General features: G+C 73.9%; 43 protein-coding genes. 24 read left to right on the top strand and 19 right to left on the bottom strand.

What is annotated here, in order from left to right; genetic code table 11:
* Positions 1 to 351: 351 nt before the first annotated feature.
* Together ACL02U_RS26330 and ACL02U_RS26325 are read left to right on the top strand one after the other, a co-directional pair.
* Positions 352 to 1,023 (top strand): dienelactone hydrolase family protein, encoded by a 672-nt coding sequence (locus ACL02U_RS26330; RefSeq protein WP_412793430.1) that lies wholly within the window; start codon positions 352 to 354, stop codon positions 1,021 to 1,023.
* A gap of 157 nt (positions 1,024 to 1,180) precedes the next feature.
* Positions 1,181 to 1,837 (top strand): phosphoribosyltransferase, encoded by a 657-nt coding sequence (locus ACL02U_RS26325; RefSeq protein ID WP_412793429.1) that lies wholly within the window; start codon positions 1,181 to 1,183, stop codon positions 1,835 to 1,837.
* A 57-nt stretch (positions 1,838 to 1,894) separates the two neighbouring features.
* Here ACL02U_RS26325 and ACL02U_RS26320 read toward each other — a convergent pair whose 3' ends face one another.
* Complete coding sequence (locus ACL02U_RS26320) at positions 1,895 to 2,749, bottom strand: hypothetical protein (RefSeq protein WP_412793428.1); 855 nt, start codon at positions 2,747 to 2,749, stop codon at positions 1,895 to 1,897.
* Positions 2,750 to 2,953: 204 nt separating this feature from the next.
* Here ACL02U_RS26320 and ACL02U_RS26315 point away from each other — a divergent pair, with 204 nt between their 5' ends.
* From ACL02U_RS26315 to ACL02U_RS26295, 5 genes are all read left to right on the top strand, one after another.
* Complete coding sequence (locus ACL02U_RS26315) at positions 2,954 to 5,623, top strand: glycosyl hydrolase (protein ID WP_412793427.1); 2,670 nt, start codon at positions 2,954 to 2,956, stop codon at positions 5,621 to 5,623.
* 916 nt (positions 5,624 to 6,539) lie between these two features.
* Positions 6,540 to 6,899 carry a hypothetical protein gene (locus ACL02U_RS26310; protein WP_412793426.1) on the top strand — a complete coding sequence of 120 codons (360 nt, stop codon included), beginning with the start codon at positions 6,540 to 6,542 and terminating at the stop codon, positions 6,897 to 6,899.
* Between the two features lie 327 nt (positions 6,900 to 7,226).
* The gene (locus tag ACL02U_RS26305) at positions 7,227 to 7,679 is read left to right on the top strand and encodes a flavodoxin family protein (RefSeq protein ID WP_412793425.1); all 453 of its coding nucleotides are present in this window, start codon (positions 7,227 to 7,229) and stop codon (positions 7,677 to 7,679) included.
* A 391-nt stretch (positions 7,680 to 8,070) separates the two neighbouring features.
* Positions 8,071 to 8,730: a transcriptional regulator gene (locus tag ACL02U_RS26300; RefSeq protein WP_412793431.1), complete on the top strand. Its 660-nt coding sequence runs from the start codon at positions 8,071 to 8,073 to the stop codon at positions 8,728 to 8,730.
* Positions 8,727 to 9,704 carry a pyridoxal-phosphate dependent enzyme gene (locus ACL02U_RS26295; protein WP_412793424.1) on the top strand — a complete coding sequence of 326 codons (978 nt, stop codon included), beginning with the start codon at positions 8,727 to 8,729 and terminating at the stop codon, positions 9,702 to 9,704. Before ACL02U_RS26300 ends, ACL02U_RS26295 begins: the two co-directional genes overlap by 4 nt.
* 67 nt (positions 9,705 to 9,771) lie before the next feature.
* Here ACL02U_RS26295 and ACL02U_RS26290 read toward each other — a convergent pair whose 3' ends face one another.
* Genes ACL02U_RS26290 through ACL02U_RS26280 form a run of 3 tightly spaced genes read right to left on the bottom strand, consistent with a single transcriptional unit; the run spans position 9,772 to position 12,705 of the window.
* The gene (locus ACL02U_RS26290; RefSeq protein ID WP_412793423.1) at positions 9,772 to 10,446 is read right to left on the bottom strand and encodes a LutC/YkgG family protein; all 675 of its coding nucleotides are present in this window, start codon (positions 10,444 to 10,446) and stop codon (positions 9,772 to 9,774) included.
* A 22-nt stretch (positions 10,447 to 10,468) separates the two neighbouring features.
* Positions 10,469 to 11,956: a LutB/LldF family L-lactate oxidation iron-sulfur protein gene (locus ACL02U_RS26285; protein WP_412793422.1), complete on the bottom strand. Its 1,488-nt coding sequence runs from the start codon at positions 11,954 to 11,956 to the stop codon at positions 10,469 to 10,471.
* Entirely contained in the window at positions 11,953 to 12,705 is a 753-nt protein-coding gene (locus ACL02U_RS26280) for a (Fe-S)-binding protein (protein ID WP_412793421.1), read from the bottom strand. Before ACL02U_RS26280 ends, ACL02U_RS26285 begins: the two co-directional genes overlap by 4 nt.
* A gap of 299 nt (positions 12,706 to 13,004) precedes the next feature.
* Between ACL02U_RS26280 and ACL02U_RS26275 the strand changes: the two genes are divergently transcribed.
* The gene (locus ACL02U_RS26275) at positions 13,005 to 14,306 is read left to right on the top strand and encodes an alpha/beta fold hydrolase (RefSeq protein WP_412793420.1); all 1,302 of its coding nucleotides are present in this window, start codon (positions 13,005 to 13,007) and stop codon (positions 14,304 to 14,306) included.
* A 220-nt stretch (positions 14,307 to 14,526) separates the two neighbouring features.
* Entirely contained in the window at positions 14,527 to 15,270 is a 744-nt protein-coding gene (locus tag ACL02U_RS26270; protein WP_412793419.1) for a PIG-L deacetylase family protein, read from the top strand.
* A gap of 90 nt (positions 15,271 to 15,360) precedes the next feature.
* Here the strand turns inward: ACL02U_RS26270 and ACL02U_RS26265 are convergent, their stop codons facing one another.
* Positions 15,361 to 16,938, bottom strand: a complete 1,578-nt coding sequence (locus tag ACL02U_RS26265; protein ID WP_412793418.1) for a cytochrome P450 — start codon at positions 16,936 to 16,938, stop codon at positions 15,361 to 15,363.
* 107 nt (positions 16,939 to 17,045) lie between these two features.
* Here ACL02U_RS26265 and ACL02U_RS26260 point away from each other — a divergent pair, with 107 nt between their 5' ends.
* A complete protein-coding gene (locus ACL02U_RS26260) occupies positions 17,046 to 17,696 on the top strand; it encodes a TetR/AcrR family transcriptional regulator (protein WP_412793417.1) in 651 nt (216 codons plus the stop codon).
* A gap of 126 nt (positions 17,697 to 17,822) precedes the next feature.
* Here ACL02U_RS26260 and ACL02U_RS26255 read toward each other — a convergent pair whose 3' ends face one another.
* Positions 17,823 to 18,848, bottom strand: coding sequence for a hypothetical protein (locus tag ACL02U_RS26255; RefSeq protein ID WP_412793416.1), 1,026 nt, complete (start codon positions 18,846 to 18,848; stop codon positions 17,823 to 17,825).
* Between the two features lie 152 nt (positions 18,849 to 19,000).
* Entirely contained in the window at positions 19,001 to 20,248 is a 1,248-nt protein-coding gene (locus ACL02U_RS26250; protein ID WP_412793415.1) for an FUSC family protein, read from the bottom strand.
* A gap of 120 nt (positions 20,249 to 20,368) precedes the next feature.
* On the opposite strand from ACL02U_RS26250, the gene ACL02U_RS26245 reads away from it, so the two are divergent.
* Entirely contained in the window at positions 20,369 to 20,962 is a 594-nt protein-coding gene (locus tag ACL02U_RS26245) for a TIGR03086 family metal-binding protein (protein WP_412793414.1), read from the top strand.
* Positions 20,963 to 21,012: 50 nt separating this feature from the next.
* Here ACL02U_RS26245 and ACL02U_RS26240 read toward each other — a convergent pair whose 3' ends face one another.
* A complete protein-coding gene (locus ACL02U_RS26240) occupies positions 21,013 to 21,507 on the bottom strand; it encodes an FBP domain-containing protein (protein ID WP_412793413.1) in 495 nt (164 codons plus the stop codon).
* A gap of 96 nt (positions 21,508 to 21,603) precedes the next feature.
* Between ACL02U_RS26240 and ACL02U_RS26235 the strand changes: the two genes are divergently transcribed.
* The 4 genes from ACL02U_RS26235 to ACL02U_RS26220 all read left to right on the top strand — a co-directional run bounded on the left by ACL02U_RS26235 (position 21,604) and on the right by ACL02U_RS26220 (position 25,294).
* Positions 21,604 to 22,527, top strand: coding sequence for a DUF3626 domain-containing protein (locus ACL02U_RS26235; RefSeq protein ID WP_412793412.1), 924 nt, complete (start codon positions 21,604 to 21,606; stop codon positions 22,525 to 22,527).
* Between the two features lie 310 nt (positions 22,528 to 22,837).
* Entirely contained in the window at positions 22,838 to 24,121 is a 1,284-nt protein-coding gene (locus ACL02U_RS26230) for an ROK family transcriptional regulator (RefSeq protein ID WP_412793411.1), read from the top strand.
* A gap of 70 nt (positions 24,122 to 24,191) precedes the next feature.
* Positions 24,192 to 24,449: a hypothetical protein gene (locus ACL02U_RS26225; RefSeq protein ID WP_412793410.1), complete on the top strand. Its 258-nt coding sequence runs from the start codon at positions 24,192 to 24,194 to the stop codon at positions 24,447 to 24,449.
* Positions 24,450 to 24,997: 548 nt separating this feature from the next.
* Complete coding sequence (locus ACL02U_RS26220; protein WP_412793409.1) at positions 24,998 to 25,294, top strand: hypothetical protein; 297 nt, start codon at positions 24,998 to 25,000, stop codon at positions 25,292 to 25,294.
* 591 nt (positions 25,295 to 25,885) lie between these two features.
* Here the strand turns inward: ACL02U_RS26220 and ACL02U_RS26215 are convergent.
* The gene (locus ACL02U_RS26215; RefSeq protein ID WP_412793408.1) at positions 25,886 to 26,926 is read right to left on the bottom strand and encodes a PHP domain-containing protein; all 1,041 of its coding nucleotides are present in this window, start codon (positions 26,924 to 26,926) and stop codon (positions 25,886 to 25,888) included.
* 251 nt (positions 26,927 to 27,177) lie between these two features.
* Here ACL02U_RS26215 and ACL02U_RS26210 point away from each other — a divergent pair, with 251 nt between their 5' ends.
* On the top strand, positions 27,178 to 27,414 hold the full coding sequence (locus ACL02U_RS26210) for a hypothetical protein (RefSeq protein ID WP_412793407.1): 237 nt from the start codon (positions 27,178 to 27,180) through the stop codon (positions 27,412 to 27,414).
* 21 nt (positions 27,415 to 27,435) lie between these two features.
* Here ACL02U_RS26210 and ACL02U_RS26205 read toward each other — a convergent pair whose 3' ends face one another.
* The 7 genes from ACL02U_RS26205 to ACL02U_RS26175 all read right to left on the bottom strand — a co-directional run bounded on the left by ACL02U_RS26205 (position 27,436) and on the right by ACL02U_RS26175 (position 32,929).
* Complete coding sequence (locus tag ACL02U_RS26205; protein WP_412793406.1) at positions 27,436 to 28,686, bottom strand: ricin-type beta-trefoil lectin domain protein; 1,251 nt, start codon at positions 28,684 to 28,686, stop codon at positions 27,436 to 27,438.
* A gap of 158 nt (positions 28,687 to 28,844) precedes the next feature.
* Entirely contained in the window at positions 28,845 to 29,378 is a 534-nt protein-coding gene (locus ACL02U_RS26200) for a VanZ family protein (protein ID WP_412793405.1), read from the bottom strand.
* A gap of 128 nt (positions 29,379 to 29,506) precedes the next feature.
* Positions 29,507 to 30,157: a DUF4230 domain-containing protein gene (locus tag ACL02U_RS26195; RefSeq protein WP_412793404.1), complete on the bottom strand. Its 651-nt coding sequence runs from the start codon at positions 30,155 to 30,157 to the stop codon at positions 29,507 to 29,509.
* Between the two features lie 370 nt (positions 30,158 to 30,527).
* Entirely contained in the window at positions 30,528 to 31,070 is a 543-nt protein-coding gene (locus ACL02U_RS26190) for a GNAT family N-acetyltransferase (RefSeq protein ID WP_412793403.1), read from the bottom strand.
* A gap of 107 nt (positions 31,071 to 31,177) precedes the next feature.
* On the bottom strand, positions 31,178 to 31,558 hold the full coding sequence (locus ACL02U_RS26185) for an anti-sigma factor antagonist (protein WP_412793402.1): 381 nt from the start codon (positions 31,556 to 31,558) through the stop codon (positions 31,178 to 31,180).
* Positions 31,559 to 31,826: 268 nt separating this feature from the next.
* On the bottom strand, positions 31,827 to 32,129 hold the full coding sequence (locus tag ACL02U_RS26180; RefSeq protein WP_412793401.1) for a DUF4235 domain-containing protein: 303 nt from the start codon (positions 32,127 to 32,129) through the stop codon (positions 31,827 to 31,829).
* 329 nt (positions 32,130 to 32,458) lie between these two features.
* Entirely contained in the window at positions 32,459 to 32,929 is a 471-nt protein-coding gene (locus tag ACL02U_RS26175) for a nitroreductase family deazaflavin-dependent oxidoreductase (protein ID WP_412793400.1), read from the bottom strand.
* A gap of 449 nt (positions 32,930 to 33,378) precedes the next feature.
* On the opposite strand from ACL02U_RS26175, the gene ACL02U_RS26170 reads away from it, so the two are divergent.
* The 3 genes from ACL02U_RS26170 to ACL02U_RS26160 all read left to right on the top strand — a co-directional run bounded on the left by ACL02U_RS26170 (position 33,379) and on the right by ACL02U_RS26160 (position 37,435).
* Entirely contained in the window at positions 33,379 to 34,578 is a 1,200-nt protein-coding gene (locus tag ACL02U_RS26170; protein ID WP_412793399.1) for a cytochrome P450, read from the top strand.
* A gap of 12 nt (positions 34,579 to 34,590) precedes the next feature.
* A complete protein-coding gene (locus tag ACL02U_RS26165) occupies positions 34,591 to 34,830 on the top strand; it encodes a ferredoxin (protein ID WP_412793398.1) in 240 nt (79 codons plus the stop codon).
* Between the two features lie 766 nt (positions 34,831 to 35,596).
* Complete coding sequence (locus tag ACL02U_RS26160; RefSeq protein ID WP_412793397.1) at positions 35,597 to 37,435, top strand: ricin-type beta-trefoil lectin domain protein; 1,839 nt, start codon at positions 35,597 to 35,599, stop codon at positions 37,433 to 37,435.
* Positions 37,436 to 37,499: 64 nt separating this feature from the next.
* On the opposite strand, the gene ACL02U_RS26155 is transcribed toward ACL02U_RS26160, so the two are convergent.
* Positions 37,500 to 38,171: a DUF4232 domain-containing protein gene (locus ACL02U_RS26155; protein ID WP_412793396.1), complete on the bottom strand. Its 672-nt coding sequence runs from the start codon at positions 38,169 to 38,171 to the stop codon at positions 37,500 to 37,502.
* A gap of 59 nt (positions 38,172 to 38,230) precedes the next feature.
* Complete coding sequence (locus ACL02U_RS26150) at positions 38,231 to 40,606, bottom strand: SpoIIE family protein phosphatase (RefSeq protein ID WP_412793395.1); 2,376 nt, start codon at positions 40,604 to 40,606, stop codon at positions 38,231 to 38,233.
* A 363-nt stretch (positions 40,607 to 40,969) separates the two neighbouring features.
* Here ACL02U_RS26150 and ACL02U_RS26145 point away from each other — a divergent pair, with 363 nt between their 5' ends.
* The 4 genes from ACL02U_RS26145 to ACL02U_RS26130 all read left to right on the top strand — a co-directional run bounded on the left by ACL02U_RS26145 (position 40,970) and on the right by ACL02U_RS26130 (position 46,031).
* The gene (locus ACL02U_RS26145) at positions 40,970 to 43,213 is read left to right on the top strand and encodes a glycoside hydrolase family 9 protein (protein WP_412793394.1); all 2,244 of its coding nucleotides are present in this window, start codon (positions 40,970 to 40,972) and stop codon (positions 43,211 to 43,213) included.
* Positions 43,214 to 43,296: 83 nt separating this feature from the next.
* Positions 43,297 to 43,542 carry a hypothetical protein gene (locus ACL02U_RS26140; protein WP_412793393.1) on the top strand — a complete coding sequence of 82 codons (246 nt, stop codon included), beginning with the start codon at positions 43,297 to 43,299 and terminating at the stop codon, positions 43,540 to 43,542.
* Positions 43,543 to 43,544: 2 nt separating this feature from the next.
* Complete coding sequence (locus tag ACL02U_RS26135) at positions 43,545 to 43,922, top strand: toxin Doc (protein WP_412793392.1); 378 nt, start codon at positions 43,545 to 43,547, stop codon at positions 43,920 to 43,922.
* Between the two features lie 483 nt (positions 43,923 to 44,405).
* Positions 44,406 to 46,031: a ricin-type beta-trefoil lectin domain protein gene (locus tag ACL02U_RS26130; RefSeq protein ID WP_412793391.1), complete on the top strand. Its 1,626-nt coding sequence runs from the start codon at positions 44,406 to 44,408 to the stop codon at positions 46,029 to 46,031.
* 182 nt (positions 46,032 to 46,213) lie between these two features.
* Here ACL02U_RS26130 and ACL02U_RS26125 read toward each other — a convergent pair whose 3' ends face one another.
* On the bottom strand, positions 46,214 to 47,383 hold the full coding sequence (locus tag ACL02U_RS26125; RefSeq protein ID WP_412793390.1) for a lactate 2-monooxygenase: 1,170 nt from the start codon (positions 47,381 to 47,383) through the stop codon (positions 46,214 to 46,216).
* A gap of 405 nt (positions 47,384 to 47,788) precedes the next feature.
* Here ACL02U_RS26125 and ACL02U_RS26120 point away from each other — a divergent pair, with 405 nt between their 5' ends.
* Positions 47,789 to 48,211 carry a subtilase-type protease inhibitor gene (locus ACL02U_RS26120; RefSeq protein ID WP_412793389.1) on the top strand — a complete coding sequence of 141 codons (423 nt, stop codon included), beginning with the start codon at positions 47,789 to 47,791 and terminating at the stop codon, positions 48,209 to 48,211.
* The last annotated feature ends 61 nt before the right edge of the window (positions 48,212 to 48,272 follow it).

The raw sequence follows: 48,272 nt of genomic DNA, 5'->3' as shown, positions 1-48,272 counted from the left end.
CGGGACCGCCACGGCGCCGGGACCGCCACGGCGCCGGGACCGCCACGGCGCCGGGTGCGCCGCAGTGCGGCCTGCGGCGGAGGCCGGCGCCCGGGCGGGCGACCGCGGGGCGGACCGCGCTGCCCGGACCCGCCGGTTCGCCGGTGAGCCCGGAGCCCTTCGCCACCGCGCCGTCACCGGGGCACACGTGTACCGACGGGGACCCACGTGTACCGACGGGGACCAGGGGTACTGGGTCCGGGACGAGCGTCCCGGGACAGTCGCCGACCCGGCCCGGACCCGGACGCCAAGGGGTCCGCAGCGCCCGGAGCGCCCGGAGCGCCCGCGACGGCCGGGGGAGAGGAGCGCGCCATGGTCTCCCGAACGGTTCGGATACCCGTCGGTGACGCGACACTCACCGGCGACCTGGAGATCCCCGAGCAAGCCGCCGCAGTCGTCCTCTTCGCCCACGGCAGCGGCAGCTCACGGCACAGCCCGCGCAACCGGGCGGTCGCCGCGACGCTGCGCGGTGCGGGGCTCGGCACCCTGCTGATGGACCTGCTCACCCCGGCGGAGGACCTCCGCGACCGGGTGACCGCCGAGTACCGCTTCGACATCGGCCTCCTCGGGCGCCGGCTGGCGGCCGCCCTCGACTGGGTACGCGACGGCACCGACACCCGCGGACTTCCGGTCGTGCTGTTCGGAGCCAGCACCGGCGCGGCTGCGGCCCTGGTGGCGGCCGCCGAGCGACCGGACCGCGTCACGGCGGTGGTGTCCCGCGGCGGACGACCCGACCTCGCCGGAGACGCGCTGCGCGCGGTCCGGGCGCCGGTGCTGCTGATCGTCGGGGGGCACGACACCGAGGTGCTCCGGCTCAACCAGGCCGCCGCCCGGGAACTGCCGTCCCCGCACACCCTGCGCATCGTGCCGGGAGCGGGGCACCTGTTCGAGGAGCCCGGGGCGTTGGAGCAGGTCGCCGAGACGGCCCGCGACTGGTGCCGGGCCCGCCTGCCCGCACCCGAGGACGCCCCGCACGGCCACTGACCCCGGCCGGACGAGTCCCTGCGGCGCCACGCACGCGATGCGCCGGGACCGCACGGGTAGCCGGGACCGCACGGGTACCCGGGAGCGGCAGGAGCCAGGCGCCGTACCGGGCGTCGTCCGGACCGGGCCGCCGCCCGGCGGGAAAGGAGGGCCGACCATGCGGTTCCGGGATCGAAGACAGGCGGGCCGGGAACTCGCGGAACGCCTCTCGGCGCTGAGCCTGGAGGGCGGGCTGCACCGACCCGTAGTCCTCGCGCTGCCGCGCGGCGGTGCCGCCGTGGGGCTTGAGGTGGCCCGCGCTCTTCGGGCACCGCTGGACGTGCTCGTGGCGCGCAAGATCGGTGCTCCCTTCGAGGAGGAGTTCGGTGTCGGAGCCGTCGCGGGCGACGAGCCGCCGCTCTTCGACGAGACGTCCCTGGCGATGCTGGGCCTCGACGAGGCGGACCTCGCGCCGGCCGTCGACCGGGAGCGCGCGGAGCTCCACCGGCGCGAGGAGCTGTACCGGCAGGGCCGCCCGGCCCTCGACCTCTCCGGACGCACCGCGGTCGTCGTCGACGACGGCGTCGCCACCGGGTCCACGGCACGCGCCGCCGTGCGTTCACTGCGCCGCAGGACACCGCGGCGGACCGTGCTCGCGGTTCCGGTGGCCGCACCGCAGGCCGCGGACCTGCTGCGCCCCGAGGTGGACGAGCTGGTCTGCCTGTACCTGCCGGGTGACTTCCGGGCCGTCGGGGGGTACTACGCGGACTTCGAGCAGCTGACCGACGAGGACGTGCTGCGGGCACTGAGCGCCGCCCCACAGCGCCGGGAGTGACGCGGCCGGCTTTGCAGGGTCTTCAAAGTTGAGGGGTGCGGAGGCAATGCCGCGTAGTTAAGCGGTGTCCGTGCTGGTCAAGGGCATAGAGACATGGTCTGCGAGGGCGTAGAGAGCGCGCCCCGCCTTGCGGATGATGCCCTCGCTCGACCATGGGGACAGTTGAACGCAGAAGCTGTTCAAGTTGGTGATGCCCAGCATGCGTGCGAGTTCGCGGCCGTGCCAGGCCCGGCCGGGCTCGGCGGCGAGGATGGTGAGCACGCGGTGCTGGCGGCCCCGCGGTCGGCGGCGTCCGGGAAGGGGCGGGTGTCGGTGTGCGGGCGGCCGGGCTCCATGAACGACGATGGCGGACCTGGCGGCGGTGGGGTGTCGTGGGCCGCGTAGAGCGTGATGGCGATGCCGGTGATGTTCTGGCTGGTCAGCGGACTGTCGGCGGGCGGGGTGGCGGGAGATCGGGCACTTGACCTTGCGGATGCTGGTGCGCAGACGGCGGGGCGGGAGCCGTTCGGCTAGGACCGCTCGGCCGATGTCGCCGACCAGATCGGAGTCCCCCGCGGTCGGGACGACGCCGCGGCCGGCGGTCGGGAGGTCCCGGGCGGCCTCCAGGGCGGTGGTGAAGCTTGCCCGGTCCGGATCGGACCCGGCGCTGACTCGATGGCGGCCACCATGGCGATCCGCAGGACCTGGTAGGTGGTCAGCGGCGCCCACATTGCGGGAGAGGGCGGCCAGGAAGTCGTTGCCGTCGAAGGCCCGGTCGGCCAAGACCAGAATGTCGGCGGTGAGCCGGTCCAGCAGCCGGCAGGGGTAGGCGGTTTCGCCTCTGTCGTTGGGTCCGAAGACCGCGCCGAGCAGGCCGCGGGTGCCGGTCTCCACCAGGGCCGTGAGCATCATGGCGGGGTAACTACGCGGCATTGCCTCCGCACCGCTCAACTTTGAAGTCCCGCCAAATATAGGCGCTCGGGAGGGAGTTGCGGAGGGATTTCGGGTCCGGACGACCCGCGAACGTAAACTTCCCACCATTTTTCCCTGTGAGCCCTTTGTGTGACTGTTGTGCACACGCCAAGATCGCCCCTGCGTCGGGACACCCCCATACGCCCGTCGCAGGGAGGAGAGGGCATGTTGCCCCCAAGGCATCAACGACGGCTCATAACCTGTGTCGTTGTGGCCGCCACGTTCGGCCTGGTGACCACCCAGTCGTTCGCCGCGCAGAACGACACCAGACCCCGACCCTGGCAGGCGAGCCACCAGGCCGCGATAGGCCGGGAGCACATCAGGGCGGTGCACGCAGGACACGGAATATCCGCGTTCACCGTGACCGAGGAGGACGACGGCGAAGACGAGGCGGAGAACTCCGCCGAGGCCACAGCCCAGTACACCGAGGCGCGCACCGCGCCCGGCGTGGTCGCACCGGGCGCCTACGGCGCCGCCTGGCAGCAGATCCAGTCGATGCGGCGCACGCACGGCCACTGGAACCACGTCACGAAGAAGAAGTACAACTCCGACGACCCCCGCTACCGCGATGTGAACTCCAACTCCAGCGGCGGGTCGGGCTACGTGACCGGCCGGATCACCGGCATCGCGGCCGACAACCACGGCTATGTGTACGCGGGCGGCGCCAACGGCGGCGTGTTCCGGTCCAGGAGAGGCGGCGGCCGCTGGAAGCCGATCGCCGACAAGCTGCCGTCCCTGTCGACGGGCGTCCTCGCCCTCGACGGCAAGAAGCGCCTCTGGTACGCCACCGGCGAGTCCAACACCGGGGCGACCTCCTTCGCGGGCACCGGCGTCTACGTCCTGAAGCACCCGCACCACGGCACGTTCCAGCCCGGTGACCGGGTCGGCGGCGCCGAACTGGAGAGCACCGTCATCCACGCGCTCCGGTTCGCGGGCACCAAGGTCTGGGCGGCCACCAGCACCGGCGTCTGGTCGCACTCCACCACTTCCCTGTCCGGGCCGTGGAAGCACGAGTTCGCCCCCAACCCGGAGTATCTGCCGGGTGGTTCGAAGGCGGACGACCCGAGCGCCCCGTACAAGAACATCGCCAACGACATCGCCGCCGACCCCAAACACCCGGGCAAGGTCCTGCTCGCGGTGGGCTGGCGCAGCGGCGACTCGTACAACGGCCTGTACGCCAAGCACGGCGGCAAGTGGAAGCGGGTGAACGGGCTCGGCGCTCTGCCGACCAGCAGCGATGACGTCGGCAACATGACGTTCGCCGCCGCGGCCGACGGCTCGCGCCTGTACGCCGTCGACCAGTCACCGGCGCAGATGGCCGCGGACCCCAACAGTGGACTCAAGGGCGTGTACGTGTCGAAGAACGGTTCGCCGTTCGGGCCGTGGACCCGGATCGCGGACTACACGCAGCTGAAGAACGCCGGCTCGGCGCTCCAGGGCGACGGCTACCAGCCCGGCATCCAGGCCTGGTACAACCAGTTCCTCCAGGTCGACCCGGCCGACGCCGATCACATCTACCTCGGTCTCGAAGAGGTCTTCGAGTCCAAGGACGGCGGCAAGAGCTGGATCGTTCCCGGCCCGTACTGGAACTTCAACTTCCCCTGCTGGAGCATCGACCCGTCGAAGCAGACCGGCGACTGCTTCCCCACCACGCACTCCGACCAGCACGCGGTCGCGATCGGCAGCCGCAACGGCAAGTCGTGGGTCTACGTGGGCAACGACGGCGGCATCTACCGGCGCCCGCTGCACGGCGCCGTGGACTCCGGCGGCCACGCCAAGGACTGGCAGTCCCTCAACGACGGCACCATCGACACCCTGCAGTACTACTCCGTGGGCGTCGGTCGGGACCGCGACCACGGCGGCGTCTCGGTGACCGGCGGTCTGCAGGACAACGGGCAGTCGATCCTGCGCGGCCACGACAGAGTGATGGGCTCCAACTTCGGCGGCGACGGCGGCGACACCATCACCGACCCCGCCAACGGCTGCAACATCGCCGCGGAGTACGTCTACCTCGCCATATCGGTCACCCAGAACTGCGGCGCCAACGACGGCTCGTGGACCACGGACCCGTCCAAGGCCACCGAGTACAGCGTCGCCCCGCCGGACAACGAGAAGGGCGGCGCAGGCGCCCGCTTCATCGCCCCGATCGCCGCCGACGCCAAGGACACCGGCACCTGGATCGCGGGCGGCCGCCACGTCTGGGTGAACACCAAGGGCTTCGCGATCCGCTCCGGCAAGGAGTGGAGCAACGCCTACGACCTCGGTGAGGGCCACGTGGCCACCGCCGTCGCGTCCTCCGGCGGCACGGTCTACGTCGGCTGGTGCGGCCCCTGCAACAACCAGGGCTTCACCCGCGGCATCGCGGTCGGCAACGCCGACGGCACCGGCTGGCACCAGCTCAGCCTCCCCGTCGACGGCACCATCCCCAACCGTTACATCTCCGGATTCGACATCGACCCGCACAACGCCCGGCACGTGTACGTGGCCGTGAACGGCTTCTCCCGCCGGTTCACCGAGGGCCCGGGGGCCGGTTTCGGCCACGTCTTCGAGTCGAAGAACGGCGGTGCGACCTGGACCGACATCTCGGCCAACCTGCCCGACGTACCCGCCGACACGGTCGAGTACCTCCCGAACGGCGGTCTCGCCCTCGGCACCGACCTGGCCACCTTCTACCGCCCGGCGGGCGCCACCAAGTGGCAGGTCCTAGGTCACCTGCTGCCCACCACGGCCGTGATGCAACTGCGTCTCGGCCCCGACCACAAGCTGTACGCCGCCTCCCACGGGCGCGGCATCTGGTCCTTCGACGTCCGACGTCTCCGGCGCCACCACCGCTGACCAGGAGCGGTTCCCTTCACACGGCGGCGGCCGGTGCGGACCCCTTCGCGGGATGCGCACCGGCCGCCGGCCGTCCCACGTCCACGGCGTCCGACGCCGCTCGGTGTCGGTGCGGCGTCACTGAACCGGGTACGCCGCCACACTCAGCAGGAGCCTGAAGACGGGCTCGGCATCAGGGCCCCAGGTGACGGATACGGCTCCCGTGCGCGCGGTCCGCACGGTGACACGGGCGCCCCCGTCACGGTCGGTGGAGGTCGAGGTCACCGTCGCCAGCATCGGGTTACCGCTACGCGCCCGAGGCCAGGGCTCCCCGGAACGGGGCCGCAGCACCACGGTCACCGTCGCCCCGGCCCGGACGCACAGTTTCCGTACGGGGGCGTCCGAAGGGCCGTGGGTGACGGTGACGGGACCGGCGGCACATCCGGTTGCGGCAGAAGGTGAAGCGGCCAGCGAAGGCAAGACGGGAGGCGACGTCGTAGCCGGAGAGGACGCCGCAGTCAGGGAGGAAGCCGCAGCCGGAGAGGACGGCGTCCCCGGCGAGCCGGAGCCTCTGCCGTCCTCGCCACCGCCACCGCCATGACCGCCGCCACCGGCCCCGCAGGCCGTAAGGAGACAGGAAACGGCGACCAGGACCGCCCCGGACCAGAGTTTGTGCTCCATCACCCGACCTCTCCTTCGCCTCACCGCGTGCACCACAGTGACGTTCCACACCACGACTCGGTTCCCGTCGGCGAGGGCGCCCAGAATCGGGCCTGTGTGGCGGACGGTGGTTCATCGCAGGTTCGGCGGGGCGGCTCCGGGCGAGGTGACGGGTGACCTGCTGCGGCGACCACCGCTGCTTCAGCCTGTCGTTGATGAAGGCCCGCAGCTCGCATCGGCACGGAGGTTTTCCGGTCCGGGGCGATGGCGCCTCAGCATGCGGCTGATCGTCCGCCGCGTCAGACCGTCGGGCCGGCACACCGAGAACCTCACCGACCTCGAGAAGAAGACCGGCTGGAATTACTCCATCATCGCGACCGACATCACCGAACTGTGGGGCGTCGCGGGTTCCCATCAGGCCCAGTGGATCGACGCCCTGCACCACCACCACGCCGTCGTCGAGGACCGCGTCCGCACGAACAAGGCCATGGGCCTGCGCCACCTGCCAGTCAAGTCTTGGACGACTAACCGTAGTTGGATGCTCGCGGCGAACGTCGCGGCCGACCTCGACGCCTGGCTCCGCCTCCTTGCCCTCCACGACCAGGCCGGCCCCACCAGCAAAGAACCGTCCCGATGAGAACCAGGAAGGACAGGACCCGCAGTCTCCGGGCCCGTGGAACCCGGCGCAGCCGCAGCGGCACGTGCTCGTCATTCGCCGCCGCGGCCGCCACGGGCTCGCTGCCCGGTATCTGCTCGATGGTCGTGTCGCTCATCTGGCGTCTCCTCGATCATCGGATCTGCCGATCATTGAACACTCCCGATCACGGAAGACCGGTGCGAGTGACTCCCGAGCACACCTCGAAACGACGTCCCCGGAGAGTGACACAGCCACCCGGCCGCCGGTCGGCGGCGTGCGGTGGTCCGGCTTGCGGCGGGGCCGCCCGGCCCGGCAGGGTGGGATGCCGTGGCCACCTTGCTGATCGTGCATCACACACCCTCGCCGAACTGCCAGGCGATGTTCGAAGCCGTCCTCTCCGGGGCGAGCGCGCCGGAGATCGAGGGGGTGCGGGTCGTGCGCCGGGCGGCGCTCGCGGCCACGGCGTCCGACGTGCTCGCCGCCGACGGGTACCTGCTCGGCACCCCGGCGAACCTCGGCTACATGTCCGGGGCCCTCAAGCACTTCTTCGACCAGGTCTACTACCCCTGCCTCGACGCGACCCGCGGCCGGTCCTTCGGTTACTACGTGCACGGCGGCAACGACGTCACGGGCGCGGTGCGCGCGGTGGAGGCCGTCACCACCGGCCTGGGCTGGCGGCGAGTGGCCGACCCGGTGACCGTGACCGGTGAACCGGGCAAGGAGGACACCGAGGCGTGCTGGGAGTTGGGGGCGGCGCTCGCGGCCGGGCTCATGGGCTGAGGCGGCCCGGCTGCCCTCGCCGGCGGCCGCGGCGGCCGCCGCGGCCCGGCGGCCTCGCCCAGCGGCCGTACCGGAGGGGCCCGTCGGGACGGCGCCGAGTGCCGCACCCCGCAGCAGAGCACTGCACAACTCAACACAGCACAGCACAGCACAGCACAGGACAGGACAGGACAGCACGGCACCGCGCCGCGACCGTGGACCGTGTCCGCCGGGTCACACCCGCACTGGCGCGGCAGCCCCTTGCCGTCTCCCCTCGCCCCTGCTTGGATGAATCGTCCAGGAGTGGACTGAGAGTCCAAGGGAGCGTGGTGTGAAGGGACGGGAGACCGAACCGCCCGGTACGGCGGCGGCGGACGGGGGCCGCCCGGAGGCGGAGACCCAGCGCGACGCGATCCTCGCCGCGCTGAACCCCGTGGTGGAGGGCATCGCGGCGACCTTCGGCCCGCTGTGCGAGGTCGTGCTGCACGACTACCGGCGCCCCGACCGTTCGGTGGTCGCGGTCGCCGGATCCGTGACCGGGCGCGCGGTGGGTGGAGCGATGAGCGAGATCGGCCTGCGCGTCCTCGCCCGCGGGGACACCGCCGAGGACGACCTCAACTACCACACCCGCACCGCCGCGGGCACCCGCGTCAAATCGTCCACGATGCTGCTGCGCGACCCGGCGGGCGAGGTCTTCGGCGCGCTCTGCGTCAACGTCGACGTCACCGCCGTGGAACGGGCGCACGCCCTGCTGGGTGCCCTCGCCGGCACCGCCGCGACCCCCGCCGAAACGCCGGTGACCACCTTCGGCAACGACATCGACTCCGTCGTCGACGCCCTCGTCGACAGGAGCCTGCAGCACCCCGGCCGGACGTGGGCCGCACTGGACCGGACCGCGCGGCTGGCCCTGTTCCGCAGCCTGGACGAGCACGGAGTGTTCGCGGTGCGCCGCGCCGTCGAACTGGTCGCCGCCCGGCTCGGCATCTCCCGCGCCTCCGCCTACGGCTACCTCTCCCGGTCCCGGGCCGACACGCCCGGCACCAACCGCGACTCCCAGGAAGGCACCCCATGACGACCACGCCCCCGCCGATCGGCCTCGACGACGTCCGGGACGCCGCCACCCGGATCAGGGGCGTCGCCCACCGCACCCCCGTGCTGCGCTCCCGCACCCTCGACGCGCTGGCCGGCGCCGAGGTGTTCCTCAAGTGCGAGAACTTCCAGCGCGTGGGCGCCTTCAAGTTCCGCGGCGCCTACAACGCGGCCTCCCGCCTGGCACCGGAGCAGCTCGCCCGGGGTATCGCCGCCTACTCCTCCGGCAACCACGCCCAGGCCGTCGCCCTCGCCGCACGGGAACTCGGCAGCACGGCCGTCATCGTGATGCCGGAGGACGCCCCGCTCGCCAAGCGGGCCGCGACCGCGGGCTACGGCGCCGAGATCGTGACCTACGACCGCTACACCGGCGACCGCGTCGCCGTCGCCGAGGCCCTGGCCGCCGAGCGGGGCCTCGCCCTCATCCCGCCCTACGAGCATCCGCACGTGATGGCCGGACAGGGCACCGCCGCCCTCGAACTCCTCGAGGAGGCCGGTGCGCTGGACGCCCTGGTCGTCCCGGTCGGCGGCGGCGGCCTGATGGCCGGCTGCGCGACCGCGGCCAAGGCGCTGCACGGTCCCATCCGGATGATCGGCGTCGAACCGGAGGCGGGGGACGACACCAAGCGGTCCCTGGAGGCCGGCCGGCGTGTCACCGTCCCGGTACCCCGCACCATCGCCGACGGCCAGGCCCTCCCGACCCCCGGCGAGCTGACGTTCTCCGTGAACCGGCGGCTCGTCGACGCGATCGCCCTGGTCGGCGACGAGGAGATCCGCGAGGCGATGCGGTTCGCCTTCGAACGCCTGAAGATCGTCCTGGAGCCCAGCGGCGCCACCCCGCTGGCGGCCCTGCTCACCGGCCGTGCCGGGCCCCTCCCTCGCCGCGTCGGGCTGATCCTCTCGGGCGGCAACGTCGACGCCGCACGCTTCGCCCGGCTCTGCGGCGGCGCCGGCTGACCGCCCGCACCCCACCTCCCCGCAGCGACCTGGGGCGACCTGACGACGAACCCGCGTCGGCGGGTCCTCAGCCCACGAGCACGACCTCCAGCGTGCGCGGCCCGTGCACGCCCTCCACCCGGTCCAGCTCGATGTCACTGGTGGCCGACGGACCCGAGATCCACGTCAACGGCCGGACCGGATCCAGGCGTGCGAGGGCCTCCGGGACGGACGAGACGACCTGCTCCGGTACCCGTACCACGCAGATGTGGTGGTCCGGGACGAGCGTGATCCTGCGTCGGCCCTGGTCGGGAGAACCGTCCAGGACGATCGTGCCGGTCTCCGCGATCGCCAGCGCGCAGCCCGTGACCACGCTCTCCACCCGGTCCAGTTCCTCCGGCGTGCTCACCGCCCGGTCGGGCACGCGCGTCGGGCCGGCCGCCGACATCCACCGCGGCGGCAGGCCCGGGGGCACCAGTACATACCGGCAGCCGCGCCGGGCGAGCAACCGCATGAGCAGCAGCGGCAGTTCCTCCTCGCCGGTGCGGTGCACCACGGCCCGGTAGTCCGCCAGGTTCGCCGCCAGCAGGTCCACCGTCCCGCGCGCGTCCCCGTCACCGTGGCTGCGCAGGTACTCCCGCGGCACCGCCTGCTCGTACCCCGGATGCGTCCCGGGCGCCGCATGCGCCGCGGCAGCACCGTCGACCGGTACGTCGGCCAGGGCGCGCCGCACCCGGCCCAGGATGCGTTCCCTGCTGCTCATGCACCGTCCTCCCGTCCGCCGCTCACACGTCCCCGTCCCGTCCGCCACGGGTCCGCAGCCACCAGTCCCGGAACGGCTCGGCGGGCACCGCCGGCAGGTCCCTGCTGCCGCTCCACGCGCGACCCGGCCCCGGCAGGGTACGCGGGTGGAAGCGGCGGGTGCGGGACGCGAGCCGCTGCCCGGCGCGCAGCACGCCCGGGTACGTGAACGCCCAGCGAGCCGCGCGCATCGCCGCCCGCTCGGCGGCGTGCCCGCCGGCCGGCCGGAGGACGACCCTGTTGCCCGCGCGGGTCGCCGCGCCCCCCTCGGCGACCCGCTCCCGCAGGTGCACCAGGACCTCGGGGATGTCGATGGCGACCGGGCACACCTCGTAGCAGGCGCCGCACAGGGAGGAGGCGTACGGCAGGGAAGCGTCGATCTCGCTTCCCGTGCCGCGCAGTTGGGGGCTGAGGATCGCCCCGATCGGCCCCGGGTAGACCGAGCCGTACGCGTGGCCGCCGGCCCGCTCGTAGACCGGGCACACGTTGAGGCAGGCCGAGCAGCGGATGCAGCGCAGCGCCTGCCGGCCGACCTCGTCGGCGAGGGCGTCGGTACGCCCGTTGTCGAGGAGGACCAGATGGAAGGCGCGCGGGCCGTCGGCCGTCCCGGAGTCCGTCGTACCGGTCCACATCGAGGTGTACGGGTTCATGCGCTCCGCCGTGGACGAGCGGGGCAGCGTCTGGAGGAACACCTCCAGGTCGCGCCAGGTCGGTACGGTCTTCTCGATACCGACCACCGAGATCAGCGTCTCCGGAAGCGTCAGGCACATCCGCCCGTTGCCCTCGGACTCGACCACCACCAGGGTGCCGGTCTCGGCGACCATGAAGTTGGCGCCGGAGACACCGACTTTGGCGCGCAGGAACTTCTCCCGCAGATGCAGCCGCGCCGCCTCCGCCAGTTCGGCGGGGGAGTCGGACAGCCCCTCGGGCGCCGGGCGGCCCCAGCGGCCCATCTCGCTGCGGAGGATGTCGCGGATCTCGCCCCGGTTGCGGTGGATCGCCGGGACCAGCAGGTGCGAGGGCCGGTCCCGGCCCAACTGCACGATCAGCTCCGCGAGATCGGTCTCGTAGGCGCGGATGCCCGCCGCCTCCAGCGCCTCGTTCAGCCCGATCTCCTGCGTGGCCATCGACTTGACCTTCACGACCTCCGACTCCCCGGTCTCCTCGACCAGCCGGGTCACGATCCGGTTCGCCTCGGCGGCGTCGGCGGCCCAGTGGACGGTGCCGCCCGCCGCCGTCACCGACTCCTCCAACTGCACCAGGTAACGGTCCAGGTGGCGCAGCGTGTGGTCCTTGATCCGCGCCCCCGCCTCGCGCAGCGCCGCCCAGTCCGGAACCTCCGCCACCGCCTTCGCGCGCTTGGCGCGGATGGTGCGGGTGGCGTGGCGCAGATTGCCCCGCAGGGTGCTGTCGCCGACCGCCCGCCGCGCGGCCTCGGGGAAGGCAGGCATCCCCAGGAACGTCCCGCTCACCTCGTCGCCTCCCCGGTGCTCGCCAGGATCTCCGCGAGGTGCACGGGCCGCATGCCCACCCGCAGCCGGGCCATGGTGCCCCCGAGGTGCATCAGGCACGAGTTGTCGGCCGCGCACAGCACCTGCGCACCGGTCGACTCCGCGCTGCGCACCTTGTCCTCGCCCATCGCCGCCGACACGTCGGCGTTCTTCAGCGCGAACGTGCCGCCGAAACCGCAGCACTCCTCCGCGCCGGGCAACTCGACCAGTTCCAGCCCCCGCACCGCCCGCAGCAGCCGCAGCGGGCGGTCGCCGAGACCGAGCCCGCGCAGACCGTGGCAGGTCGGGTGGTAGGTCACCGTGTGCGGATAGCTCGCCCCGACGTCCGTCACGCCCAGCACGTCCACCAGGAACTCCGTCAGCTCGTACGTCCTGGGCGCCACCCGGGCCAGCGCGCCGGCGAGACTGTCGCCCCGCCCCTCGGCGCGGGCCCGCTCGCCCATGCGCGGGTACAGCTCCCGCACCATCGCGCCGCACGAACCGGACGGAGTCACGACCGCTTCGTAGCCGTCGAACACCTCGCAGAAGTGGCGGGCCAGCGGCTCGGCCTGGTGCCGGTAGCCGGTGTTGTAGTGGGCCTGGCCGCAGCAGGTCTGCGCCATCGGGAAGTCGACCTCGACGCCCAGCCTGGTCAGCAGTCGCACCACGGCACGGCCGGTGTCCGGATAGAGCGTGTCGTTCACGCAGGTGAGGAACAGTGCGACACGCATCGCGGGCTCCCTGTGGTCGGTCTGCGGAGGCTTGCAGCGTAGTCCCGGGCGCCGGTGGCCGGGGACCCTCGCCGTCCCGGCCGCGCCTCCCGCCCCGCTGCCGCGGAGGCGGGCGGGGCGGGAATACGGCGGAGGGCGCACGGGCACGCGGCGGTCCGGCCGGAGCCGGCGGTGTGCCGCTCCGGCCTCCCGGTCCGCTGAGCCGCCGTTCAGTAGGCCCGGCGCGGTGCACCGCGCCGGGTGTGTTGAACTGGGACGGCCGCAGACCGCGGCCGCCACCGTTCGTACCGGGAGTCGTGTTGACCCACAGCTACCGCCAGCCCGGCGTCGTCCTGACCGACCGACGCTTCACCGTCCCCCTCGACCACGCCGACCCCGGCGGAGAGACCATCGAGCTGTACGCACGGGAGGCCGTCGCCGGCGACAAGGCCGGGCGGGACCTGCCCTGGCTGGTCTACCTCCAGGGCGGCCCCGGGTTCGGCGCGCACCGCTTCGTCGGCCGGCAGGCCTGGCTCGGCCGCGCCCTGAAGGAGTACCGCGTGCTGCTGCTCGACCAGCGCGGCACCGGCCACTCCACGCCCGCCAACCGGCAGACGCTCCCGCTGCGCGGCGGCCCCGCGGAACAGGCCGACTACCTCACCCGCTTCCGCGCCGACTCCATCGTCCGCGACTGCGAGGCGATCCGCCCGCGGCTCACCGGCGGCGCGCCCTGGACCGTCCTCGGGCAGAGCTTCGGCGGCTTCTGCACCGTCAGCTACCTCTCCCTCGCACCCGAGGGCCTGTCCACCGCACTGATCACCGGCGGCATGCCGTCCCTGGAAGCGCACGCCGACGACGTCTACCGCGCCGCCTATCCGCGCATCGCCCGCAAGACCGCAGCGCACTACGCCCGCTACCCGCAGGACGTGGAGCGGGCCCGCCGCATCGCCGACCACCTGCTCGGCCGGAAGGTGACGCTGCCGAACGGCTACCGGTTCACCGCGGAGGCCTTCCAGTCCCTCGGCATCCTCCTCGGCGGCGGCGACGGCAGCCACCGCCTGCACTTCCTGCTGGAGCACGCCTTCGTCCGCACCCCGCGGGGCCACCAGCTCTCCGACGCCTTCCTGGAGGACGTGCAGAGCCTCCTCTCGTACGCCGGCCACCCGCTGTACGCGCTCCTCCACGAGGCGATCTACGCCCAGGACGAACGCCCCACCGCCTGGGCGGCGGAACGCGTCCGCGCCGAGTTCCCGCGTTTCGACGCGGCCAAGGCGCTCGCCGGCGACGGCCCGCTGCCGTTCACCGGGGAGACGATCCACCCGTGGATGTTCGACTGCGACCCGGCGCTGCGCCCGCTGCGCGAGACCGCCGAACTCCTCGCCGCCCGCACCGACTGGACGCCGCTGTACGATTCCGCCCGCCTCGCGGCGAACGAGGTGCCCGCCGCGGCGGCGGTCTACCACGACGACATGTACGTCGACACCGCGCACTCCCTGGCCACCGCGGACGCCGTCCGCGGACTGCGGACCTGGGTCACGGACGAGTTCGAGCACGACGGCATCCGCGCGGGCGGCCCCCGCGTACTGGACCGGCTGATCGCCGTCGCCCGCGACGAGGCCTGAGCGCGTCACCGGCGTCCCGCGGCACCGGTCGGCGACGGAGCCCGAGCGAGTCCCGGCGTCCCGGATGCCGTGCGGCGCCGTGGACGTCCGCGGCCCGCACGGCGGGCCTCGTGCCGTCTCCTCGCAGGGGGACGTGCCGAGGCCCGCTCGGCGGCGCCCACGGGGGAGTCGCGGCTCTCCTGCGCCCGGACCCGCCGGACGGGCGGCTAGGGTGCGCCACATGACCGAGCCGACGAACACCCAGCTCCAGCCCATGCCCGAGGACTGGAGCCGTGCCCTGGCGGTGGTGGCGCACCCGGACGACCTCGAGTACGGCTGCTCGGCGGCGATCGCCGGCTGGACCGACGCGGGCCGCGAGATCGCCTACGTACTGGCGAGCCGCGGAGAGGCCGGCATCGACACGCTGGAGCCGGCGCGTTGCGCCCCCCTGCGTGAGCGGGAGCAACGGGCGAGCGCGGCCGTCGTCGGCGTGTCGGAGGTGGAGTTCCTCGACCACCGCGACGGCGTCATCGAGTACAGTCCGGCGCTGCGCCGCGACATCGCTGCGGCGATCCGCCGCCACCGCCCGGAACTGGTCGTCACCCTCAACCACCGGGACACCTGGGGCGGCGTCGCCTGGAACACCCCGGACCACGTCGCCGTCGGGCGCGCCACGCTCGACGCGGCGGCGGACGCGGGCAACCGCTGGATCTTCCCCGATCTCGCCGAGCGGGGCCTGGAGCCGTGGGACGGGGTCCGCTGGGTCGCCGTCGCCGGTTCCGCCGCGCCCACCCATGCCGTGGACGCCTCTGCCGGCCTGGACCGTGCCGTGCGCTCGCTGCTCGAGCACCGCACCTACATCGAGGCGCTGACCGACCGGGAACCGGAGGCGTATGTCAGGGACTTCCTGGCGCAGGCCACCGCGCGGGCCGCGGACCGCTTCGGCGGCCGGCCGGCCGTGGCTTTCGAGGTCTTCGCCCGTTGACCGGCACGGCCCCGTACCCGGCCGGCGGCCCGGCCGCGGCGGTCGCGCCGGGAGGCCGCGCCGGTGGGACCGCCCGGCGGGAGCGAGTGGTCAGGGCGCCCGCCGTACGGCCGTGCCCTGCGGCCCGCGGGGTCGGTCCGCCCCGCCGCGGACCGGGCAGCCGCGCGGCGCGGGTGGCCCGGCCCGGTCGCCGGCGGGTGCCGCCGGCACCGCCCCGGCCGGTGCCGGCGCCCTGTGCTCCGGGCGCAGCCGCAGGCCGCGCGGCATCAACGTGAGCCGCTCGGTGACCGTGAGCCGGTAGGAAGGGTCGGGCAGCAGTTCGTAGCGGCGCAGCAGCAGCCCGAGCACCAGTGTCGCCTCGTGCAGGGCGAACTGGCGCCCGATGCAGGCGCGCGCGCCGGTGCCGAAGGGTTTGAAGACGTGCGGGGGCCGGGACCGCACGGCCCGCGCGTCGAACCGGTCGGGGTCGAACCGCTCGGCGTCGGCGCCCCACACCTCCGGGTCCCGGTGCAGCATCGCCGCCAGCACCAGCGCCCAGGCGCCCCGACGCATCGGATGCTCTCCGGCCAGCACGGTGTCCGCGCGGGCCTCCCGGGCGAACGCGGGTGCGGTCGGCCACAGCCGCAGCGACTCGTCCAGCACGCGCCGCACGTAGCGCAACTTGGCGACCTGCTCGTAGGCGGGTGCCGCGGTGCCGCCCCACACCCGGTCCACCTCGGCGCGTGCCCGGTCCGCGACGTCCGGGTGGCGGGAGAGGTAGTGCAGCGCGAAGGACAGCGCGCCCGAGGTGGTCTCGTGCCCCGCGACCAGGAAAGTGATCACCTGGCGGCGTACGTTCTCCGCCGACAGCCGTTCCCCGGTCACCGGATGCGCCGTCTCGAGCATCCGGTCCAGCAGGTCCCCGTTCCCGCCCGTACCGCGGCGGCGCTCCCGCACCAGTTCGTCCACCGTGCTGTTCAGGTACGCGATGTCCGCCAGGTTGCGCCGGCCCGCACGGCGCAGCAGCAGCGGCGCCGCGGGTGCGGGGACGGTGTTGAGCCGCTGCGCGTGGGTGAGGGTGCCGACCATCGCGGTGACGAAGGGGTGCGGACGGGACCGCTCGAAGGAGCCGAAGTCGTGCCCGAACCCGGTCCGGGCGATCGTCTCCAGGGTCAGCTTCGTCATGTCGCCGGGCACGTCCACGGTCCGCCCGTCCGCGGCGGCGCGGTCCCAGTGGCCGGTGAGCCGCTCGGCCGCGTCCAGCATCATCGGGTGGTAGGCCGCCATCGCCTCCCGGCTGAAGCCGGGCGCCAGGACGTCGTGTGCGAGCTGCCAGTTGGGTTCGTGGTTGTACGCGGTGAACAGCGCGTCGCCGACGACCGGCCGCAGGTTGGCGATGCCGAGCCCGACGTGCTTGGCGAAGCGGGTCTCGTCGGCGAGGTCCGCGACGAGGCCGGAACCCCAGACGAAGACGAACTCCTTGCCGAAGACCCGCCGCCGGAAGATCGGGCCCAGCCGCCGGGCGAAGCGCAGCGAGTCCTGCAGCGGGGTACTGCGGCCGGCGCCGACGACGTCGCCGAGCAGCGGCAGCCGGTGCGGCGGGTGCGGGATGCGGTCCAGTTCGGGCCAGCCCTGCTCCGCGCCGCGGAACCCCTTCGCCGTGCCGCCCCCGGTCCTCGTGTCCGCCATGACGCGATCTCCCTCGATGCCTCGGCAGATGGAGCTGTTGTACGTGGATTCAATAACGGGCCTCAGTGTGGTCCCGCTGTTGAATCCGCGTCAAGTACAGTGCGCGCATGGCTGCGAACCGGGGGGAACGGACGCGACGGAGGCTCAGCACCGGGGAGCGCCGGGAGCAGCTGCTGTCCGTCGGTGCCCGGCTGTTCTCGGAGAACCCCTACGACGAGGTGTGGATCGAGCAGGTCGCCGAGATCGCCGGCGTCTCCCGCGGACTGCTGTACCACTACTTCCCGACCAAGCGGGACTTCTTCGCGGCCGTGGTCGAGCGTGAGAGCGCGCGGATGCTGCGGATGACGGCCGCGGTGCCCGGCGTCCCGATCCGCGAGCAGCTCGCCGCCGGCCTCGACACCTACCTCGAGTACGTCGACGCCCACGCGCACGGCTACCGCGCCTTCCACCGCGCCGACGCGGCCGGCGACCGGTCCGTCCGCCGCGTCTACCGGAACGCCCTGGCCGCGCAGGAGCGCCAGATCCTGTCCGCGCTGGCCGCGGACCCCGAGTTCGGGCCCGCCTTCGGCAGCCGTGCCGACGTCCGACTGGCCGTGCGCGGCTGGCTGGCCTTCACCACGGCGGTGTGCCTGGAGTGGCTGCGTGGTCCCGAGCTGAGCCGGGAGCAGGTGCGCGAGCTGTGCGCCCGGGCGCTGCTGGGAGTCCTCTCACCTGCGGGGGCGGTGGGCGAGCCGGACGAGCCGGACGAGCTCCGCTAGGTGCGGCGACCCCTGCGCGAGTCGCGGAGGTCGCGAGCCCGGGGGCGAGTGGAGCCCGGGGCGGGGGAGTCCCGGGGACTTCGGGGGCCCGGGGGCTTCGGGGGCCCGGGAGTTCGGGCCCGGGAGTCACCAGTCGCCGTCCGCCACCGCCTTGCCCGGCACGTCACCCAGGGGCTTCACCTGGGTCGGTGCGGGGGACTGCCAGGGTTCGTGGTCGTCCCCGAGCCAGTCGCCCACCGGCTTCACACCCTCCAGCGGCTCCGCAGGGGCCAGATCCTCGCCGTCCCGGTCGTAGTAGTCGAACCAGGGCAGACCCGCGCGCGTGTACGCGGCCCGGTCCACCGGCGACGGCGGCGGCGCCTCGCCCGTGATGCTCCGCCACTGCGGCGGCGTCACCAGATGCACGAAGACCCGCCCGGCCGGTTCCTCCGCCCAGTGCTCCAGCGGACGGTCGTCCCGGTAGACCTCCTGGCGCATCGACCCGCCGACACCGAGCCCCATCGCGGCGCGCGCCCGGGGCGCCCCTGCCGGAGCGGCTGCCGGAGCGGGCGCCGCTCCCGGACCGGCAGCGGCGCCGAAGGCGCCCGACCGCATGCGCTTCCGCCTGAGCTGCTCCGTCTCGCGCCACCGGGCCAGCTCCCGCTCGTTCAGCGGGAAGGTCTGCAACTGGACGCCTCCCCACGCCTCCTCGCCGGTGACCTGGCCCTCCACCGTCGCGCCCAGCCCGAGCGGCACCGCCACGAACTGGCGCACCGTGCCCTTGCCCGAGTTGATGCCGTCCAGCCACGGCTGGCGGGGCAGCACCAGGTAGTTCTGCGGATCCCGGGAGAGCCGCCCGCTCCACGGCCGGCCCGACACCGCGCACACCTTGCCCGCGCCCACCTGCAGGGCCGCGGGCCGCGAGGTCCCCGCGAAACTCAGCCACATCGCCTCGCGCAGGTACACCGGGAGCATCACCCCGCCCCGCGCCCGCCACTCCTCGGGCACCGTGTCCGGGTGGTCGGAGACCCGGCGCAGCGGGAACTCCCCCAGGCCCGGAGGCAGCGGATGGGTGCCCGTCTCGGGCAGGCGCAGGGTGCGTACGAAGCGCACCGCCACACCGCCCGGCAGCCGCAGGGTGTTCCCGTCGACGCGTACTCCGGTGTCCGCCATCCGCCGCTCCCTCGTTCGACACGCCGTGATCCCCTGACAGGAGAACGCCCGGCGGCCGCACGCGGTTCCGCCGTGCCGCCCGGCCACCGGGGTGCGTGCGCCCGCCGCTCCGGCCACCGGGGTGCGCGCGCCCGCCGCTCCGGTCGCCGGTGTCAGGGGCGGCCCGCCCCGCGCACCCGTTCCCGTACCCGGGGCGGACGGGGCATCCGCTCCCGCACCCGGGTCACCCGGGGCCGCCGCTCCCGCTGCTCGCGGGTGTGCCGGTCCAGCTCCTCCAGCAGCCGGCGCGAACGGTGCTCGGTGTCCATCTCGTCGATCATGCGATCGACCTCCGTGAGCACCGCGCCGTGCAACTGCCATCGGCGCGCGTCGCGCTGCACCTCCTCCAGCAGCAGCCGGGCCAGCTTGTCCCGGGTGGCGGCGGCCTGGCGCAGCTCGGCGGAGAGCCGTTCCTCCGCCGACTCCGCGTTCGCGCTGGTGCTCGTCGTCACCAGCACCGCGAAACTCACCACGGCGTCGGCGACCTCGGACAGCAACTGCTCGACAGCCCTGCCCGACTCGGGCGGGAGCAGCGGTTCCGGATCGCGCTCCTTGGCGAGGTCGGTGAGGGTCCGGGCGAGGACCCGCAGCACCACCGTGCAGATCTCCAGGGTGTCCAGGCCGGTGCGCAGCACCACCCGGTGCAGCAGCCCCTCCCGCACCCTCGGGTTGAGGCGCAGGCTCTCCTCGGCCTGCCGCAGCGCCGCGTCCACCGCGACGATCTCGTGGTCCAGGCGGCGGGCCTCGTGCAGCCGGGCCGCCGCCACCTCGAACGGGGTGCGGTCCGCGGCCTGCTCGCCGATGCGCAGCATCAGCTGCCGCAACCGGCGCGCCAGGTCCTCGATCGACTCTCCCGCCTCTCCCGTCCACACCGGCGGGGGCAGGAGCACGTTGCAGGCCAGGCCCACGACCGCGCCGATCAGCGTCTCCAGCACCCGCGCCCAGGCGGTGTCGCCGACCGAGGTCACGCCGAGCACCAGCATCGCGCTGATCGCCACCTCGGGCACGTACTCGTCGACCCGCACCAGCCGGCCCACCGCCAGTGAGGCGACGATCAGCAGCGCGAGGCTCCACCACGTCAGCCCCACCAGGAGGCTGAACGCGATGGCGACCAGGACGCCGGCCACCACCGCGTTCACCCGCCGGATGCCGTTGGTGAGGGTGGCGTAGAGGGTGACCTGGACGACCAGCAGCGCCGTCAGGGGCGCGGTCAGCGGCGCGGGCTCGGGGCTGAGGCGCAGTGCGATGACGTAGGCGCCCGTGGCCGCGACCGCCGACCGCAGCGTCTGGACGACCACGGGCTCCCGGCGGCGCTGGACGAGCCGCCGCATCCGCTCGGTTCCCTCACGCACATCTGGCATCTTCAGGTCACTTCCCCCTCGGCGGCGAGCAGCACGCTTCTCCATTGAGGACCGACACCGTCCGCAAGAGCCTCTAGATTGCCTTCGTCAGCCGGAAAGCCGCACACCAGGGGGCGAACCATGGGTACGAACAAGGGCATCGAGGTTCTGACGGACGCGCACTCCTATCTTCTGGAGGTTGTCGCCGAGGTCCCGGAGGCGGCCTGGGGCGCGCCGACACCGTGCACCGAGTGGACCGCGCGGCAGGTGCTCAACCACGCGCGCGTCGACCAGCAGGCCTACGGCCTCGCGCTCACCGGAGGACGGCCGGACTCCGATCCCTTCCGGCCCGCCGACGCCCTGACCGGCCGGCCGGAGGCCGAACTGGAGAGGGTGCTGCGGCAGGTGGCGGACGCCTACGGGGGACTCGGTGCGGACGGCGAGGCGGTGCCCACCCCGCTCGGCCCGCTCCCGTCGCCGATCGCCGCCGCCGCGGCCGCGATGGACGCGGCGGTGCACGCCTGGGACATCGCCGTCGCCACCGGGGTGGACCGGCCGCTGTCGGCGGACCTCGCCGGGGCGATCCGGCCCGCCGCGGACCGGCTCGTGGACCACCTCCGCGAGTCCTACCGGGTGTTCGCACCCGCGCGGCCGGCCGGACCGGGCGCCGACCCCGCGGCCGAACTGCTGGCCTTCCTGGGGCGCGACCCGCAGTGGACGCCTGCGGCGCCCTGACCGCAGCAGCCGCGCGCCGCCCGTCCGGGACGCCCACCGGCCCGTGGCCGTCAGCCGTACAGCTTGTCGAGGAACGCGGAGAGGTTGCCCGTCATCCGGGCGATCTGCTCCTCCACGGTGAGGCTCTCCTCGAACCGGGTTCCCGTGTCCGGTACCTTCCTGCCCCGCACGTACAGCGGACAGGCCAGGTCGGTGCACATGTACAGGCCCACCGAATTGCCCTCGCGGCCCGCCGCGCCCGCCTTGCGGGCCGTCATCAGCGACACGTCGCCGCGGGCGTGCGCCGTCAGGCACAGCGAGCACAGACTGCGTTGCAGGAGACCGCGCTGCGACGGCGGGAACCGAAGCGTCACACCGACCCGCCCGCCCTCGCGTTCGGCGACCAGGTAACTGCGGTCGGGCGCGCCCGGATCGCGCCAGCCGAGGAAGTCGAGGTCGTCCCAGGGCAACCCGGCGAGATCGCGCGGCACCGGCAGGCGTTTGGCCTCTCCCTTGGAGCAGTTGACGAAGGAGTCGCGGATGTCCCGCTCGGTGAGTGGTCTCATGGGAGGGCTCTCCGGATGTCGCAAGGATGTCGTCTCGAACAAAACCTAGGGGCTCTAGGTTTGCTCAGGTTAGGCAGATCGGGAAAGGACCGGCCAGTGCATTTCGAGCAGGCCGCCACGCCTCGGGCGCGGGCCGCACTCCGGCACGTCGCGGCCCGCTCGGCCGGACCGGCCCTGGCCGTCGGCCCGCGCATCACGCTGAACTTCCACCCCGACCGACTGGCCGGCGGGCTTCCCGTGCTGCGGGCGATGGCCGGGGACGGCGCCTACCACTCGCAGTTCGTCACCGGGACCAGCAACGGCGGTCTCACCGCCCACCCCGGCGGCGACCGCTGGCGCTGGGAGAGTCGGATCTTCGGCGGCGCCTACGACGGTGCCGAACCGCACGAGAGACCCGTGTACGGTGCGCTGAACTTCCGCCACCAGAACGTCGGGGCCGCCCCGCGCTTCGGATCCTCGCACCTCCGGCTCCGGCCCGCCGTGCTCGCCCGCACCACCTTCTGCTACCCCGACAGCGCCGCGGAGCCGACCGACTTCGGTGTCGCCGCCGGCATGCACCTCCTCGCACTTGCCGAGGAGGACGAGCGGGACGCCCTCAACGACTACATCGAGGCCCAAGTGCACGGCGGAGTCGACCTGCACCGCGATGTGGAGGCGCTCGTCCTGGACTCCTGCTACCGCGCGACCTCGGTGGAGGCCGCCGCACGTGCGCTGCGCTGCCGGGTCGAATGGCACCCCGGTTACCGGCTGCCAGTGGCGGGACTGTACCGACACGCCGACTATCGCGGCCGGGAGTACGCAGACCTCGGCGCGCGCCTCGCGCGGGACGGGTACGTCGATCCCCGGATGATCGGTGACGCGGCCCGCACCGGGCGGCACGCGCTGCAGGACCTGAAGATGGTGTGGCACACCCTGGCCCGCTACGGAGCCCCGCCCGGTGCGGGCACGGCCTGCACCGGACCCGTCCCGGCGGAAGGCGAGGGCCGCCTGCGGGCCGCCGGTGACCCGCCGGCCCGGTAGCCGCCACCCGGGGCCGCTCGGTGCGGGGGCCGGCGGGCAGGGCGTTCCCCCGGGCGGGAGGTCCGTACGCTGGACCGGTCCGCCGGCCGGCGGTGCGGGCCGTGGGGGTGCCCCGGACGGCGCCCCGGCCTGCGGCCGTTCCCGGCGCGACCGGCGCCGGTCGCGCCGGTCGTGGCTCCCGAGCCGGCCCGAGGAGGGCCCGACGTGCGGAGGCGCTTAGCTCGCCGCATGAATTAAGCATTGGAAAAAGGTGCGGTCGGCGCCTCGCGGAGGTATGTTGCAGGTCGGACACGGTGCGAAGGGAGCCACAGTGGCGGGGCGGAACGGGCGTACGGTACGCGACCTCAGGCGGGCGAACCGCGCGGCCGTCCTGCAGCGACTCTTCTTCGACGGACCACTCAGCCGCTACGAACTGGGCCCGGTCACCGGCCTCAGCTCCGGATCCGTCAGCAACGTCGTCGCCGACCTGGTCGCCGACGGCCTGCTGGAGGAGGCCGGCAGCGTCGACTCCGACGGCGGTCGCCCCCGCACCCTGCTGCGGGTGGCACCCACGAGCGGCCACATGATCGGCGTGGACGTCGGCGAGACACGCGTGCGGATCGAGCTGTTCGATCTCACCCTCACCGAGCTCGCCCGCGCCGAACACCCGCTGGAGCAGCAGCGTTACGAGGTCGAGGACATCGTCGGCCACATCCGTGACGGCATCACGGAGGTGCTCGGCGCCGCGGGAGTGCCGCCGGGCCGGCTGCTCGGCGTGGGCATCGGCGTTCCGGGCATAGTCGAACACGACCCCGACCGCGGCGCGGTCGTGCACGGCCAGACCATCGGCTGGGACGCGGTCCCGCTGGAGGCGCTGCTGCGTGCCGGGTCGACGCTGCCGGAGGCCGTGCCGTACTTCATCGACAACGGCGCCAAGACACTCGGGCAGGCCGAGATGTGGTTCGGCGGCGGCCGCGGCGCGGGCAACGCCGTGGTCGTCCTGTTCGGCTCCGGCGTCGGCGCCAGCCTCGTCACCCCGGACGTCGAGCAGGGTCGTGCGGTGGAGTGGGGGCACCTGACCGTACGGGTCCGCGGCCGACGGTGCCGCTGCGGCTCGCTCGGCTGCCTGGAGGCCTACGCGGGCGCGGAATCCCTGCTGGCCCGCTGGCGGGAGGAGGGCGGGCGTCCGCCCGCGGACGAGGAAGCGGCCCTGACCGCCATGCTCGCCGCCGCCTACCCGCCCGAGGGCACCGCTCCCGACCCGGTGGCCCTCGCCGTGCTCGAGGAGACCGCCGAGTACCTGGGCGCCGGACTGTCCGACCTGATCAACCTGTTCCAGCCGGAACGGATCCTCATCGGCGGCTGGGCCGCCCTGCAGCTCGGCTCCCGCTTCCTCCCCGCGGTACGCCGCCACGCCACCGCCTACGCGCTGCGCCACCCGGCGGAGAAGGTCACCGTCGAACTCGGCCGCCTCGGCCCCGACGCGGTCACCGTGGGCGCCGCGATCCTCCCGCTGGCCGACTTCTTCGCCCGTGGCGGCCGGCGCCCGGAGTCGGCACCGGAAGGACCGGCCCCCGCCTGGCGCACCGCACTGGCGGGACGGGCGCCCCACTGAGGTTTCGGCACCCGCGGCACAGGTACCCGGCTCCCTCCTGCGGCGTCCCAGGAGAGGGAAGGGAGAACCCGTGACCGACCACCCACTCGAACAGCCCCGCGAAGCGGGCGGCCCCGTCCCGCGCGATCCGCAGGACCAGCAGGCCCACGAAGGTGAGGACCCGTGGGACGCCCCTTCCGGTCGAAGGGGCGAGCACCGGGCGGACGACGACGAGGAGATCGCCGAGGACGTACCCGACACCGATGTGGCGGGCACCGGCAGGCGTGGCGCGCCGCGCTCGGGTTCCGTCCACCCCGAGCGGCCGGTCCCCGACGAGCCCTCGGCCTGAGCCGTCCCGGCACTCCGGCCCGACGGCGGCGGCCTCCGGGGGCCACCGCCATCGCCCTGTGCGGCTCCTCCATCCGGCCGCTCACCGGTTTCTTCCACGCACTCGGCCGCTCACCGGTTCCGCTCGCCGGCCGAGCAGCCGACGCCGCTCGCCCCCCGGTGCCGCCCCACGGCCCCGGCCCCGCTTCGACGGCCCGCCTCCGGCCGTACAGCGGACCGTCCGTGTCCTCGCCCGCCGGCCCCGGTCCGTCGGGCGACGCACGCCGAGGCGGCGCGGGATCCCGCAAGCCCGGAAGCCCGGAAGCCCGGAAGCCCGCAAGCCCGCAAGCCCGGAAGCCCGGAAGCCCGGGGCGCGCGGGAGCGGGGCGGAGAAGGCACCATGAAAGCGGGAGCTGCGAGGCGGCGGGCACCACGGCGGGCGCCGGTGGCCACCGCTGTCGGGTGACGACACGGACCGGTACCCGGGTCCGGATCGTGCGCGCAGCCGATCACGAGGCGGAGGCCGCCGACCTCGCCAGGCGGTCGCATCCGGAAGGGAGGCTGAGAGGCATGGCCCGGACATCATGGACGACGCAGGGGGTTTTCGCGGGGCGGGGAGGTGTACGCACCGACGAGGCCGGGACGATGACCGGTGATCTGACCGTCCACACCACCTGGGACGGCCGCCAGGCCGAGGTGGAGGTGCGGTACAGCGGCACCTCTCAGGGCTACACCCTCGCCGGCAGCCCGGTGCCCTGCGACTCCGCACAGGAGAGCAGGGATCTGCACCAGGCGGTGGTGGAGGCCGTACGGGCCGGCGGCGGGGCCACGGTCCCGCGGTACCGGCGGCTGATGGGGCATTCCTGAACCCGGGCACTGCTGAACCCGGGCCCCGCACCTCCCGCTCCCGGTCGGCGCGTCACGCCCGTCCGGCGGGAACGGGGACGCCCCGACCGCGAGGGGGGGAGACGCGGTCGGGGCGGATTGTGGGTGGGCGCGGACGGCGGTCGCCTCTCGGCGAAAGGCTCCACGGGGCTTCAGCCGAACGATCGTCCCCGTGGGCGTCAGGTGAGGCCCGGGGACACTGTCCCGTCCGCACCCACGGTCCGTCCAACGGAGCGCCACCCGCCGGTGTTCCCCCGCCTGGTCGGCGCGTCCGGTGATCCGCGTCACCTGCCGCGGAGAAGTGCGCCGCCGGGCACCGCGGCCGGTCGTCGGCGGGCCGGGAACCGGGGCCCGTCTGCGGGAGAGGACCACCCGCCGGGTGACCACCTCCAGGTGTTCGCGCGGACGGGGATGCCGTCACCGTCGGGGACGGCGGCGCGCTCCGTCCGGGTCTCGCTCCGTCCGGGTCTCGCTCCGTCCGGGCCTCGCTCCGTCCGGGCCTCGCTCCGTCCGGGCCTCGCTCTGCCCGGGCCTCCCGCGGCCGGATGCACCGGCGGCCTCCCGGCCACCGCGTCAGCCGCCCGGCACGCGGGCCGGTGGGCGTCCCTCCCGCGTCCAGGACAGCAGTTCCTCCGCCGGCCAGGTGGTGATCACACGTTCCGCGGGAACGCCGCACTCCTCGGCGCGGGCGCAGCCCCGGATCTGCCAGTCGAGCTGTCCCGGTGCGTGGGCGTCGGTGTCGATCGAGAACAGCGCGCCCGCCCGGAGCGCCCGGCGCAGCAGCCGTCGCGGCGGGTCGAGCCGCTCCGGACGGCTGTTGATCTCCACCGCCGTGCCCGACTCCGCGCAGGCGGCGAACACCTCGTCGGCGTCGAACGCGGACTCCGGCCGCCCCCGCCCCGTGACGAGGCGGCCCGTGCAGTGCCCGAGCACGTCGGCGTGCGGGTTGCGCACCGCGGCCACCATGCGCCGGGTCATCGCCCGGGCGTCCATGCGCAGCTTGGAGTGCACCGACACCACCACCACGTCGAGCCGGGCCAGCAGCTCCGGATCCTGATCGAGTGAGCCGTCGTCGAGGATGTCGCACTCGATGCCGGTGAGCAGGCGGAACGGGGCCCAGGTCGCATTCAGCTCCGCCACGACCGCCAACTGCTCCAGCAGGCGCTCCGCGGACAGCCCGCGTGCCACCGTCAGGCGCGGTGAGTGGTCGGTGAGCACCGCCCACTCGTGACCGAGCCCGGCGGCCGCGCGTGCCATCTCCTCGATCGTGCTTCCGCCGTCCGACCAGTCGGAGTGCAGATGGCAGTCGCCGTGCAGCAGGGCCCGCAGCGTGCGGCCGCCGTGCACCGGTGGCGCCGCCTCCGCCTGTGTCTCCAACTGCTCCAGGTACCCCGGCACCTGTCCGGCCAGGGCCTCGTGCACGACCTGGGCGGTCTTCGGTCCGACACCGCGCAGGGCCTGCAAGGTACCGGCCCGCGCCCGCGCGCGTACCTCGTCCCGGGGCAGGCCGCCCAGGACACGGGCCGCGGTGCGGAAGGCGCGCACCCGGTAGCTCGCGGCCAGCGACCGCTCCAGCAGGAAGGCGATCCGCTCCAGGGCCGTCACGGGATCCATCGCCACCTCCTGGGACCAGGGTTCCCCAGCGGCACGCCTCCCGCACGGCGGCGGCCTCCTCACCCGCCCGGCAGGAGCGTCCGGGTGCCGGCACGGCTGTCCGGCGCCGGCGCTCACCCTGCTGGGCGAACGGGGAGCCCCGGGCACCGCCGGGACGGCACGGCGGCGTTCCGTCCCCGTCCTCCGTGCGGTCGGGGCTCGGCGGAGAGCGGGACGAGCCGCTCGGGACGATTCCGCTTTACCCTCGTGACATGACCGAAGCCTCGAGCCCGCACATCTCCTTTCCGCGGATCGTGGTGCTCGGAGTCCAGCCGGGCACACCCCCGTTTCGCATCGTGGAAATCGACGGCCAGGTCGTCGGGGAGGCGACGGCCCTCGTCGACGTCCTCCAGTTCGCGTCCGCGCACGGCATCCGGGTGCACGACCTCGACGACCCCGCCACCGTCCGCTGGGTCGGCGGTGACAAGTTCAGCTGGCGGCCGCACTGACCCGGGGACCGGCCCCGCGGCTCAGCCCAGCGTCCACTTCTGGTTGGCGCCGCCGGTGCAGGTCCACAGCTGCAGCCGGGTGCCGTCGGCCGAGTCGTTGCCGGTGACGTCCAGGCACTTGTCGGCCTGCGGGTTGACGATGTCGTGTGCCGCCGTGACGACCCACCGCTGGTTCGTCCCGCCCGTGCAGTCCCACAGCTGGACGGGGGAGCCGTCCGAGGTGCCGAAGTCGGTGACGTCCAGGCACTTGCCGAGCGCGCGCAGGCTGCCGTCGGAGCCCACCGTCCACTGCTGGGCCGCGGTTCCGTTGCAGTCGTAGAGCTGCACGGGCGTGCCGTTGGCGGGGTTCGCGCCCGCCACGTCCACGCATTTGCCGGCCAGTCCCCGGATCGCCGTGCCGCTCGCGCTGTCGCTCGTGGTCACCGAGACCGAGTCCACCACCAGCTGCTGCGGGAAGGCCGTGGAGCCGTCGGGGTCACCGGGCCAGTAGCCGCCCACCGCGAGGTTCAGGATCAGGAAGAAGGGCTTGTTGAACACCCAGGTGTCGCCGCCCAGGTCGGCCGGTGTGCGCCGCTGGTAGACGTTGCCGTCCACCGACCAGGTGATCGAGTCGGGTGCCCAGTCGACTGCGAAGGTGTGGAACGCGTCGGCGAAGGCCTGCCCGCCGGGGAGGGTGTACCCGGCGCCGATGCCGTTCGAGCCGGAGTAGCCGGGGCCGTGGATGGTGCCGTGCACCGTGGACGGCTCGAATCCGACGTTCTCCATGACGTCGATCTCGCCGGAGTCGGGCCAGCCCACCTGACCGAGATCCGTGCCGAGCATCCAGAACGCCGGCCACATGCCCTGCCCCCGCGGAATCTTCATCCGCGCCTCCACATGCCCGTACTGCGCGGCGAACCTCCCCGCCGTGTTGAGCCGCGCCGAGGTGTACTGGCAGGTGCCGTACCAGCACTGGTAGCCGGCCGGGTTCTCCCGGCGGGCGGTGATGACCAGATGGCCCTGCCCGTCCAGGGCCGCGTTGCGCGTGCCCGAGGTGTAGTACTGCCGCTCGTGGTTGTCGACGTTGTCGCCGGTCTCCGTCTGCCACTTCGCGGAGTCGACCGGTGCCCCGGCAGGCCCGTCGAAGGTGTCGGAGAACGTCACGGCGGTCGCGGCGGACGGTGCGGGGTCCGGTGTGTCCGCCCGGGCGGGGGTCCCGACGGCGGCGGACGCGGCCAGGACGGCGGACAGCGCGGCGAGCAGGCCGCTGCGGAGCAGGCGTGGGGTGGCCACGGCATTCCCTTCCGTACGGCGCCCCGTGAGGGCGCGCCGCCTGAGGTGGGGGGTGAACGGGTGAATGCGTCGCCTCTTGATTTAAGAAGTGAAGTAAGTGGGCGTCAATACCTTGGTACGGACCGCGGTTGCGGAGTTCGTGCCGGACCGGCGCGGTGTCAGTCCCGCTCCGTCCCTGCGTGCACCCTGCGTCCCAGTCTCCGACCGGCCAGCAGGTAGCCCAGCAGTGCCCCGGTGGTGTTGAGGATGACGTCGTCCACATCGAAGGCACGGCCGGTGATCAGGGAGCCCTGGACCAGTTCCACCATCAGCATTACGACCGCGGTCAGCAGCGGCACACGGACGATCCCCCTGGCTCTGGGCGCGACCACCGGCACCAGCACGCCGAACGGCATCCCGAGCAGTATGTTGCCCCCGATCTGCTTCACGGCGTCGCGCAGCGCCGGCTGCCGCAGGTAGAGCCGCAACGACTCTCCGGGGTGCAGGTTGTTGTGCGTCAACGCCTGCGAGGCGGGGGAGGGTTGCAGGGTCAGCCGGGCCAGTACGACGGCGAAGCCCACCATGAGGGCGAAAGCGCAGGCCGTCGCCAGCAGGCGGACGGGCAGCGGGAGCGGCCCCCGCCCCCGTGGGGCCGGCCGAGCCGGTCGGTCCCCGGACTTTCTGCCGGGCAGGCGGGCGGCGACGCGGCTCATACGTTCCTCCATCGGTCGTGTTGCCGCCCGCGGGGACGGCTGTCCGGGTCGGCCGGGTCGGCCGGCCGGGCGATCGCGGTCGTGGCACACGGGGTCGCGTCGCCGGCCGGCCGGGCGGGCGGCCGGGGTCATCGGCCGTAGGTCACGTGCACCCGGGTGAAGCCCAGGGAGTGCAGCAGCCCCCGCAGCATGTCGGTGGTGTTCCTCTCGGCGCGGGCGGTCAGCCCGCTCTCCTTCGCCGCGGCGGCGATGTGCCGAACAGCGAGCTTCTGCACGGCCTTCTCGCTGTCGGGGTTGTCGGAGAAGAAGTCACCCAGGCGGTCGAGCAGTCCGCGCTGCTTGGACACCGCGTACGACCGTCCCGGGTCCAGGGCCGGGGTGCCGAGTCGTGCGTCCGGCAGCCGCAGGGTGGCAGTGGTCCGGTCCGAGTCCACCACCACGGCGTCCTCGCCGAGGTGACCGAGGTCGACATAGGCGTCGACGGTGCCGGCCCCGACGTACAGGGTGCGCGTGCCGCGGATCGCGTCGGGGAGGAACCTGGTGTCCTTCTCCAGATCGACGACCACCTGGAAGTTGCCGGACGCGGCCTGGTAACGGCTCATGTCCCGGATGGACTTGAGCAGCGCGGGACCCGAGCGGTCGTGTGTCCGGGTGCCGAACAGGCCCTCCACGCCGGGCAGCACACTCAGCCGGAACCCGGCGAACAGAACGGCGAGCACGACGGCGACGGCCGTCACCGCCTTGGCCCAGCCGGGCATGTGTCTGAGGGAAGTCGTCATGGCGGCGTTGCTCCTTCCGTCGTCCACCGGCCCGTGTCTGTCCGGATGCCCCTCAAATTCCGGATCAGGCAACTGAGTTGGGTGGACGGCGGCGACAGGGGAGCATTCGGGGGCGCAGTGCGGGGCGGACGGCCCCGGGCGCAGTCCCGGACCTCGGACCCCTCGGCGGTCCCCCGAGATCCCCGAGATCCCCGAGACCCCTGAGACCCCTGAGACCCCCGAGATCCCTGAGACCCCCGAGATCTCTCGGATCGGTCAGGTCCGCAGAGCAGAGGGTCCGCGTCGGCCCCCACGCTCCGTCAGCACGCGCGCCGGCTCGGGTACCGGGCGGGAGTCCTGCCTCGAGCCGCCCGACTCGGCGACCCGGGGCTCAGGCGGGCGGCGGCGTGACCGGGGACCTCAGCCCGAGCCACTGCTCGGCGTCCCAGGCCCGGAACCGCTCCACCTCGGTGAAGCCCAGCTTCTCCGCGAGGCGCATCGAACCGACGTTGGCGGTCTGCGTGGTCAGCACCACGGGCTCGCCGGGAAGGACGCCGTCGAGCCAGTCGAGTGCGGCCGTGCAGGCCTCGGCGGCATACCCGTATCCCCACGCCCGCGGCAGGAACAGATAGCCGAGATCGGCCTTCCCCGCTGCGGCCGGGCGGCGGTGCTCCGTCGCTCTCCTGAGCAGGATCTGACCGATCATCGCCCCGTCCAGGTCAACGACGAAAATCCCGGGCCGTTGCCCGGGCACCTCGGGCATCTCGTGCTCGAGCTCGGCACGCGGCCGGGGGCCGCCGAGGTAGGCGTGCACCTCCGGCGAGGCGTGCAGCTCGATGAACGCCTCGCGGTCCCGTGCCTCGGGCGCTCGGAGCACGAGCCGCTCGGTCCTGACCGGGTCAGGCGGCCAGGGGACGGGATCCAGGTCTGCCATGCGCGCAGACTAACAGCCCGGCAGGCGTCGGAATCGGGCTTCCCCCGGCCGTCGCCGCGCTCGCCCCGGCACGGTCTGCACCGATCGGTTCGGGATCCTCGATCTGCCTACAGGGAGCCGGAGGCGGCCTCCGGCCGCTCGAGGGCCGCGTCGAGCGTCGGCCGCGGCGGCAGCAGCCGGGCCAGGCCGGTGAGCCGCAGCATTCGCAGCGTCAGGGGGTGCGAGCAGACCAGGTGGAGACGGCCGCCCCGGTCGAGCACCCGGCGGCGGGCCCGGTAGAGCAGGCGCAGCCCGGAGCAGTCGAAGAACGTCACCGGCGTCAGGTCGATGACCACCCGCGGGGCGGCGGCCTCCGTGACCGCGTCGAGGTACGGGACGATCTCCGCGGCGGCGGCGATGTCGATCTCCCCGTGGAACTCCAGCACCGTGTACCCGCGGTCCTGGCGGACGTGCAGATGCGGCAGGAGCGGTGCGGGTCCGTGCTGCACGACGAGATCGCCTCCAACAGCCGGCGAGGGGGACCGGCATCGGTTCCCACTCTGCAAGTTACCCTCGGACGAACAAAATTGAGCATGTTCGGTTGACATATGTCGTCGAATTCCGACCGGGTTCCTCTGCTGGATATTCGATTCCTGCCAGGATCGGCCTTGCCTGTTCACCGGTCGGCCCACCCGCCGGATCCGGCGCCCTGGCAGGTCACGGGCCCGGGGGCCGGCTCCCGAAGCGTGGCCGGCCCCGCGATCGGAAGGTGTCCCGTCAGTCCCGGTCGCCCCGGCCCGTCGTGGGCCAGACCCCGGTGGTGCGCTCGATCGCCTTCGCGCCCGTGCGGTTCACCGCACTCCGCACCACCGCGAAGATCGCGCCCTGCACCGCTGCCGCCAGCAGGATCTCTCCCCAGCGACGGTCCGGGTCGAGCGCGTCGGGTGCGTCGTCCTCGTGCCGGATCGCCTTCCACGTCTTGCGGAACGCGACCCCCGCCAGCGAACCTCCCACCCAGCCCAGCACGAAGCCGACGGGTTTGTAGGCCAGGGGGAGCTTCTTCTTCGTCGTCTTGGCCACGGCATCTCCTTGGTCGTAGCGGTGTGTGCGGGGACCTTCCCCGCGGCAGCTTGCGGTCCCGGGGCAAGGGCCGGGGTGCACGGCGGACGGGCGGTCGGGCAGGTCGTGAGGCTCGCCGGGTCGCGCGTCGGCGGATCGGTGGGCCCCGCGGCGGGCCCGGGACGACGGGGCGATCGTAGATCAGGGCGGAGTGCGCGGGGCGCGCGGAGTGGCCGTTCGGAGTGGTGCCGAACCGTGCGGAGGACGGAGCGGCTGCCCGGCGCGCGGCCGCCCATGCGCGCCGGGCGCGGATTCCCCTGTTCGCCCCTTCCGGGTCCGGGTCCCGGGAACTAGCCGGCCGCCGTGCCGCCGTGCGGCCGTTCGGCCTGCTCGAGGACGAACACCGGGATCCGCCGCGAGGTCTTCGCCTGGTAGTCGGCGTACGGAGGGTAGGCGGCGACCGCCCGCCGCCACCACTCGTCCCGCTCGGCGCCGGTGAGCTCGCGAGCCGTCATGTCCTGCCTTGCAGGGCCGTCCTGCAGCTCCACACGGGGGTCGGCCTTGAGGTTGTGGTACCACACGGGGTGCTTCGGAGCTCCTCCCTGCGAGGCGACCACGGCGTACCGTCCCGCATGCTCGACGCGCATCAGCGGCGTCTTGCGGACCTTTCCGCTCCGGGCACCCCGTGTCGTCAGGACCACGACGGGCAGTCCGCTGTCCCGCAGCGTGGTTCCCCGGGTCCCGCCGGAGCTCTCGTACAACTCGACCTGCTCGCGCACCCACTTCGTCGGGCTGGGCTCGTACTCGCCTTCAAGGGGCATGGCTTCCTTCCCATCGTCACGCCGTACGGATGAGGCGACGCCCCCGCACGCGAGGGCCGTCGCCTCATCCGTACCCCCGGTCGCGCCCGTCCCACGACATGCCGCCGCGGAAGTCACCGCCCTGTCCCACGGTCACGACGGACCGGGCCCCGGTGCGGGCAGGGCCGGGCGGGTCCGGCGGGATCCGGCAGCCCGCCGGCCGCGCCGGGCGGCCGGATCCCGCCAGCCGGGGCATCCCGGCGGGTGCGGTGGGGCCCGGGAAGGCTCCCGCACCCCGGTGGCGACGGCCCGGCCGCCCCCGCGCGGCCGAAGCCGCGGAACGCGGTGGAACGGTGCCCTTCGGCCAGATCACCCGGTTCCTCCATCTGGCCGAACTTCTCGTGGTCTCTTAGGTGCCTGAGGCATCTAATGGCGACGGAACGACGCACTCCTCGCCTGGAAGGTCTGCCATGACGGAACTCTCCCGACCCGTCGCCTTTCCCCAGGACCGCACCTGCCCCTACCAGCCGCCGACCGCATACGAACCCCTGCGCTCCAGCCGTCCGCTGGCCCGGATCCGCCTCTACGACGGCCGGACCGCCTGGCTGGTCACCGGCCATCACGCGGCCCGCGAACTCCTCGCCGACCCGCGGCTGTCGTCCGATCGGACCCGACCCGGTTTCCCCGCCGCGACCGCCCGCTTCCAGGCCGCCCGCCGGCGCCGGGCCGCGCTGCTGGGTGTCGACGACCCCGAGCACCGGGCCCAGCGGCGCCTGCTGGTGCCGAGCTTCACCCTCCGGCGTGCCGCCGAGCTCAGGCCGGACATCCAGCGCATCGTCGACGAGCGTCTCGACGCCATGGAGGCGCAGGGCCCGCCCGCGGACCTCGTGTCCGCGTTCGCGCTGCCCGTGCCGTCGATGGTGATCTGCGCCCTCCTCGGTGTGCCGTACGCCGACCACGAGTTCTTCGAGGAGCAGTCGCGCCGGCTGCTGCGCGGCCCGGACGGCGCGGACGTCCTGGACGCCCGCGACCGCCTGGACGACTACCTCGGCACGCTGATCGACCGCAAGCAGCGGGAGCCCCGCGGCGAAGGCGTCCTCGACGACCTCGTCCACGAGCACTTGAACGAGGGCGCGGTGGACCGGGCCGAACTCACCGCGCTCGCCATCATCCTGCTGGTCGCCGGACACGAGACCACCGCCAACATGATCTCGCTGGGCACCTACACCCTGCTCCGGCACCCCGACCGGCTGGCCGATCTGCGCCGGGATCCCGGACTGCTGCCCGCCGCCGTGGAGGAGCTGATGCGGCTGCTGTCGATCACGGACGGGCTGGTCCGGCAGGCCACCGAGGACGTCGAGGTCGCGGGGACGCGGATCCGGGCCGGCGAGGGCGTGTTCTTCGCGACCTCGGTCATCAACCGCGACGAGAGCGTCTACCCCGACCCGGACGCCCTGGACTTCCACCGCTCCGCCCGCCACCACGTCGGCTTCGGATTCGGCATCCACCAGTGCCTGGGCCAGAACCTGGCCCGCGCCGAGCTGGAGATCGCGCTGCGCACCCTCGTCGAGCGGTTGCCCGGGCTCCGGCTGGCCGCCCCGGCCGAGGAGATCCCCTTCAAGCCCGGCGACACCATCCAGGGGATGCTGGAACTCCCCGTGACCTGGTAGGAGGCTGCGGGTATGGACAGCACAACGCCCCCGGACGTCCGCATCGACACCGACCTGTGCATCGGGGCGGGCCAGTGCGCACTGGCCGCCCCCGACGCGTTCACCCAGGACGAGGACGGCTACAGCACCCTTCTGCCCGGCGGCGCCGGCGGCCCGATGGTCCGGGAAGCGGCCCGCGCCTGCCCGGTCGGGGCGATCACGGTCTCGAGCCCCGGAAACGGAGGCAGCGCTGCGGACCGTCCGCTCCCGTAGCGGCCCGCGCGGTGCGAGCCGGGTCCCGTCCGCGACCGGGGCCGCTCCGACCGCTTCCCGCACGTGAGCCGAAGGCCGAGGTGATGGCCCGCTCCGCCGAAGACCCCGGCGGTCCGGGCAGCCGGCCCCCGCTACGGCCGGACCCCCCTTCGGCCGGCCCCGCCGCGGCCGGCAGCGGCCCCGCAGCGACCCACCGCGGGGCGGCGAACCACGGTCCGGCGAGCCACGGCCCGGCGAGCCATGGCCCGGCGCCGGCTCCGTCCGTGCGGCGTCCCGGTACGGAAGCTCCCCTGCGACTGCATGTCCTCTCGAAGGCGCCCGCGTGCCCTCCCGCACGCTGCCGGAGCGCTCGGACGACCGCACCCGAACGATCTCCGTCCCGGTCCTCCCGCTCGGGCGGCTCCGTCTCGCTCAGGCCGGCTCCGCCCCGCTCGGGCCGCTGCCCGGAGTGGGCCGCCGGGGCTACCCGCCCCACCCGGACCACGACTGTTGACGAACCGTCAAATATGCTGCCGGGCAGCGTTGATGGGCCATTGCGCGGTATCCCTTGTCCGCCCCACCCGCCTGTGCCAAGGTGTGCCCCGTCGGGGTGCGGACAACGTTGCCCCTGCACCCACGAGGCGGCCCGCGTCAACCTTCCGCGCTCCACAAGAGCGGGTCCCGGGCGGGCGCCCGAGACTCCGCGGCGGTGCGTGATCCGCCGTCTGACGACCCGTAGCCCCGGACGGGGCCCCACGCCGCATGCCCCCGGGAGGAACGCAGCCCCGTGAACACCGCAGGCTCCCCGCACACCCCCGGGTCGGCGCATCCTCCCGCCCCGAGCGACGCGCAACTGAGTACCCGGCTGAGGAGCGGAGACGGCACGTCACCCGCCCCGCAGCCCGTTGCGGAACTCCTCGACCGGCATTGGGAACCCGTGTTCGGGTACGCCCGGCTGTGCACCGACGACACGCCTGCCGCGGGCATGCTGACCACCACGGCGTTCACCCGGCTGTTCGGCGACGCCCTGCGGAACTCCGGACCGAGCGCGGCGTGGCGCCCCGACCTCCTGGTCACCGTCCGCCGGATGGCGGCCGAGTGGAGAGACGACGACCGCTCGGAACTCCTGCACCCGGCACTGCGCGGCGCCGGGGACAGTCCGCGCCCGGCGTCCGACCGTCTGCTGCCGCCGCCCCACCGCCACACCCTGTCCCGGGCGTTCCAACGCCTGCCACAGTCCGCCCGGTGCGTCCTGTGGCACTCCGAGGCCGAGGCGGAGCCCCCGGACCTGACCGCGGCGGTGCTGGGCATGGACCCGCAGGAGGTGGGTTCCACCGCGCGCCGCGCCCGCGAGCGGCTGCGCACGGAACTCCTCCAGGTGCACCGCGAGACCGCACCCGGCGACGACTGCCGGCTCTACCAGCGGCTGCTGGAGGTGACCGACCGGCGTGACGGCGGTTCCGTCGACCCCGACCTGCGTCGGCACCTCGACCACTGCCGGCACTGCCGGTGCACGGCCGACCAGCTGGCCCGCTTCCACGGGGGCCTCGGCCTCGCGCTCGCCGAGGCGGTGCTCGGCTGGGGGGCCCGCGACTACACCGCGGCCGCCGCCGTCCGCAACTCCGGCCGGCCCGACCGGGCGGGCCCCTGCGGACCCGGTCGCGGACAGGCAGCCGGCGGCCACGGACACCGCGCTCCGACGGCACCTGCCGGAGCGTCCCACCGCGCACCCGCGGCGCCCCCCGGCGGACCGCCCACCGGGTACGGAGCGGACCCGGGCGAGGAGGACCGCAGCCGACCGGTACCGGGAAAGGGCCGGAGCACCGTCCGGACGGCCTCGGCCGCCACCGGCACGAGCGACCCGCGGATCGTGTCGCGCGGCGGTCGGCGGGCCGGCCCCGGCCGCCCGCCCGGCGGGCACCGCGCCGCCGCCCGCAGGGCGGTGCACCGGGCCCGGGCGGCCCGCCGGCGGACCCTGGGGCTCGCGGCCCTCGCGGCATCCGCGGCGATCGCCCTGCCGGCGGCGCTGTGGTTCGGCCTCGGTGCGTCGGGCGCAGGGAGCGGGCGCGCGGCGGGGCCCGCACGGTCTCCCGCGACCGGCGGCGCCGAGCCCACCGCGGGCCCCTCGTGGACCGGCCTCGGTGCCGCCGGCCGGGGCGCGTTGACGGGGCGGCTGCACAACGCGGGCTCGCGGTTGTGCGTCGCGGTCGTGGGCGGATCGGCTCGCCCGGGTGCCGAGACCGAACTCGCCGGCTGCAGCAGTGCCCCCGCGCAGCAGTGGGCGTACGAGGCCGACGGCCTGCTGCGCAGCGTCGCGGCGCCCGGTCTGTGCCTCGACTCACACCTCGGGTACTCCGTGCGGCTGTCCCCGTGCACCACGCTGACCCGGCCCGGCGGCCGGAACATCCGCTACGACTTCACCGTGCAGGGCGTCCTGGTACCCCGCTGGAACCAGGACCTCGCCCTCACGCCCGCCGCAACCGACGGCTCCGGCGCGCTGGTCCTGAAGAACCGGGCGGCGCTACCCGTGCAGCACTGGACCTTCGACACCGCCTCGGCCGCCGGCCTCCGGATGAAGGCCGTCAACTGGAACACCCCGTCGCCCCGGCCGACCGGGAACCACTAGCGGCCGGGTGGACGGGGGGCGCCGACCGCGTGCCGGCCGCCGCCCGTACGGCCGGGCAAGCGGCTCAGGTCCCGTCGCCCGCTCTGAACGGCATGAGCGAGACCTCGGAGGCGTTGCCGCCGACCGGTACCGCCCCGGCGGTCCACGGCACGGTCAGCGGATCGCGTTCGTCGGGCGGCGTCACCAGCAGCGAGGCGGGAGTGCCGGTGGCGGCCCCGCTGATCTCCGGGTTCGAGAACGTGAGTCCGGCCCAGGCGCTGGCGCCCGGAGCCAGGGTCACGGTGGTGGGTGACGAGCCGGCCGCCCGGTGGGGGTCGGGGCCCAGCTGCTGTCCGGCCGCGTCCACGAACGCGGCACCCGGGAAGCCGTGCAGCGTGCAGGTGCGGGCGGAGGTGTTGGTCAGGACGACGGGGAAGTTCTCCTGCCCGGCGCCGCGGTCCTCGCGGCCGACGGACGCCCGAAGCTCGGAGGTGTGGCAGCGGGTGCCCTGCCGCGCCGCCCGCGAGGAGGCCGGGGCGGCACCGCCGCCGGGCGCGTTCGTGGCGGCGGCCGTTCCGCCGGTCCTGGGCGTGCCGGACGACGACGGCGCGGAAGCGGCCCCGGAGGACACGGCCGCGGCCGGGGTCGGGGCGGAGGCGCTGTGCCCGCCACCGCCACCGCCACCGCAGGCGGTCAGTGCGGGCGGCAGCACACAGAGGGTCAGGGCGACGGTCAGCAGACGCTTGGAGGCTGGCATGCCCGACGTCTGCCCCACCCCGCGCCGTCCGAAGCGCGTCCGCGACACGGAAGCCTCCACTACTCCACCTCGTCCAGCGTCAGTTCCGCCCAGATCGTCTTGCCGTCGTGCGTGTGCCGGCTGCCCCAGCGCTGGGTCAGCTGGGCCACCAGCAGCAGCCCCCGGCCGCCCTCGTCCCAGGTCTTCGCCCGCCGAAGGTGCGGGGCGGTGTGACTGCTGTCGGACACCTCGCAGATCAGCGTGCTCGCGTCGTGGATCAACCGCAGCCTGATCGGGCGGGAGCCGTAGCGGATGGCATTGGTGACCAGTTCGCTGACCACCAGTTCGGTGGTGAACGTGGCCTCGCTCAGCGACCAGGCGTCGAGCTGGTCGCCGACCTGCTTGCGGATCGGCGCGACCAGGGCCGGGTCGGCCGGGATGTCCCAGGTGGCGACCCGGGAGGCGGGCAGGCCCTGGGTGCGGGCCAGCAGCAGTGCCACGTCGTCGGCGGCCCCGCCGGGCGGCAGCAGCGCGTGCAGGATCCGGTCGCAGGTCTCGTCCAGCGCCCCCTCGTCCGTGGCCAGCGTGTCGCCCAGCAACCGGTGCCCGGACGCGGTGTCGCGGTCGCGGGACTCGACCAGGCCGTCCGTGAAGAAGGCGAGCACGCTGCCCTCCCGCAGCTCCAGCTCGGTGCTCTCGAACGGCAGCCCGCCCAGGCCCAGCGGGGGACCGGCGGGCAGCACCAGCGGCCGGGGCGGCCCACCGGGCGGCAGCAGGACCGGCTGCGGGTGCCCGGCCCGGGCCAGTGTGCAGCGGCGGGACACGGGGTCGTAGACCGCGTACAGGCAGGTGGCGCCCACCTCGCCCGGCCGGCCCTCGCCGCCCGCCTCCTCCGACAGCCGCAGCACCAGGTCGTCCAGGTGGGTGAGCAGTTCGTCCGGGGCGAGGTCGATGTCGGCGAGCGTACGCACCGCCGTACGCAGCCGTCCCATGGTGGCCGACGCCTGGACCCCGTGGCCGACGACGTCCCCGACGACCATCGCGACACGCAGCCCGGACAGCGGGATCACGTCGAACCAGTCGCCGCCCACCCCGGTCCGCGCGGCCGGGAGGTAGCGGGTGGCCGCCTCGACGGCGGCCGTGCGGGGCATGCTCCGAGGCAGCAGGCTGCGCTGCAGTGCGAGCGCCGTCTCGCGTTCCCGGGAGTAGCGGCGGGCGTTGTCGATGCAGACCGCGGCCCGGGCGGTGACCTCCTCGGCGAGCAGCACGTCGTCCGGGGTGAACGGATCGGAGTGCCTGTGCCGGGTGAGCACCGCGGCGCCGAGGGTCGTGCCACGGGCCCTGATCGGCACGGACATGGCGGTGTGGACGCCGAACCTCCGGGCCCGGGCGCTGCGCGCCGGGTCGTCGGCGAGCCACCGCTGGAGGTCCCCGGTCGCGGCCGAGACGATGACGGTGCGCCCCGAGACCAGGGAGTCGGCCTGCGGAGAGGCCTCCGGGTAGAGCTGCACCTCGCCCGGTTCGGCGGCGGCCTCGGGCGTGCCGGGGTTGACCGACCGGTGTGCGACGCGGCGCAGCGGTACCGGCGCGGTCGGCGGACCCGAGGGCTCGCCCGCCTGCTCGGCGGGGTCGAGGAGGTCGACGCTGACGAAGTCGGCCAGCGCGGGCACGCACACGTCGGCCAGTTCCTGGGCGGTGCGGGCGATGTCCAGGGTGGTGCCGATGCGCACGCTCGCCTCGTTCACCAACTGCAGGCGCTCACGTGCGAGATGGCTCTCCGTGATGTCGTGGGCGGCCAGGCACACTCCGCACACCCGGCCCTCGTCGTCGGTCACCGGTGCCATCCGGGCGAGCCAGGCGGACGACCGGTCCGTGCCGCCGGCGCGGGGGTGGGTCTCCACGTCCTGCGGCCGACCGGTGGTGAGCACCTCGTGCAGGTGCCGTTCCAGTTCCTCGCTCTGCTCCCGGCCGCCGATCTCGGAGAGCCGCAGGCCCCGTACGCGTTCCTCCGGCAGGCCGAGAACCCTCGCCATGGCGTCGTTCATCCGGCGCAGCCGCAGCCGGACGTCGTACACGGCCACGGCGCACGGGGACTGCACCAGGGCCGCCGAGGTGAGCGGGTCGTCCGGTGCGTCCGGTGCGCCGGCGTCCACGGGTGTGACGAAGAGCCAGTGGCCGGGGCGTCCGAGCCGGGGGGCGCTGTGGTGGGCGAGCAGCCATATGCGCAGGGTCCGGCCGTCGCGATGGCGCAAAGTGACCGTGCCGTGCCAGCGCGGGCCGGCCGGCATGGCGCCCGGGTCCTCAGTCAGGAGGTTGGTGACGGGATGGTCCACCACCTCGTCCGCCGTCCACCCCAGCAGCCGCCGGGCCCCGGCGTTCCAGCCGGTCAGCGTGCCGTCCTCGGAGATGACAGCCCGTGCCGTCGCGGCATCGTCGAACGGATGGTCCGGGCTCATCGTCGCCACTCCATTGCGCACACTCAGCGTGAACAAATGTGTCACGTGGGTTCCAGCCTAGTCTGTCACCGTCCGGCCGGGACGCCGACCCGGTGGTTGCCGCCGCCCCTGGAGAGGTGGTCAAGGCCAGATCCGGCCGAAACGGTACACCGCTGAAGCGCGGGAGCATACGGGCGGGGGTGGACGGGCCGGTCGGCGGTGCCGGCCCGGTCGGCGCGGCGGACCGGGCCGTAAACGGTCGGGTCCGGACCGTTGACGTCGTGTCATGACTACAACAAGCATGGGGCGACCGGATTCTGGGAGCGCTCCCATGGCTTTCGGCCGTGCCGGCGGTGCCTCCCGCGCGTCTCGAGGAGCCCACACGTGAAACGACGCAGAACCGCCCTGCTGTCCGTGACCGCGCTGCTGGCGGCGGTGCTCGGCATGCTGCCCGCCCAGTCCGCCGGCGCCGACGAGGTCGAGCAGATCAGGAACGGCACCTTCGACACCACCACCGACCCGTGGTGGGCCGGCGACAACGTCGCCGTGGGCCTGTCCGGCGGCCGGATGTGCGCCGACGTCCCCGGCGGCACCGCCAACCGCTGGGACGCCGCCCTCGGGGAGAACGACATCACGCTCGTCAAGGGGGAGTCCTACCGGTTCTCCTTCACCGCCGACGGTTCTCCCGCGGGCCACGTGGTGCGGGCCGTCGTCGGCCTGTCGGTGGCGCCCTACGACACCTACTTCGAGGTCAGTCCGCAGGTCGGCGTCTCCGGCGACACGTACTCCTACACGTTCACCTCCCCCGTGGACACCGGTCAGGGCCAGGTCGCCTTCCAGCTGGGCGCCAGCGCCGACCCCTGGCGGTTCTGCGTGGACGACGTCTCCCTGCTGGGCGGTGCGCCGCCCGAGGTGTACCGGCCCGACACCGGTCCGCGGGTCCGCGTCAACCAGGTGGCCTACCTTCCGGACGGCCCCAAGAACGCCACCCTGGTCACCGACGCCACCAGCCGCCTGCCCTGGCGGCTGAAGGACGCCCGCGGCCGGACCGTCGCCCGCGGCAGGACCGCGCCGCGCGGCACCGACGCCTCCTCGGGGCAGAACGTCCACACCATCGACTTCGGCTCCTACCACCACCGGGGCGAGGGCTTCACCCTGGTCGTCGACGGCGAGACCAGCCGCCCCTTCGCCATCGGCACGGCAGCCTACGAGCAACTGCGCCTGGACGCCGTCAAGTACTACTACACGCAGCGCAGCGGCATCGCCGTCCGCGACGACCTGCGCCCCGGCTACGGCCGGCCCGCCGGGCACCTGAACGCCGCCCCGAACCAGGGCGACGCCGACGTGCCCTGCCGGCCGGGCGTGTGCGACTACCGGCTGGACGTCACCGGCGGCTGGTACGACGCCGGCGACCACGGCAAGTACGTCGTCAACGGAGGCATCACCACCTGGGAGCTGCTCAGCACCTACGAGCGCTCCCTGCACGCCCGCACCGGGCACCCGGGTGCGCTCGGCGACGGCACCCTCGCCATCCCGGAGAGCGGCAACAGGGTGCCCGACATCCTCGACGAGGCCCGCTGGGAACTGGACTTCCTGCTGAAGATGCAGGTGCCGGACGGGCAGCCGCTGGCCGGCATGGCCCACCACAAGGTGCACGACGAGCAGTGGACCGGTCTGCCGCTGCTGCCCTCCGCGGACCCGCAGAAGCGGGAGCTGCACCCGCCGACCACCGCGGCGACCCTGAACCTGGCGGCGACCGCCGCCCAGGCGGCCCGCCTGTACCGCCCCTACGACAGGGCGTTCGCCCGCCGCGCGCTCGCCGCCGCCCGCAAGGCCTGGGCGGCCGCGCTCGCCCACCCCGACCTGTACGCGGACCCGGACGACGCCACCGGCGGCGGAGCCTATGCCGACGACGACGTCTCCGACGAGTTCTACTGGGCGGCGGCCGAGCTGTACCTGACGACCGGCGGCAAGCGGTTCGAGCGGTACGTCCTGGACTCCCCGGTGCACACCGCCGACATCTTCGGCAGCCTGGGCTTCGACTGGTCCCGCACCGCGGCCGCCGGGCGCCTGGACCTCGCCACCGTGCCCAACCGGCTGCCCGGGCGCGCCGAGGTCCGCCGGTCCGTCGCGCGCGGAGCCGACACCTACCTCGCCACCCTGAGGTCCCAGCCCTACGGCATGCCGTACGCGCCCGAGGGCAACCGCTACGACTGGGGCTCCAACCACCAGGTCCTCAACAACGCCGTCGTCCTCGCCACCGCCTACGACCTCACCGGCGCCCGCAAGTACCGGGACGGGGCCGTCGAGAGCATGGACTACGTGCTCGGGCGCAACGCGCTGAACATCTCCTACGTCACCGGCTACGGCGAGGTCAGCTCGCACAACGAGCACAGCCGCTGGTACGCGCACGAACTCGACCCGGCGCTGCCGAACCCGCCGCGCGGCACGCTCGCCGGCGGACCGAACTCCGGCATCCAGGACCCCTACGCGCAGAGCCGGCTCCAGGGGTGCGTGGGCCAGTTCTGCTACATCGACGACATCCAGTCCTGGTCGACCAACGAAACCGCGGTCAACTGGAACGCGGCCCTGGCGCGGATGGCGTCCTTCGTCGCCGACCAGGACTGAGCCGAGGCCCTCCCGGTACCGTGGCCGGACCGCCTTGACCGGCGGATATTTACCGTGAAATGACCGCACGGTACCGTGAGGGCATGCCAGCTCTGAATGTGGAGTTCAGCGACCGGGAACTCGAGGACCTGAGGCAGATCGCCAAGGAGCGCGGTACCTCCATGAAGGCGCTCGTGCGGGAGGCCGCCGCCGCCGACATCGCACGGCACCGCGCACTGCAGGAGGGTGCGGAGGCCTTCCGGCAGTTCTTCGCCTCCCACGCGGACGAGTTCGCGGCCGCCTTCCCCGACGACGAGCCGTCCACCGGCGGCACCGGGCGGGTCGCCTGACCATGCCGCCCGTCATCCACGTGGACGTGCCCTGGCTGCTCCAGCGCCACGAAGAGGTCCTGCCCGAGCAGCCGACGATCAACGACTTCTCCGCGCTGGTCGCCGCGGTCGCCCGGCACCGGGTCGACCCGCCCCGCCTCGGCGTGGACTCCGACCCCGCCTGGCGGGCCGCGGCCCTGCTGCACACCCTTGCCGTGCTCAAGCCGCTGCCGTCGGCCAACGCCCGCTTCGCCTGCGCCACGGCCGTGGCGTACATGTTCGTCAGCGGGGCCGGCATCGACCCGCCGTACGGCGCGCTCGTCGACCTCGCGCGCGACCTGCTGGCCGGCAAGGCCGACGTCTTCGGTGCGGCCGACCGGCTGCGTTCCTGGCAGATCTGAGCGCACCCCTCCCGGACCGCCGGCCGAGGGCGGGAGGAACACGGCCGGCGGTCGTTCCGCGAAGGAGAGCCGCCGTGCTGCGCGGGGCCGGAGAGGAAGGGCCGGTTCCAGCCAACTACGGTCACCGGTCCACGGGCAGCGTGCGCGCCCCGCCGGTGGGTGCGGGTGAATCACACGGGGCGCATGCGCTCGCGAATGGTGCTGCGTGCGGGAGAAGTTGAGTCCGCTTCTGACTTTCTTTCAATAGCGCGGATGTGGCCCGTTCGCCTTGTTGGGCTCAAGTGGTTTGTGCGAGGCTGTGCCACCCGTGCGGGGGGTGACCACCGGATCTCCACAGGAACACCGCGGTGTCGGATCCGGCGTATTGTCTGTGAAGCACCTGAATTCGCTCCCCGCTCGCGCCGAAAAGGTACGCACCAGCCCGCGCCCCTTTCCGGCGCTGTGAACATATGTGCCACAAGCGCGTGGGAAGGATTCCGCTCAGTGCTCACCCCCCACCCCTATCGTCCCCCTTCTGTGTCGCGTGGATCCGATACCGGTGAGACCGACACGGAACTCGCCGCGACCGCAGCCGGCGGTTCGGACGACGCGGCGGCCCGGTCCACCGCCCTGCTCATGGCCCGGCACTGGCGGCCCGTGCACTCCTACGCCGTGATCTGCCTCGCCTCCCCCTCGGACGTCGCGGCCATGGTCACCGCCGCCGCCTTCCACCAGGTCTTCGACCGCCTCACCCTGGGCGAGTCCGCCGCCGCCCTGCGTCCCCGCCTGCTGCTGGCCGTGCGGGACACGGTGCGCCGCTGGGCGGCCGCCGACGGGGCTCCCCAGGCGTTGCCGCAGCTGCGCAAGCCCGCCGGGGGGCGCGGGATGCGGGCCGCCGCGAACCTCACCCCGGAGAACCGGCAGTTGGTCGAGCGGTCATTCCATTCCCTTCCCGCCGAGGCCCAGTGCCTGCTCTGGCACACCGAGGTGGAGGGCGAGGAGATATCCGCGGCCGCCGCACTTCTGGGACTGGATCCTGGAACGGCCGAGAACGCCGTGGAAGCGGCGAGGGAAAAACTCCGGGAAGCCTGCGTCCGAGCCCACCGGGAACTCGCTCCCACCAAGGAGTGCCGTTTCCACAACCGCCTCTTGGACGTCCCCATACGACGCGGCGGTGCCCTGCTCCCGGACGTCCGCCGGCATCTCGCCGAGTGCCGCTACTGCCGTTCCGCGGCCGAGCAGCTCGGCCAATTCGACAGCGGACTGGGGCCGTTGCTCGCCGAGGCCGTGCTCGGCTGGGGTGCCCGCCGCTACCTCGACTCGCGGCCCGGCCGGGCCCGCAGGCAGGGCGAGCGGCTGCGGGGCGCCGCCCGGCACCGCAGCGGACGAAACGGCACCCAGGGCCGGCTGCTGGCCCGCATCCCCCCGCCCCTGCGGGGGCCCGCGGTCGTGGCGGGCGCCCCCCGCGCGCTGCTCACCGGAGTCGGCGTGGTCTCCGCGGGCGTGGTGGTCGCCCTGCTGGTCACCGGCGCCTGGTCCGGGGACGGCGGCACCGCCCCGGCCGCGTCGCGAAGCTCCTCCGGCGGCCCGGGCACCGAGGCGCAGCTCCCGCCCGCCGCCACCGCACCCAGCGGCGTCCCCCGGCTGCCGACCGGTCCGCGCGAGGGCAGGCTGCGCAGCGCGGCAACCGGCCTCTGCCTGGACGTGCGGGGTGAGGCGCGGGCCGGAGCGGCCGTCCGCCAGGCGGCGTGCACGACGGCCTGGACACAGCAGTGGTCCTACGAGAACGACGGGCTGCTGCGCAGCGCGGCGGACCCCGGGCTCTGCCTGGACTCCCACGCGGACGCCGGTGTCGTCGTGCTCGGCACGTGCGCGGAGCAGGACGACGCGCGCAACGTCGACGTGCGGTACGACCTCACCGTGCGGGGCGAGTTGCTGCCCCGCTGGGACGCGAGCCTCGCCCTGACCACCCAGGCCTCCGTGGACGCGGACCTCGTGGTCAGGCCCCGTGACGGTGCCACGGACCAGCGCTGGCTGCTCGCCCCGGTCGCCGACGGCGCGGGTCCGCCGTCCGTGGCCGCGACGCCGGCGGCTTCCGCGTCACTGCTGCAGCCGGCCGAACAGGGCTGACCCACCCGGTGCGCTCGCCGGGGCCGCCCCTCGGCGACCGCACCGCGCCGCCCCGGGGGCCCGTCACGGGCCGGCCGCGAGTGTCACCGGGGCCGGTCGCGAGCGTCGCCGGGCCGGTCGCGAGCGTCGCCGGGGAGGGAGCGGCGCGGGTCCGCGCCCGGCCGCGGTGCACTCGGCCGTGCTCAGGCGGGCTCCTCGACGAGGTCGCCGGCGTCCACGTCCGACGGCCCGGTGCGGCCGGACAGGGCCAGGGTGAGGTCGAACTCGGCGAGCAGGCAGCGGATCACATGCTCGACGCCGGCCTGCCCGTCCAGGCCGAGACCGTAGACGTACGGCCGCCCCAGCAGGACCGCCCGCGCCCCCAGGGCGAGCGCCTTGAACACGTCGTCGCCGGTGCGCACCCCGCTGTCGAAGAGCACCGCCAGCCGGTCGCCGACCGCCTCGGCCACCCGCGGCAGCGCGTCGGCGGCGGCGACCGCACCGGCCACCTGGCGCCCTCCGTGGTTGGAGACCGCCACGCCGTCCATGCCGGCATCGGCGGCCAGCCGGGCGTCGTCCGGGTGCAGGACACCCTTCAGCACGATCGGGCCGTCCCAGTTCTCCCGCAGGAACGCCAGGTCCGGCCAGGTCTTGCCGGGATCGGCGAACATGCCGACGAAGTGCATCACCGCCGCGTTCGGATCCTCGTGGACGGGCTTGGCCAGGCCCGAGCGGAAGGCCGGGTCGCTGAAGTAGTTGGCGGTGCCGACCCCGTGCAGGAACGGAAGGTACGCCCGGTCCAGATCGCGCGGCCGCCAGGCGAGCAGCGGGGTGTCCAGGGTGACGACCAGCACCCGGTAGCCGGAGGCCCGCGCCCGGGTGAGGAAGCTCCGCGTCACCTCGCGGTCCTTGGCCCAGTACAGCTGGAACCAGCGCTCCGCGTCCCCCATCGCCCGGGCGACCTCCTCCATCGGCGTGCTGGACGCCGAGGACAGGATGAACGGCACCCCCTGCGCCGCCGCGGCGCGGGCCGCCGCGCACTCCGCGTCCGGATGCATGATCGACAGCACGCCGACCGGCGCCAGCGCCAGCGGTGCCGGGAGCGGCCGGCCCAGCACCTCCACCGACAGGTCGCGCTCACGCACGTCGCGCAGCATGCGCGGGACGATCCGGCGGCGGTCCAGGGCCGCCCGGTTGGCGCGGGCGGTGCTGCCGCTGCCGGCGCTGCCGGCCACGTAGCCGACCGGGCCGGGACCGAGACGCTGCTCGGTCAGCTCCTCCAGCCGGTTGAGATCGGTGGGCAGCCGGGGCACCGCACCCGTCATCCCGTTGAGGTAGATCTCGTACTGGAAGTCCGCCCAGTGCCTGGCCATGCGCCGTACCGCCTCTCCTCGTCGAGCCGCGCTGCCCCGCGACCCTACCGAGCGGTAGGGGGAAGGGCGTCGGGGCGGGCGGCACGGTGACGAAGGAGCCGCCCGAATGTGAACACGAAGGGGTGTCCGGAAGTCGGGTGAAAGCGGAAGCGGAGTGTTTCAAGACGATTAACGAACAGGGGGAAATCGGCCAAGTGGCCGGGGCGGATGTCCCGGAGGGCCGTGATTACGGGGCTGACGTGTTCGAATTCCGTGACTTCGCGCCACTGTTTCAACACGCAAGGTTACTGAAAAATGAGGGGTGAAGATGAGTTTCGGCGGCGGAATCGGCAGACTCGCGCTCGCCGCCGCAGCACCCACCGGTTCGCGGCCGGCACACCCCGATCGAGCGGAAGGATGCACACAATGCGTTTCACCGCGCGCTGGGCGGCGACCGTCGGACTGACGGCGACCGCCGTCTGCTGGCCCCTCGCCCAGGCGGCGCCCGCCGCCCCCTCCTCGCTGTACGCCCCGTCGGCCCTGGTGATGACGGTCGGTCACGGCGACAGCGCTGCCACCGCCACCCCGGCGCGCGCGGTCACCCTGACCTGTGCACCGGCACCCACCGGCACCCACCCGGCACCCGCCGCGGCCTGTGCCGAACTGTGGGCCGCGGGAGGCGACCCCGGAGCGCTGACCACCCGAGGCGACGTGTGGTGCACCCGGCAGTACGACCCCGTCGTCGTCACGGTCGACGGGGTGTGGCAGGGAACCCGCGTCTCCTGGGAGCGCAGTTTTGCCAACGAGTGCGTGAAGACCGCCTACGGCATCAGCGTCTTCGCGTTCTGAGGACCGGGATCGCACGGTCTTCGCGACCGCCGCGCGAGGCTCGTTGCTGGGGAGTGCGAGC

This window comes from Streptomyces sp. MS06, from assembly GCF_047200655.1.
In the GTDB taxonomy this organism is placed as follows: domain Bacteria; phylum Actinomycetota; class Actinomycetes; order Streptomycetales; family Streptomycetaceae; genus Streptomyces.
The sequence above is the reverse complement of the archived record's forward strand: the minus strand, read 5'-3'. Positions and strand labels throughout refer to the sequence as shown.

What these genes read in the sequence shown, in the direction of transcription:
- ACL02U_RS26200 (WP_412793405.1), bottom strand. Translation starts at nt 29,378, where the DNA reads ATGAGCCGCGTCGCCGCCCGCCTGCCCGGCAGAAAGTCCGGGGACCGA.
- ACL02U_RS26325 (WP_412793429.1), top strand. Translation starts at nt 1,181, where the DNA reads ATGCGGTTCCGGGATCGAAGACAGGCGGGCCGGGAACTCGCGGAACGC.
- ACL02U_RS26315 (WP_412793427.1), top strand. Translation starts at nt 2,954, where the DNA reads ATGTTGCCCCCAAGGCATCAACGACGGCTCATAACCTGTGTCGTTGTG.
- ACL02U_RS26260 (WP_412793417.1), top strand. Translation starts at nt 17,046, where the DNA reads ATGGCTGCGAACCGGGGGGAACGGACGCGACGGAGGCTCAGCACCGGG.
- ACL02U_RS26215 (WP_412793408.1), bottom strand. Translation starts at nt 26,926, where the DNA reads ATGGATCCCGTGACGGCCCTGGAGCGGATCGCCTTCCTGCTGGAGCGG.
- ACL02U_RS26165 (WP_412793398.1), top strand. Translation starts at nt 34,591, where the DNA reads ATGGACAGCACAACGCCCCCGGACGTCCGCATCGACACCGACCTGTGC.
- ACL02U_RS26240 (WP_412793413.1), bottom strand. Translation starts at nt 21,507, where the DNA reads ATGAGACCACTCACCGAGCGGGACATCCGCGACTCCTTCGTCAACTGC.
- ACL02U_RS26265 (WP_412793418.1), bottom strand. Translation starts at nt 16,938, where the DNA reads ATGGCGGACACGAGGACCGGGGGCGGCACGGCGAAGGGGTTCCGCGGC.
- ACL02U_RS26290 (WP_412793423.1), bottom strand. Translation starts at nt 10,446, where the DNA reads ATGAGCAGCAGGGAACGCATCCTGGGCCGGGTGCGGCGCGCCCTGGCC.
- ACL02U_RS26120 (WP_412793389.1), top strand. Translation starts at nt 47,789, where the DNA reads ATGCGTTTCACCGCGCGCTGGGCGGCGACCGTCGGACTGACGGCGACC.
- ACL02U_RS26210 (WP_412793407.1), top strand. Translation starts at nt 27,178, where the DNA reads ATGACCGAAGCCTCGAGCCCGCACATCTCCTTTCCGCGGATCGTGGTG.
- ACL02U_RS26280 (WP_412793421.1), bottom strand. Translation starts at nt 12,705, where the DNA reads ATGCGTGTCGCACTGTTCCTCACCTGCGTGAACGACACGCTCTATCCG.
- ACL02U_RS26220 (WP_412793409.1), top strand. Translation starts at nt 24,998, where the DNA reads ATGGCCCGGACATCATGGACGACGCAGGGGGTTTTCGCGGGGCGGGGA.
- ACL02U_RS26140 (WP_412793393.1), top strand. Translation starts at nt 43,297, where the DNA reads ATGCCAGCTCTGAATGTGGAGTTCAGCGACCGGGAACTCGAGGACCTG.
- ACL02U_RS26150 (WP_412793395.1), bottom strand. Translation starts at nt 40,606, where the DNA reads ATGAGCCCGGACCATCCGTTCGACGATGCCGCGACGGCACGGGCTGTC.
- ACL02U_RS26125 (WP_412793390.1), bottom strand. Translation starts at nt 47,383, where the DNA reads ATGGCCAGGCACTGGGCGGACTTCCAGTACGAGATCTACCTCAACGGG.
- ACL02U_RS26135 (WP_412793392.1), top strand. Translation starts at nt 43,545, where the DNA reads ATGCCGCCCGTCATCCACGTGGACGTGCCCTGGCTGCTCCAGCGCCAC.
- ACL02U_RS26320 (WP_412793428.1), bottom strand. Translation starts at nt 2,749, where the DNA reads ATGCCGCGTAGTTACCCCGCCATGATGCTCACGGCCCTGGTGGAGACC.
- ACL02U_RS26330 (WP_412793430.1), top strand. Translation starts at nt 352, where the DNA reads ATGGTCTCCCGAACGGTTCGGATACCCGTCGGTGACGCGACACTCACC.
- ACL02U_RS26255 (WP_412793416.1), bottom strand. Translation starts at nt 18,848, where the DNA reads ATGGCGGACACCGGAGTACGCGTCGACGGGAACACCCTGCGGCTGCCG.
- ACL02U_RS26195 (WP_412793404.1), bottom strand. Translation starts at nt 30,157, where the DNA reads ATGACGACTTCCCTCAGACACATGCCCGGCTGGGCCAAGGCGGTGACG.
- ACL02U_RS26155 (WP_412793396.1), bottom strand. Translation starts at nt 38,171, where the DNA reads ATGCCAGCCTCCAAGCGTCTGCTGACCGTCGCCCTGACCCTCTGTGTG.
- ACL02U_RS26270 (WP_412793419.1), top strand. Translation starts at nt 14,527, where the DNA reads ATGACCGAGCCGACGAACACCCAGCTCCAGCCCATGCCCGAGGACTGG.
- ACL02U_RS26170 (WP_412793399.1), top strand. Translation starts at nt 33,379, where the DNA reads ATGACGGAACTCTCCCGACCCGTCGCCTTTCCCCAGGACCGCACCTGC.
- ACL02U_RS26295 (WP_412793424.1), top strand. Translation starts at nt 8,727, where the DNA reads ATGACGACCACGCCCCCGCCGATCGGCCTCGACGACGTCCGGGACGCC.
- ACL02U_RS26310 (WP_412793426.1), top strand. Translation starts at nt 6,540, where the DNA reads ATGCGGCTGATCGTCCGCCGCGTCAGACCGTCGGGCCGGCACACCGAG.
- ACL02U_RS26175 (WP_412793400.1), bottom strand. Translation starts at nt 32,929, where the DNA reads ATGCCCCTTGAAGGCGAGTACGAGCCCAGCCCGACGAAGTGGGTGCGC.
- ACL02U_RS26190 (WP_412793403.1), bottom strand. Translation starts at nt 31,070, where the DNA reads ATGGCAGACCTGGATCCCGTCCCCTGGCCGCCTGACCCGGTCAGGACC.
- ACL02U_RS26250 (WP_412793415.1), bottom strand. Translation starts at nt 20,248, where the DNA reads ATGCCAGATGTGCGTGAGGGAACCGAGCGGATGCGGCGGCTCGTCCAG.
- ACL02U_RS26245 (WP_412793414.1), top strand. Translation starts at nt 20,369, where the DNA reads ATGGGTACGAACAAGGGCATCGAGGTTCTGACGGACGCGCACTCCTAT.